Origin of the sequence: Levyella massiliensis, assembly GCF_000308275.2 — a bacterium.
Taxonomy (GTDB): Bacteria; Bacillota; Clostridia; order Tissierellales; family Peptoniphilaceae; genus Murdochiella; species Murdochiella massiliensis_A.
In genome coordinates this window covers 799065-856735 of the sequence record NZ_HG529490.1, presented here as the reverse complement: position 1 = coordinate 856735, position 57671 = coordinate 799065, and the positions used below count along the sequence as shown (strand labels likewise).

General features: G+C 40.7%; 53 protein-coding genes (2 of these 53 cut by a window edge). 45 read left to right on the top strand and 8 right to left on the bottom strand.

What is annotated here, in order from left to right:
- The 5 genes from BN98_RS03880 to BN98_RS03860 all read left to right on the top strand — a co-directional run.
- Position 1, top strand: partial view of an anaerobic ribonucleoside-triphosphate reductase activating protein gene (locus tag BN98_RS03880; protein WP_019189628.1) — a 1-nt sliver only. Its footprint begins 683 nt before the window's first position; a 1-nt sliver of its 684-nt coding sequence is all that appears in the window; its start codon lies beyond the left edge, outside the window; its stop codon straddles the left edge of the window (only 1 of its three bases is visible, at position 1).
- 143 nt (positions 2 to 144) lie between these two features.
- Positions 145 to 474, top strand: coding sequence for a PadR family transcriptional regulator (locus BN98_RS03875; protein WP_019189629.1), 330 nt, complete (start codon positions 145 to 147; stop codon positions 472 to 474).
- On the top strand, positions 467 to 1057 hold the full coding sequence (locus tag BN98_RS03870) for a DUF1700 domain-containing protein (protein WP_019189630.1): 591 nt from the start codon (positions 467 to 469) through the stop codon (positions 1055 to 1057). The genes BN98_RS03875 and BN98_RS03870 overlap by 8 nt, the downstream gene beginning before the upstream one ends.
- Entirely contained in the window at positions 1050 to 1961 is a 912-nt protein-coding gene (locus tag BN98_RS03865) for a DUF4097 family beta strand repeat-containing protein (protein ID WP_019189631.1), read from the top strand. The genes BN98_RS03870 and BN98_RS03865 overlap by 8 nt, the downstream gene beginning before the upstream one ends.
- Before the next feature lie 312 nt (positions 1962 to 2273).
- Positions 2274 to 4346, top strand: coding sequence for a ribonucleoside triphosphate reductase (locus BN98_RS03860; protein WP_019189632.1), 2073 nt, complete (start codon positions 2274 to 2276; stop codon positions 4344 to 4346).
- 122 nt (positions 4347 to 4468) lie between these two features.
- On the opposite strand, the gene BN98_RS03855 is transcribed toward BN98_RS03860, so the two are convergent.
- Positions 4469 to 5434 carry a DUF1002 domain-containing protein gene (locus tag BN98_RS03855; protein WP_019189633.1) on the bottom strand — a complete coding sequence of 322 codons (966 nt, stop codon included), beginning with the start codon at positions 5432 to 5434 and terminating at the stop codon, positions 4469 to 4471.
- A 219-nt stretch (positions 5435 to 5653) separates the two neighbouring features.
- Between BN98_RS03855 and BN98_RS03850 the strand changes: the two genes are divergently transcribed.
- From BN98_RS03850 to BN98_RS03840, 3 genes are all read left to right on the top strand, one after another.
- A complete protein-coding gene (locus BN98_RS03850) occupies positions 5654 to 7621 on the top strand; it encodes a 5'-nucleotidase C-terminal domain-containing protein (RefSeq protein WP_019189634.1) in 1968 nt (655 codons plus the stop codon).
- Between the two features lie 843 nt (positions 7622 to 8464).
- Positions 8465 to 9382, top strand: coding sequence for an Abi family protein (locus BN98_RS03845; protein ID WP_019189637.1), 918 nt, complete (start codon positions 8465 to 8467; stop codon positions 9380 to 9382).
- 78 nt (positions 9383 to 9460) lie between these two features.
- Positions 9461 to 10750 carry a bifunctional folylpolyglutamate synthase/dihydrofolate synthase gene (locus BN98_RS03840; RefSeq protein ID WP_019189638.1) on the top strand — a complete coding sequence of 430 codons (1290 nt, stop codon included), beginning with the start codon at positions 9461 to 9463 and terminating at the stop codon, positions 10748 to 10750.
- 77 nt (positions 10751 to 10827) lie between these two features.
- On the opposite strand, the gene lexA is transcribed toward BN98_RS03840, so the two are convergent.
- A complete protein-coding gene (gene lexA, locus BN98_RS03835; RefSeq protein WP_019189639.1) occupies positions 10828 to 11466 on the bottom strand; it encodes a transcriptional repressor LexA in 639 nt (212 codons plus the stop codon).
- Positions 11467 to 11694: 228 nt separating this feature from the next.
- On the opposite strand from lexA, the gene BN98_RS03830 reads away from it, so the two are divergent.
- Positions 11695 to 12066: a desulfoferrodoxin family protein gene (locus BN98_RS03830; protein ID WP_019189640.1), complete on the top strand. Its 372-nt coding sequence runs from the start codon at positions 11695 to 11697 to the stop codon at positions 12064 to 12066.
- A gap of 114 nt (positions 12067 to 12180) precedes the next feature.
- Here BN98_RS03830 and BN98_RS03825 read toward each other — a convergent pair whose 3' ends face one another.
- From BN98_RS03825 to BN98_RS03815, 3 genes are all read right to left on the bottom strand, one after another.
- Positions 12181 to 14043: a vWA domain-containing protein gene (locus tag BN98_RS03825; RefSeq protein WP_019189641.1), complete on the bottom strand. Its 1863-nt coding sequence runs from the start codon at positions 14041 to 14043 to the stop codon at positions 12181 to 12183.
- Positions 14040 to 14996: an AAA family ATPase gene (locus tag BN98_RS03820; RefSeq protein WP_019189642.1), complete on the bottom strand. Its 957-nt coding sequence runs from the start codon at positions 14994 to 14996 to the stop codon at positions 14040 to 14042. The genes BN98_RS03825 and BN98_RS03820 overlap by 4 nt, the downstream gene beginning before the upstream one ends.
- 187 nt (positions 14997 to 15183) lie before the next feature.
- A complete protein-coding gene (locus BN98_RS03815; RefSeq protein WP_019189643.1) occupies positions 15184 to 15387 on the bottom strand; it encodes a DUF6465 family protein in 204 nt (67 codons plus the stop codon).
- Between the two features lie 779 nt (positions 15388 to 16166).
- Here BN98_RS03815 and BN98_RS03810 point away from each other — a divergent pair.
- The 6 genes from BN98_RS03810 to BN98_RS03785 all read left to right on the top strand — a co-directional run bounded on the left by BN98_RS03810 (position 16167) and on the right by BN98_RS03785 (position 24428).
- Positions 16167 to 16727: a manganese efflux pump MntP gene (locus BN98_RS03810; protein ID WP_019189644.1), complete on the top strand. Its 561-nt coding sequence runs from the start codon at positions 16167 to 16169 to the stop codon at positions 16725 to 16727.
- A gap of 80 nt (positions 16728 to 16807) precedes the next feature.
- Positions 16808 to 18106 (top strand): M18 family aminopeptidase, encoded by a 1299-nt coding sequence (locus tag BN98_RS03805; protein WP_019189645.1) that lies wholly within the window; start codon positions 16808 to 16810, stop codon positions 18104 to 18106.
- Between the two features lie 37 nt (positions 18107 to 18143).
- Positions 18144 to 19571, top strand: a complete 1428-nt coding sequence (rlmD, locus tag BN98_RS03800) for a 23S rRNA (uracil(1939)-C(5))-methyltransferase RlmD (RefSeq protein WP_019189646.1) — start codon at positions 18144 to 18146, stop codon at positions 19569 to 19571.
- A 313-nt stretch (positions 19572 to 19884) separates the two neighbouring features.
- Positions 19885 to 20952 (top strand): ATP-binding protein, encoded by a 1068-nt coding sequence (locus tag BN98_RS03795; RefSeq protein WP_019189647.1) that lies wholly within the window; start codon positions 19885 to 19887, stop codon positions 20950 to 20952.
- The gene (locus BN98_RS03790; protein ID WP_019189648.1) at positions 20945 to 23179 is read left to right on the top strand and encodes a S8 family peptidase; all 2235 of its coding nucleotides are present in this window, start codon (positions 20945 to 20947) and stop codon (positions 23177 to 23179) included. The genes BN98_RS03795 and BN98_RS03790 overlap by 8 nt, the downstream gene beginning before the upstream one ends.
- Before the next feature lie 427 nt (positions 23180 to 23606).
- Entirely contained in the window at positions 23607 to 24428 is an 822-nt protein-coding gene (locus tag BN98_RS03785; protein WP_040942524.1) for a hypothetical protein, read from the top strand.
- A gap of 17 nt (positions 24429 to 24445) precedes the next feature.
- Here the strand turns inward: BN98_RS03785 and BN98_RS03780 are convergent, their stop codons facing one another.
- The 3 genes from BN98_RS03780 to BN98_RS03770 all read right to left on the bottom strand — a co-directional run bounded on the left by BN98_RS03780 (position 24446) and on the right by BN98_RS03770 (position 27303).
- Positions 24446 to 25777: a relaxase/mobilization nuclease domain-containing protein gene (locus tag BN98_RS03780; protein ID WP_019189650.1), complete on the bottom strand. Its 1332-nt coding sequence runs from the start codon at positions 25775 to 25777 to the stop codon at positions 24446 to 24448.
- Positions 25778 to 25779: 2 nt separating this feature from the next.
- Positions 25780 to 26136, bottom strand: coding sequence for a plasmid mobilization protein (locus BN98_RS03775; RefSeq protein WP_019189651.1), 357 nt, complete (start codon positions 26134 to 26136; stop codon positions 25780 to 25782).
- A 195-nt stretch (positions 26137 to 26331) separates the two neighbouring features.
- Complete coding sequence (locus tag BN98_RS03770) at positions 26332 to 27303, bottom strand: helix-turn-helix transcriptional regulator (RefSeq protein WP_019189652.1); 972 nt, start codon at positions 27301 to 27303, stop codon at positions 26332 to 26334.
- Positions 27304 to 27519: 216 nt separating this feature from the next.
- On the opposite strand from BN98_RS03770, the gene BN98_RS03765 reads away from it, so the two are divergent.
- The 30 genes from BN98_RS03765 to BN98_RS03615 form a co-directional block, all read left to right on the top strand.
- On the top strand, positions 27520 to 29286 hold the full coding sequence (locus BN98_RS03765) for an ABC transporter ATP-binding protein (RefSeq protein WP_000412303.1): 1767 nt from the start codon (positions 27520 to 27522) through the stop codon (positions 29284 to 29286).
- Entirely contained in the window at positions 29279 to 31027 is a 1749-nt protein-coding gene (locus BN98_RS03760) for an ABC transporter ATP-binding protein (RefSeq protein ID WP_002416392.1), read from the top strand. Before BN98_RS03765 ends, BN98_RS03760 begins: the two co-directional genes overlap by 8 nt.
- Entirely contained in the window at positions 31014 to 31238 is a 225-nt protein-coding gene (locus BN98_RS03755; protein ID WP_002416391.1) for a FeoA family protein, read from the top strand. The genes BN98_RS03760 and BN98_RS03755 overlap by 14 nt, the downstream gene beginning before the upstream one ends.
- 3 nt (positions 31239 to 31241) lie before the next feature.
- Positions 31242 to 33263, top strand: a complete 2022-nt coding sequence (feoB, locus tag BN98_RS03750) for a ferrous iron transport protein B (RefSeq protein ID WP_019189653.1) — start codon at positions 31242 to 31244, stop codon at positions 33261 to 33263.
- Positions 33264 to 33275: 12 nt separating this feature from the next.
- Positions 33276 to 33509: an HVO_A0114 family putative DNA-binding protein gene (locus BN98_RS03745; RefSeq protein WP_019189654.1), complete on the top strand. Its 234-nt coding sequence runs from the start codon at positions 33276 to 33278 to the stop codon at positions 33507 to 33509.
- 257 nt (positions 33510 to 33766) lie between these two features.
- Positions 33767 to 34183 (top strand): sigma factor-like helix-turn-helix DNA-binding protein, encoded by a 417-nt coding sequence (locus tag BN98_RS03740; protein ID WP_019189655.1) that lies wholly within the window; start codon positions 33767 to 33769, stop codon positions 34181 to 34183.
- Positions 34184 to 34600: 417 nt separating this feature from the next.
- Positions 34601 to 35572, top strand: a complete 972-nt coding sequence (locus tag BN98_RS03735; RefSeq protein ID WP_019189656.1) for a helix-turn-helix domain-containing protein — start codon at positions 34601 to 34603, stop codon at positions 35570 to 35572.
- Between the two features lie 162 nt (positions 35573 to 35734).
- Positions 35735 to 36337 carry an MptD family putative ECF transporter S component gene (locus BN98_RS03730; RefSeq protein ID WP_019189657.1) on the top strand — a complete coding sequence of 201 codons (603 nt, stop codon included), beginning with the start codon at positions 35735 to 35737 and terminating at the stop codon, positions 36335 to 36337.
- A gap of 3 nt (positions 36338 to 36340) precedes the next feature.
- Positions 36341 to 36832 carry a CbiQ family ECF transporter T component gene (locus tag BN98_RS03725; RefSeq protein ID WP_242826674.1) on the top strand — a complete coding sequence of 164 codons (492 nt, stop codon included), beginning with the start codon at positions 36341 to 36343 and terminating at the stop codon, positions 36830 to 36832.
- Between the two features lie 207 nt (positions 36833 to 37039).
- Positions 37040 to 38530: an ABC transporter ATP-binding protein gene (locus tag BN98_RS03720; protein WP_019189658.1), complete on the top strand. Its 1491-nt coding sequence runs from the start codon at positions 37040 to 37042 to the stop codon at positions 38528 to 38530.
- Entirely contained in the window at positions 38518 to 40233 is a 1716-nt protein-coding gene (locus tag BN98_RS03715) for an ABC transporter ATP-binding protein (protein WP_019189659.1), read from the top strand. The genes BN98_RS03720 and BN98_RS03715 overlap by 13 nt, the downstream gene beginning before the upstream one ends.
- Positions 40234 to 41979 carry an ABC transporter ATP-binding protein gene (locus tag BN98_RS03710; RefSeq protein ID WP_019189660.1) on the top strand — a complete coding sequence of 582 codons (1746 nt, stop codon included), beginning with the start codon at positions 40234 to 40236 and terminating at the stop codon, positions 41977 to 41979.
- Between the two features lie 27 nt (positions 41980 to 42006).
- Entirely contained in the window at positions 42007 to 43362 is a 1356-nt protein-coding gene (locus BN98_RS03705) for an MATE family efflux transporter (protein ID WP_019189661.1), read from the top strand.
- Positions 43363 to 43590: 228 nt separating this feature from the next.
- Positions 43591 to 43776, top strand: a complete 186-nt coding sequence (locus BN98_RS03700; RefSeq protein WP_019189662.1) for a helix-turn-helix domain-containing protein — start codon at positions 43591 to 43593, stop codon at positions 43774 to 43776.
- Entirely contained in the window at positions 43773 to 44471 is a 699-nt protein-coding gene (locus tag BN98_RS03695; RefSeq protein ID WP_019189663.1) for a response regulator transcription factor, read from the top strand. The genes BN98_RS03700 and BN98_RS03695 overlap by 4 nt, the downstream gene beginning before the upstream one ends.
- Position 44472: 1 nt before the next feature.
- The gene (locus BN98_RS03690) at positions 44473 to 45396 is read left to right on the top strand and encodes a sensor histidine kinase (RefSeq protein WP_019189664.1); all 924 of its coding nucleotides are present in this window, start codon (positions 44473 to 44475) and stop codon (positions 45394 to 45396) included.
- Between the two features lie 103 nt (positions 45397 to 45499).
- Positions 45500 to 46267, top strand: a complete 768-nt coding sequence (locus BN98_RS03685) for an ABC transporter permease (protein ID WP_019189665.1) — start codon at positions 45500 to 45502, stop codon at positions 46265 to 46267.
- 20 nt (positions 46268 to 46287) lie between these two features.
- The gene (locus BN98_RS03680; protein ID WP_019189666.1) at positions 46288 to 47211 is read left to right on the top strand and encodes an ABC transporter ATP-binding protein; all 924 of its coding nucleotides are present in this window, start codon (positions 46288 to 46290) and stop codon (positions 47209 to 47211) included.
- Entirely contained in the window at positions 47204 to 47935 is a 732-nt protein-coding gene (locus BN98_RS03675) for an ABC transporter permease (protein ID WP_019189667.1), read from the top strand. Before BN98_RS03680 ends, BN98_RS03675 begins: the two co-directional genes overlap by 8 nt.
- Before the next feature lie 7 nt (positions 47936 to 47942).
- Positions 47943 to 48677 (top strand): ABC transporter permease, encoded by a 735-nt coding sequence (locus tag BN98_RS03670; protein WP_019189668.1) that lies wholly within the window; start codon positions 47943 to 47945, stop codon positions 48675 to 48677.
- A complete protein-coding gene (locus tag BN98_RS03665) occupies positions 48664 to 49557 on the top strand; it encodes a metallophosphoesterase (protein ID WP_154654950.1) in 894 nt (297 codons plus the stop codon). The genes BN98_RS03670 and BN98_RS03665 overlap by 14 nt, the downstream gene beginning before the upstream one ends.
- Before the next feature lie 191 nt (positions 49558 to 49748).
- Positions 49749 to 50297: a GNAT family N-acetyltransferase gene (locus tag BN98_RS03660; RefSeq protein WP_019189670.1), complete on the top strand. Its 549-nt coding sequence runs from the start codon at positions 49749 to 49751 to the stop codon at positions 50295 to 50297.
- Between the two features lie 28 nt (positions 50298 to 50325).
- Positions 50326 to 50640, top strand: coding sequence for a TfoX/Sxy family protein (locus tag BN98_RS03655; RefSeq protein WP_019189671.1), 315 nt, complete (start codon positions 50326 to 50328; stop codon positions 50638 to 50640).
- 171 nt (positions 50641 to 50811) lie between these two features.
- Complete coding sequence (locus BN98_RS03650) at positions 50812 to 51231, top strand: nuclear transport factor 2 family protein (RefSeq protein ID WP_019189672.1); 420 nt, start codon at positions 50812 to 50814, stop codon at positions 51229 to 51231.
- Positions 51232 to 51725: 494 nt separating this feature from the next.
- Positions 51726 to 51941 carry a helix-turn-helix domain-containing protein gene (locus tag BN98_RS03645; RefSeq protein ID WP_019189673.1) on the top strand — a complete coding sequence of 72 codons (216 nt, stop codon included), beginning with the start codon at positions 51726 to 51728 and terminating at the stop codon, positions 51939 to 51941.
- A 266-nt stretch (positions 51942 to 52207) separates the two neighbouring features.
- Positions 52208 to 52435 (top strand): helix-turn-helix domain-containing protein, encoded by a 228-nt coding sequence (locus BN98_RS03640; RefSeq protein WP_019189674.1) that lies wholly within the window; start codon positions 52208 to 52210, stop codon positions 52433 to 52435.
- Positions 52436 to 52438: 3 nt separating this feature from the next.
- Positions 52439 to 53242: an LEM-3-like GIY-YIG domain-containing protein gene (locus tag BN98_RS08590; protein WP_195891102.1), complete on the top strand. Its 804-nt coding sequence runs from the start codon at positions 52439 to 52441 to the stop codon at positions 53240 to 53242.
- A gap of 113 nt (positions 53243 to 53355) precedes the next feature.
- Positions 53356 to 54390 (top strand): S66 family peptidase, encoded by a 1035-nt coding sequence (locus BN98_RS03625; protein WP_019189676.1) that lies wholly within the window; start codon positions 53356 to 53358, stop codon positions 54388 to 54390.
- Between the two features lie 372 nt (positions 54391 to 54762).
- The gene (locus BN98_RS03620) at positions 54763 to 55464 is read left to right on the top strand and encodes a hypothetical protein (protein ID WP_019189677.1); all 702 of its coding nucleotides are present in this window, start codon (positions 54763 to 54765) and stop codon (positions 55462 to 55464) included.
- An 884-nt stretch (positions 55465 to 56348) separates the two neighbouring features.
- Positions 56349 to 57671 carry the 5' portion of an oxidoreductase gene (locus tag BN98_RS03615; RefSeq protein WP_019189678.1) on the top strand. The gene runs 969 nt beyond the window's last position, so 1323 of the gene's 2292 nt are visible here — the first part of the coding sequence; the start codon lies at positions 56349 to 56351; the stop codon falls past the right edge of the window.

Genomic DNA, 57671 nt, shown 5'->3' with positions numbered 1-57671 from the left:
AAAAAGGGAGTTGGCCTTTCGGCCAACGGTTGATACATGAAAGAAGGCGGCCTTTTTGGCCGCCTTCTTTATATCCTATTGCATTTAATACTATAAAGAATATAATATAGGTGAGTAAACAATATAGAAGAGGAAGGAGGAGCGGTGGCGTTTTCATTGCAAACTTCAATTTTAGATCTTTGTGTGCTGAGCCTTCTGCGCAATAAAGATCGCTACGGGTACAGTTTTACGCAGAAGATGAAGCGTGTAATGCCAATTTCAGAGTCAACGATTTATCCGGTATTGCGTCGATTGCAGAAGGATGGGTTGTTGGACACCTATGATCGGCAGCATCAGGGGAGAAATCGAAAATATTACCGTATTACGGAAGCGGGAAGAGATCGCTTGACGATCTATCAGGAGGATTGGGAAGCCTTTAAAACAGCGTTGGAGGATCTGCTGGTAGAAGCGAGTGAGGAGGATGAAGATGACTAGAAAGGAATATTTGGACGCGCTCGAGAGTCGACTGGGACGGTTGACGCAGCAAGATCGCGATGACGCCTTGGCTTACTATCTGGAAATCTTTGAAGATCGCGGGGTGGAAGAGGAAGATAGCGTACCGGAGGATATGCCGGATCCGCGTCAGGCGAGTTTCGAGATTTTGCGCGATGATCAATTGCAGCGCATGGAAGAAAATGAAAAAGCGGAAACCAACCAGTCGCAGAAGAAAAAGGTATCGCTCTTGTTTACGGTCGTACTGGCGATCTTGGCATTGCCCATTGGTTTGCCGATAGCCATCGCTCTTTTACTCGTATTTTTAAGCGCTATCTTGGTCATCGGCTCACTTCTGATCGCAGGGGTGAGAGCCGGCGCAGGGCTTGCCCTGGGAGCGATAAAGGAATTGGCGACGGAAATGCCAAAGGCATTCAGCATGCCGCGTGCGCTGTATCTGTTGGGCATCGTATTGCTGGGCGTAGCTGTCGTGCTGATCATGATCCTTGTGCTGCGCAACATGATTCGCGGCATTCGAAAGCTTTTGTTACGGCAGAAGAATAAGAGAGGAGCACAACATGAGTAAACTGGGAAAATGGTGCTTGGGCATCTTATTATGTGGTGTAATCCTGGTTGGCGCCTCTTGGGCTTTGGGACTGCGCGACTTCAATATCGGTAACTCAGCATTTCGCGGAGAGAAAAAGACAAGACGCCTGGAAACCGTCACGGACGTGACCGTGAAACTGACGCTGCAAAATTTTGAAATTCGACAGGGCGGTACCTATGCCGCAATCGAATATCCGGCGTACAAGGATCCGTCGATGCGACTGGACATTCAACAGGAAAACGGCAAACTCAGTATCCATGCGCCGAAAGGCAAGGGCGGTGTGCAACTCAATTTGAGCAATATCCTTGATAACGAGTGGAAAAATCAAAAGATCATTCTCTTCTTGCCGAAAGACGCAAAGCTGAAACATATTGTGGTGCAGCAGGAGATAGGCAATACGCAGCTCAACAAGGTGCAAGCAGAACAGGTGAAGTTTACGTCGTCGGTAGGGGAATTAGACGCCGATGGTTGTACGATAGGTAACTTGAATGCCGAAAGCCAGACCGGCGGCCTCAGGGTTTCAGAAAGTAATCTCTCCTCCTCCTATTTACAATCCAATGTGGGCGCAATTCAGCTGCACATTAAGCCTTCCGGCACCATTGAGGCGCATACGAACACCGCTCCGATCGGGGTGACAACCTTCGGCGTCAAACGGGTACAGGCCATACTAAAAAGCGATACAGGCGAGGTTTCCTGGCAGGGAAAGAAGATGAAAAATTCTTATTACCGTGAGTGTGAAAAGCCGGAAGCCATTTTTTCACTGGAATCGGATACCGGGACGGTATGGATGATGGATCAGGATTTGGAAACGGAAGAGTTCAACGCGAGTATGCATGACCCTATGAGCATCGGTATTTCTTCGGAAGTAAAATCGCAAGAATAGCAAGGATCTGTCTTGGGAAAACGGCTGTTGCAAAGGGACAAGCGCTGAAATGACGGTAGCGCGGGAAGAAAGCAGAGTCTTTTAATCAGCAATATATGGGGGCGAAAAAATCTTTTCGCCCCCATATATTGTATAAAGAGAAAGATCGTGATAGCATATAAGTAACAATATAAACAGAGGCGAAGGAAAACGACGCCCTGCTTTTTTTCCGCTGAAACAAGGTCGGGTCCCCAGCGCAAAACGATATCAGAAGTGACCCGAAAGCCGCCGGAACGACGAGTACCGGAGCAATATGAGAAAAGGGAGAGGGACATGATTACGGTTAAGAAACGCGACGGGTCCTATGTGGACTATCGCATTCAAAAGATCCAAGACGCCATGCGCAAAGCCTTTGTTTCCACACAAACGCCCGTTTCGGACGATGTATTGGAGCTCTTAGCCCTGCGCGCCACCGCAGATGCCGGCAAGCACGCCAATGATGATGTTTTGGAAGTCGAAGCCATTCAGGATAGCGTAGAACGAGTCCTTTCCGACTGCGGCTACGCCGAAGTAGCTAAAGCCTACATACTCTATCGCAAGCAGCACGAAAAATTGCGTCGCGTAAACGATACTTTATTGGACTATAAAAAGCTGGTAGACGATTATCTGAAGATCAATGACTGGCGCGTGAAGGAAAACTCGACGGTGACCTATTCCGTCGGTGGACTGATTTTATCCAACTCCGGCGCGATCACTGCCAATTACTGGCTCTCGGAAGTCTACGATAAAGAGATCGCAGAAGCACATAAATCAGCGGCCATTCACATTCATGATCTGTCCATGTTGACCGGCTACTGCGCAGGTTGGAGCCTGAAACAGCTCATCGATGAAGGTCTTGGCGGCGTACCGGGAAAGATCACTTCTTCACCCGCCAAGCATTTATCCACGCTCTGCAACCAGATGGTCAATTTCCTGGGCATCATGCAGAACGAATGGGCGGGCGCACAAGCCTTCTCTTCCTTTGATACGTATCTGGCGCCCTTTGTAAAGGTCGATCATTTGGATCTCGAAGAAGTCAAGCAATGCGTGCAGTCCTTTGTGTACGGCGTGAATACGCCAAGTCGTTGGGGGACGCAGGCTCCGTTTTCCAACATTACCTTGGATTGGCGCATACCGGCCGATCTTAAGGACATGCCTGCCGTCGTCGGCGGTAAGATGATGGACTTCACCTATGGCGATTGCCAAGCTGAGGCAGATCTCGTGAACCGCGCGTTCTTGGAAGTGATGCTCGAGGGCGACGCCAATGGCCGCGGCTTCCAATATCCGATTCCGACCTATTCCATTACCCGCGACTTTGATTGGTCGGCCACGGAAAACAATAAGCTGCTGTTTGAAATGACCGCGAAATACGGCACACCGTATTTCTCTAATTATGTCAATTCGGATATGGATCCCTCCGATGTGCGCAGTATGTGTTGCCGTCTGCGCTTGGATCTGCGCGAATTGCGTAAGAAAGCCGGCGGTTTCTTCGGCTCCGGCGAATCCACGGGCTCCGTTGGTGTCGTGACTATTAATTTGCCGCGCATTGCTTATCTGGCCAAAGACGAAGCGGATTTCTACCATCGCTTGGATGCTCTGACGGACGTGGCAGCCCGCTCCCTGAAGCTGAAACGCAATGTCATCACGAAGCTGTTGGAGGCAGGCCTTTATCCTTATACGAAACGCTATCTGGGTACCTTTGAAAACCACTTCTCCACCATCGGCCTGATCGGCATGAATGAAGTGGGACTGAATGCAACCTGGTTGGGTGGCGATATGCGCGATCCCAAAACGATGCGCTTTGCGAAGGAGGTCCTCCTGCATATGCGCGAGCGTTTAAGTGATTATCAGGAACAATATGGCGATCTCTACAATTTGGAAGCAACGCCGGCGGAATCCACGACCTATCGTTTTGCCAAACACGATAAAGAAGATTTCCCGGACATCAAAACTGCGAACGATCACGGTGCGCCGTACTACACGAACTCATCGCACCTGCCCGTTGGCGCTACGGAAGATGTATTTGATGCCTTGAAGGCCCAGGATGAATTGCAAACCCTCTACACCTCGGGCACCGTCTTCCACACCTTCCTTGGTGAAAAATTGCCGGATTGGAAGAGTGCTATGGCTTTGGTTCGCGCCATCGCCCAGAATTTCCATCTGCCTTACTACACTATTTCACCGACCTATTCCGTCTGCCCGGATCACGGCTATCTGTCCGGTGAACAGTACGTCTGCCCGCATTGCGGCAAAGAAGCGGAAGTCTACAGCCGCATTACAGGCTATTATCGCCCCATTCGGAACTGGAACGATGGCAAACAACAGGAATTTAAGGATCGGACAGAGTACACATCTTTGAACAAATAAAAAGCGCTGTTTGCGCAGCGCAATAGATAGAAGAAGGCGGCCCAACGGACCGCCTTTCTTATTTGTCTTACTCGTTGCCGGTGCGCATGAGGTGGATATGCGTCGGCCGGCAGGAGAATACCTTATTTATTGTTGAATAATCCTTGGAAGAAATCAACAATGCCTTGGAAGAGATTCCCGAAGAAACCGCCCAATTCGGATTTGGTGCTGGGGGAGAGATTTGCCCAACCGTTTTGCACTTTTTTCATTAAGGTATCACCCTCTTTGAGCAATCTTTCGCCAAGCTTTTGTAAATTGGCCTTTTGCTCTTCAGACAGCTCGATCTTGGAAAATTTTTCCATCAAGCCTTGGAGGGATTGCAGATTGTCTTTGGTCAATACGCCGTCCAGATTGTAATTGTTCACAACGGAATTGACAATGGTCGTAATATCACCGACGGAAATGGAACCGCCGTTATCCTGTTTTGTTTTGGCAATTTGTGCTTTGATTTCGGCTAAGGCGGCGTTAAACAACTCGTCGGAAAAGCCGTCTTTGCCTTTGTTTTGTTCATTGATCTTGGACGTAATGACCAATTCTTCCTGCGCCACCTTGATGTTTTCTTCCGGTAAATTGCCGGTAGTGCCGCTAAAGGCCTTATAGACACCGGCCAGAGCGCCTGAGCCATCCACCGCTTTGACGGAAGCAACGCGAATATTCATATTCGTGGCACCGGCCGTAATAGCTGCATTCGCATATTCTGTCGGTGTGATGGCTGTAATGGTATCCGGGGTGACGATATCCACATTCACCCCGCTTTTATCCTTCGCAGGCTCCAGATATACCGATGAATACACCTGATAGTATTGATAATGGTCGTGCAGGAGGGCGTTCATTTCTTTAATATTCACCTGCATCTCCAACGCCTTGTCGGATACCTTCAGCAAATGTGCGGTTTCTTCTTTTTGCTCTTTTGTTAAACTTTGCCCATAGGAATAGACCGGCTGCTTCAGATTATCGGCAGAAACGGATCCCGATAAAGCGACAAATCCCACGCACAGTGCCAAAGCGCCCGCAAATACTTTTTGATAAAAAGACGATGTGTGTTTCATAGTAACTCCTTCTCCCTTGGCTTCAAAGGAAGCCATAGCACCTCGTTTGATGCTCCTTAATAGTACGCGAGCCATTTGTGCGCAATGTGAAGAGAAAATTTCCTATTTACTTGATCTTTATATCGAACAAACACAATTGGGCTACTCTAATCGTGTAAGTATTGTTGAGAGTCCGCCATGGACAGGTATTCCGAAAAGAATTTCACTAAAGGAGGGAGTATGCGAACCAAAAAATGGGGCATCGCTCTTGCATTGCTGTTATCCGCAGCCATGCTGATGCCGAACACTGCTTTCGCCCAATCCGGCGATGAAGGACAGTCGTTTGTGGAAGATTTGGTCGAACATCCGCAGACAGAAACGGAAGAAAAAGAAGTTGTAGCGGAAAAAAAGTCTGAAGCGGAGACAAAGGCAGAAAATACGGAAGAGACCGTACAGCCGAAGCAAGACAAGAAAGAAGCGGTCCTTTCTAAAGAGAGCGTGGCCGGAAAATCGTTGACAATCTTGCATACCAACGATGTACACGGTCATGTGGCGGCTTCCAGTAAAGACGGAAAAACCGGCAACATCGGTTACGCCAAATATGCCGGCATTATTGCTGCTAAAAAGGCCGAAGGCCCGGTATTGGTTGTGGACGCCGGCGACTTAACGCAGGGCACAAACTTTGTCACCCTGTCGAAGGGCGAAGCCATCATTAACCTGGCCAATAAAATCGGCGTGCAGGCGATGGTACCCGGCAACCATGAATTTGACTACAGCCTGGAACAGGCCAAGAAAAATTCAAAACTTGCCAAGTATCCCTGGTTCGCATCCAACATTTTTGATGAGAACGGCAATCTGTTATTCCGTGCCGGTGAAGTCATTGATGTGGACGGCATCAAGGTTGGCGTGTTCGGCTTAGCCACGCCGGAAACCAAGTATAAAGCTAATCCCTTGAATACGAAGGGACTTAAATTTACCGATACCGTTGAAGAAACCGTGAAAATTGCGCAGGCGGAGATCGATAAGCTGCTCAAGCGCGGCGCCGATTACACAATCCTGCTCAGCCATCTCGGCAGCGATGAGGAATCCAAGGTGAACACGCTGAAAGTGGTTCCGCAGCTGAAGAATCTGGACCTTCTCATTGACGGCCACAGCCATACGGAATGGGTGAGCGGTCATCCCTTTGAAAACGGAACCCTTGGCGCTTCCACCGGCGAACACTTGAAGAACGTCGGTATTGTACACGTCGTGTTCGGTAAGGATGGCACACCGCAATCTAAGGCAGAGCTCATGAATTACGCAGCGGCACAGTCTTATAAAGACGACACGAAGGTTGCGGAAATCATTGCTGCTTTTGATAAAGACAACGAAAAAGTACTGGGACAGGTTGTTGGTACCCTTGCCAAGACCTTGGATGGCGAACGCAATCACGTACGTGCCGGTGAAACGGGCATGGGCGATTTGATTACCGATGCGATGCTCAAGGCCTCCGGCGCCGATGCTGTCATCACCAATGGAGGCGGTATCCGCGCTTCCATCAATGCTGGCACGGTCAAAGTCGGCGATGTCTTTAACGTTCTGCCGTTTGGCAATGCCATGACCGTCATCGAAGTGACCGGTCAGGACATCATCGATGCCCTGAATTACGGCATTTCCGAATACCCGAATCCTGCCGGCAAATTCCCGCATGTCGCCGGCTTGACCTTCAAAATTGCCAAGAAGGACAACAAGAACGTTGCTACCAATATTCAGATCGGTAAAACAGCCATTGATCCCGCCAAGACCTACAAACTGGCCACAAATGACTTCATGGCAGTTGGTGGCGATGGTTATGAAATGTTCAAGGGCAAGAACTTGCTGGCCACCCACGGCTCTTTAGCACAGATCGTTCAGGACTACATGACGCAATTGACCAAAGACGGCAAAGGCACCTTCACCTATCTGACCGACGGTCGTGTGGCCGAAGCCAAGGCGAGTGAACCCACGCCGAGTAACAAACCGTCCACGGATAAGCCCGGCACGCAGCCGACGGACAAGCCGACGACCAAACCGGCAGACAAGCCGTCTACGAAACCAGCCAAAATTGCTGCCAAGAAAGCCGACAAAAAGGCACCGAAGACCGGCGATGTGATGTTCATGGCTCCGGTTGCTCTGCTGATTGCGGGTGCAGCCCTGACTATTGCTGCTAAGAAGAAGGCAGAATACTAAGCCCTTTCGAAAAACAGGAACAACGTCAGACGACGCCCGGATAGGAACCAAGTGGAGAGGCAACGCAGTACTGCGCGGCCTCTCCACTTTTTGTCATTCTTGGAGCAACAGCTTTGGCGCAGGCTCGGAAGGTGGCAAGAAGAGGGGCGAGAAGAAGATGCGCAAGAAGATGCGCGACCGTGCCTTTTGCGAAAAACGTGCAAAGGCACGGTCGAAAAGTGCGTGAAGCGGGGGTGAGCGACCGTGCCTTTTGCAAAAAAAGTGAAAAGGCACGGTCAAAATGTGCGTGAAGTGGAGGTGCGTGACCGTGCCTTTTGATAAAAAAGCGCAAAGGCACGGTCAAAATGTGCATGAAGTGGAGGTGCGCAACCGTGCTTTTTGCAGAAAACGTGCAAAGGCACGGTCGAAATGTGCGTGAAGTGGAGGTGCGTGACCGTGCCTTTTACAAAAAACGGGCAAAGGCACGGTCAAAATGTGCGTGAAGTGGAGGTATGTGACCGTGCCTTTTGCAAAAAACGTGCAAAGGCACGGTCGAAATGTGCGTGAAGCGGAGGTGTGCGACCGTGCCTTTTGCAAAAAACGTGCAAAGGCACGGTCGAATGCCCTTTTCTCAATTTCGCTGCAGAATTCCGGAAAATGTGCTATACTATAAGCATCAGATCCCGCCACACCTCTCACTGAAGTGCAAAACGGCGGGCCTTTTTCATTCACTACGACGGCCGACGACGCGCCTCGCTACGGCAGTTTACGCATCGCCTCAGCGGCGCCTCGCCACGGCGGCGCCATTGCCATGGCAGCACGTGCATCGCCAAAACGTCGTAGAGCACCGGCAAAGGTGGGATTATGGCTACGCAGAAACAAGGTTTTCGTTTTGAAGCAAAAATCTATAAGATGGTAACAAAGGACAAGCTGGTGATTGGGGATCTGGATTATGCCAATGCAGTTTTTCAGCACATCAGTCCTTTTCATCTGGAGAATTTCGGGTTGCCCTGGCGTAAGTTGGATGGTACGTACCGAGAGGGAACCACATTTGAAATGCTGGTGGATGCGTATCTCGGGGATCGCATGATTAAAAATTTTTTATTTGATTATTTGGCAGATTATGAAGTACAGTTGCGACATGTGGTTGCAACGGTGCTCAATGAAGCATTTGGGGAATATGGCTATTTGGATCCGGGACGTTTCAAAAATGCGGAGTATCATAAAAATTTCATCAATGATTTGGAAAACGAGTTGACGCGTGCCAATGAACCGTTTGTGCGTCATTTTCAGTCGAAGGGGGATAAAATGCAGCATGTGCCGGTGTACGTGGCGGTAGAAGTGATCACGCTGGGTACGCTGACAAAAGTAGTGAACAATATGCGTCGCCCGGAGCAGAAAAAAGTGGCAGCGTTTTACGGGGTGCGTTCTGAGCTGGTGCTAAACTCGTATTTCAAATGCTTTACGACATTGCGCAACACTTGCGCTCATCACGGGCGACTGTCCAATCGTCGTTTTCGCGATGGCTGTGCGATTTTAAAAGAAGATCAACGCACACTGGAGCAGTTGGCACCGGCGTATCGCCCGGACCCATTTTGCTTTTTTGCGATGCTGTTGGGTCTGATGCATGTGATGGGAGAGAAAAGCAGCAACGAGATCATCGCTCTGTTTCAAAAGACTTTTGCGGAGCACCCGCATCTCGCGCCACGCATCCTAGACTTTCCACCGCATTGGGAAAGAGTATTGCGCATGGCGGCAGGGCTGGAGGCGCTAGAGAAATAGAAGGCCGTAATGGCCGAAGTGCGTGGCGACAGAGTTGAAATGGTTCGGGGAAACGAACAGTGAAGAAAGGGAACAGAAATGCGTCCGGAAAAGGACTGGAATACACTGCAAAAAGACGTGAATTGCTGGCTTGAGGCGTTTGATCATCCGGAAAAAGATCGCATCGTGCTGCATTTGGTAGGTACGAACGGCAAGGGATCGACAGGACGCACGATTGCGCTGGCGCTTGAAAAAATGGGTGTGGAAAAAGTGGGGCATTTTATATCGCCACATGTGCATCATTACGAGGAACGTATCATGGTGCAGTCGCAGCCGATTGCGCATGAAACATCGGTGAAGATACAAGAAGCCATGGAAAAGAAGGGGCGGGAATGCCATTTGCCGTATATTCCGTATTTTGCACGGAGCATGGTCGAAGCCATGCTGGCCTATCGTGAGGCTAATGTGCCAGTGATTGTGATGGAAGCGGGGATCGGTGGGCGTGATGATTGCACGAATATTGTGCCCACCGTGATGAATGTGTTCACCACGATTGACTTCGACCATCGCGACAGACTGGGCAATACCATTGCTGACATTGCTGAGGCCAAAGCCGGTGTTATTCAGGAAGGATCGCTGAGCGTCTCTGCCAATCAGCGGCCGGAGGCTGCTGTTGTACTGCGTGAAATCGCCGCTGCCAAAGGAGCATCGCTGGTATTCTATGATCCTAACGACGTGACGAATGCATCGCTAAAATGGGAAGCAGGCGATCGTCCCAAGCTGCACTTTCACTTCTCTCGCGGCCTACTCTCCGGCGATTACGAGGCACGCCTGATCGGTGAGCACCAGCTTCAGAATTTTGGTACCGCTTTAGTGGCGATGGAGGAGTTTCTGCAGCCGACTTTTTTGGAAAAAATCGGCTTTTCATTGCGCGAAGGAATGTCGCTGCAAGAGGGAAAGCAACAGGCGGTGCAGCAGGCCATGCGCGAGGCAGTGCAAGAGGCATACTTGCCGGGACGGATGGAGATGATTTCCGCGTATCCTATTGTGTTTATCGATGGCGCGCACAACCATCAGGCAGCGCAGGTTTTAATGAAGAACTTGAAGGACTTGTTGGAGCTTTCACCGGCGAAGGGAAAGGAACTCATCTTACTCTTTGGCATGCATGACGGCAAGCTTTCCGAGGCCGAGCAGCAGGAGTTCTTTGATGCCTTTGCAGCAGTCTATCGCGTGCACGTGCAGGATACCGATGACTGGGAAGTGGTGAAAGAGATGCACGATGCCATGGAGCGCGCATACCGCGAGCATCCGAATGGCCTTTTTGTAGCGGCGGGTTCGCTCTATCTGTTGGACGGCGCATCGGCTTGGGTGAAAAGTCGAGAACAATAAGAAAAAAAGAGCCTTTTTCGTAACGAAAAAGGCTCTTTTTATTGGTCTTAAAGGCGTTTCTTATCGCGTTGTTTCCCTTAATACAATCGATATAAACCACACACGATACCTAAAATGCGGCAATCTTTAACAATGATGGGATCCATCGCGGCGTTTTCTGGGCGCAATTCGATGTGATCGGGGCGCCGGAAGAAGGTCTTGACGGTGGCGGAATCGTCCAGCAATGCCACAACCTGTTGTCCGTTGCGGGCGGTATCCTGGCGACGCACGATGATGTGATCGCCATCGTAAATGCCGGCTTCAATCATGGATTCACCATGAATTTCCAGCACAAAATAGTCGGCACCGTCGTTGGGAAAAAAGGAAGATGGCAGCGGTATGGATTCCTCCGTCACATCTTCAGCGTAAATGGGGGAACCTGCCGCCACAGCACCGTAGAGAGGAATGTCAAAGACATCACTGCGATACGGAGAATCCGGGGTATCCTCTACTTCTTCAATGTCCGCTATGGGGCGGATAGAGCGATATGAGCCTTCGGTCATGATGATTTTTCCAGCATCCATCAGGGCATGCAGATCTGTGGAGACCGTTGAGGTGGAGCGAATGTCCAACGCACCTTGCAATTCACGAACGGTGGGGGCAATGTGGTTTTTCTCCCAATAGGCGGAAATATATTGCAGCATGGCCAGCCGTCTTTTTTTTACCGTCGGATTCATAGGATCTCCTTTGCTACCAGCATGGATAGCGCTTATCTGCGCAAAACGAAGAAAGTCGAACAAACTTTCGCCTTTATTATATCGATTTCATCAGCGTGTGACAAGGCTGATTTTGGGTACTAATGCAAACGAAGGATGATTATCACTTGTCAGCGATAGTATCGCTCAACAAGAGGGAGTGAAGGACGGTCTCATGCGAGTTCGTCTGAGAACAAACTAGGAGGAACTATGAAATTCTTTTTTTGTAAACATTGTGGTACATTGCTCGTAAAAGCCAACCAAGTTGGCGGCTGCACCCCGGTATGCTGCGGTGAACAAACCACCGAGCTCAAGGCCAACACAACGGATGCGGCCAAAGAAAAACACGTACCCGTTGCTACACGCGAAGGCAATACGCTTAAAGTAGTTGTCGGCTCCACCATCCATCCGATGGAAGAAGACCACTACATTGATATGATCGCCGTTGAGCAAGGCAATAAACTCCAGAGCGTAGCTCTTAAGCCGGGTCAGGAACCGAAGGCTGAATTCCTGGTCGAAGACGGCCCGGTAACCGTTTATGAACATTGCAACAAACACGGACTCTGGAAGACGGAGGCCTAAGTAATAGTGGGCATCGGCAAAGGCCGGTGCATGAAATAATAATGAAAACTCTCTGTGTCGTGCGACACAGAGAGTTTTTGTATGAAAGGGAGAGGCAGGTGTTTTATGCCGTTCTTAGCCTCGTTCCAATTCTTCTTCCAACACCTGCGCCACAATGGCGGCAAAGCGCTCGGGTGTGCGGATGTAGGCAAAGCCGGTGCCGTAGATGCGCTGCGCAGCGCGGAGATCTTTTTCTTCGCCGGTGAAAAGGCCGAAGACAGCAATGCCTTGGCGACGGAGTCGCTCGACTTCGCGGGCGGTATCCAGGATCGCAAAATCTTCTTCGTATTGCTGAAACTGTTGAAAGGATTCATTGTTTAAAGCAATGCGCTGGTCATAGGGTTTGCCGTCGGAGAGGACAATCAGAACATTGCGGCAGCCCGGCTTCTTTTGTAGGGTTTCACCAATGAGACGAAGGGCATAGCCGTCGCGATTGGCGCCGTCGGGGAAATAGCGCAGAAGGGCATCGGCTCGGTTATGATCCGTGTAGTCATGCAGGCGCGTGAGAATGGTGAAGCCTTGCTGGCTTTGGAACGTGGTAGCGCGGAACGGAATACCGACGGATTCAAGCGTTTCCGCCAGAAGAAAGCCCTGCGTAGCAACGGAAGCATGACGTGGTTCCTGGGAAGCGGAGGCATCCAGAAGCACATCCACAATGAGGCGACGTGGGGCGTCGTGGGCATCGTGGAGAAACACGCGATTGTCCCGGAGTGCAAACACGCGCCAAACCCGTCCGCCAACAAGCTTTCCATGTTCTTGAAAGGCCGGGCTATCCTCTTCTTCAGCATGCAGCACCTGTTCCAACCGGCGACGCAGAACGCGTTCGGCACGACGGACGGTGTGGCGATGCGCTTCAAGATAGGCGCGGTTCTGCTCGGCAACCTTCTCGCGTTGCTCCTTTCGAAATGAGGACATTTGCGCAAACGACAGACCGCTCGTGAGATAGGGAATGCTGTTTTGATGCACTCCCGTTGCTGTTTTCATGCGTAATTGCCATGCCTCCTCTGGCGTGAGTAGGGGACGGCCGAAATGGCGTTCAATAAAAGCGCGGCGTGCCTGTTCTGACTTAGCAATGCGTTTGGGAAACAGTGGCTTCTTGGCGCGTTGTTTTCCCTTGTGCTCCTCCAATTGTGCCAGCGATGTGAATTCCGCAGCGCCGACGAGCATTTCCTCGAGAACCGCTTCTTCCGAGAGGAGGGAAGGCTCCTTTTGCGATTTCTCGGGAGAAACAGTCCGAGGTGCGTTTGTTGCTTCCGTTTTTTGCGCATCGCGAAAGACAGCCAGATGAAAATAATCGCCAAGAATCGCGTTCATGCCGTCCAATAGAGCGTTAGTATCCGCATTTTCCAATGCTTCCAACGCATCGAGTAGCGAAAGAATCGCCGGAGAGGCTTTGGGGAAATCGCCGAGTGCGCGCTCGAAATGGGCTTTTTGCAATTGCTCGACAAGCGTGCGTGGAGCGGAAAAGTTCCATTGGGCAAGCTGCCTTAGCAGATAGCGATGATTTTGCATGGCCATGGCCGGGCGACCTTCGGCCAAAACACGTCGGGCGTGCGCCTGCATGGGCAGAGCTAAGAGCGCCTCCAACAGAGCCTTTGGCAACTGTTGCGCATGAGCGGCCATAAATTGGGCGATGCGTTCGTCATCGTAGAGCATATGCATGATGCCGCTAAGAGCGTTCGCATAGCGAAATATCGCTAGGTGCGTTTTGGCAGGCACTGCCATTTTTGAGGCAGACTCTGCAAGCGTCCTTGACGTCGCGGCAGACCTTTCCTCATGCGGCAAAATAGGGGCAGGCAGCCAACGGTAATCCGCTGACGTGGTCCATTGCACGTTCTTTCCACGATCCTCCCATACCCGCCTGCGCACGTCCTTTTCGACGGCGTCGGATTCTTGCTGTAAAGCTCGCTCGGCGCGCAGCGTCGCGGGATTTTTCATGACGGCATCACTCCATCGCTATTCGGAGTAAAAAGGTCCGCTGCGTCAAGCGATTCTGCTATGCGCAAACGCAGTACATCGCGGACAAGTTCCTGTTCGTAGGGATCCGCGGTTTTATTCGTGAGCCCCATATCGAGAGCCAAAGCTGGCGCAAGTCCCCGTTGCATCAGACGCAGCGCCGCAAATAAGCCTCGTAAATCCACGGCTTTAGTTGAAATTTCGGCATTGATACTCTTGCGATGCAAATCGCCGAAAAGGCCGGCAAAGGCCTTCACATACGCTTCTTTCAAAAGCGGAAAATGCTTGTGCAGTAGCCATTCCAACGCTTCTGTCGATAACACCGGCATCTGAATCACCATAAAGCGCGACATGAGCGCTTCATTCAGCTCGCGGGTCCCCAGATATCCTTCGTTCATCGTTGCAATGAACCGCGTTTCCGGTTGTAAACGAATGGGGCGAATGCCCGGCAAATCGATCAAGCGACGAAAATCCAGCGTCGCATGCAAGACAGCGACAGCATCGTTACGCGCCATATTGATTTCATCCAGAATACCAAAGCCACCTTGCGTTGCCACATCATAGACCGGGCCTGGTCGAAACTGGACCGAGCCGTCACGAAATGTGTCCGTTCCTAATAAGGTTGATGCATCCGAATTGATATGGAAGCTGATATTGCGCCGCGGCCGTTCAAAAAGATCCGCCAAATTCTCCGCCAACACATTCTTTCCCGTGGACTTCGCCCCGACGAGTAGCAGATTTTCTCCCGCCAACAGCGCCGAAATCGCCTCCTCCCACACTTCCTTTCCATAATAGAAAAAGGGCGATGGCGTATCCACTCCGATTTCCTTCATGGGATGCGCCTTCACCCACGACGCTACTTGTTCCAACAATGTTTCATTCACACCTTGTTGGCGTAAATTTTCTACACCATTCCGGCGATTCGTTACCGACATAGTACTTCCTTCTTTAATAGTTTTCCGCCAACTCCTTTAGCGATGGACGAGTTCCTGTTAACGCCGTGAGGCTCTCAGCCTGTCGCGCAGCGTTCACACTTCATTGTGCGGATCCCGCAGTTTGCCGTACGACCGACGGTCGTCAGACATAAAAAAATTGATCCGGCATGCCGGATCAATTTAGGACCTAAAAATCGATGCGTCCTTTTTGTTCATCTTTATTAATGCTGTAATAGGCAGCATTTTCTTCCGGCTTTACATAAATGTCCAGGGTTTCCATTTCCTGTAGCTTGTGACCAGCTTGTTTCCAATAGACCTTTGCTTGTTTCACCAACGCTTCCGTGTCCACTTCCTGACCTTGATACTGTACGATATATTTTGTTTTAAGCATGTGGTACCTCCTTGTCACTTCATTGATAAAATCGTAAGAATTTTACCAATTCACAGACAGTTTATCAAAAATTTCTTAAAAATGAGCAAGAAATCTAGGAAATTTTAAGTTAAATGATGAAATTTTAGAAAAATTTATAAAAATTGATAAAAAAAAGTAACGCAAAGGAGGGGGAGGCATGAACCGATGTATTCGAAGAGGCGAGGCGCAGTAGTCTTGGCTAGGTTTTTTACGCATTTTGACTTTTACCTAGTCGCGAAAAGCAGTAGGGGGTACTGTCTTGACTAGGGTTTTTGCAATATACGAGTTTTACCTAGCTGAGAAAACGAGTGCGCCGCCGCGTTTTGACTAGGTATATTTCGATATACGGTTTATACCTAGTCGAGAAAAGCAAAGACAGACAGTTTGGCGACTAGGTATTTTTCGATATACGAGTTTTACCTAGCTTGAAAACGCAAAATGGGGTCATTTGGCGACTAGGTATTTTTTGATATACGAGTTTTACCTAGTCAGAAAGAAATGAAAGGTCGAAAGGCACGACTAGGGTTTTTGCGTATATAGAATTTTACCTAGTCGGAAGGAATGCCGCATACAACCGCACACCACCGCTCCATCGACGCTGCCGCCGTACCGCCGCTCCGCTGCCGCCCCCTCACCACCGCCCGACAACAAAAGCATCGCCATTAACCATCGCCATATTTTACATTGCTGCAAGGTACATCACGGGAGCTTGGGGTACAATAGTTAATTGCATACGAACGAGAAGTGAAGGGGAAGTTATGTCTATTTTGGAGTTATTGTTGTTGGCGGTCGGGGTATCACTGGACGCCTTCTCCGTGGCAATTTGTAAAGGATTGGCGGTGCAGGAGTTGAAGGTGCGTCACGGGGTGATTGTGGGGGCGTATTTCGGCGGATTTCAGGGATTGATGCCATTGCTGGGATTTTTATTGGGCTCCCTGATTGCACAATCCATGCAGGCGTTGGATCATTGGGTTATTCTTCTTATTTTGGGATTTCTGGGGATTCAGATGATTCGGGAGGCGTTAAATCCGGAATCGTGTCCAACAGGGGATTTTTCTGTGTCAGCAATGCTGCCCTTAGCGATTGCAACAAGTATCGATGCCTTTGCGGTCGGTGTCACCTTTGCTATGATAAAGGTGAATCTATGGATTGCATTGCCGCTCATTGCGATGTGCACCGGTATATTTTCATTTGCGGGCGTATATATCGGGCATTATTTCGGACAACGGTATCAAAAACCGTCAGGCATTGTGGGCGGTCTCATATTGCTGTTTATCGGTGTGCGTGTGTTCATCACACACATGATGCAAGGCATTTAGCGACGTAGCAGGCCAGCGGGCGCAACGCGTCAGACAGGCGCAAAGAAAAGGACGGAGAAACCGTCCCAAAGGAGGAAAGCGTGGAAATCACACAAAAAGCACGGGAGAGAGCCAAAGCGTTAATTCGCTTCATTGATCAAGCACCGACGGCGTATCAGGCGACGGAGCAGGAGAAAGCCATTCTCGAAAAGGCGGGATTTACCGCCTTAGATCCGGCAATGCGCTGGGAACTGAAACCGCATACGGGCTACTATGTCGAAATTTCCGATGCTACGATTCTGGCATTTCGCACGGCGGATAAAGCAGATGCCGGTTTTCATATTATCGGCGCACACAATGATTCGCCGGGCTTTCAGCTCAAACAAAACGTGAATCGCCATCGCGCAGGCTATGGCGTGCTCAATGTGGAGCCGTATGGCGGTCTCATTATGCGCTCATGGCTGGATCGACCGCTTTCCATCGCCGGACGTTTGCTGGTGAAGGATGGCAATGACGGCTTTACCGTTAGGAAAATTCGTATCGAACGGCCGCTTTTGATTCTGCCGAGTCTGGCTATTCACATGGATCGCGAAGTGAATGCGAAGGGAGAAATCAAGCCACAGAGTATGATGGAACCGCTATGGTGCACGGAGGAAGAGGGCGAACATGGCGATTTTCTGGAAGTGGTAGCTAAGGAAGTCGGTGTAGCACGCGAGGAGATCTTAGATTACGATCTTTTCCTCTACGATATTCAAAAAGGCGTGTTGCTGGGCGAACAGGAAGAATTCATTTCCATCGGTCGCTTGGACAACTTGGCCATGTGTCATGCCGCAGTGACGGCTCTTTCAGAAGCCGAAACCGGCGCTTATCATCAGGTGATTGCGCTGCATGACCATGAAGAAATCGGCTCCATGACCCGCAAAGGCGCGGATTCGGCAACGCTTAGAAATGTATTGGCACGCCTCGTGCGCGGCCTAGGCGGCGATGCCGAAGACTTTGACATTGCTACAGCAAAGAGCTTCACCATTTCCTGCGATATGGCCCATGCGGTGCATCCGAATTTCTCGGATGTTGCGGATCCGACCAACCAGCCGCGCATCAATCACGGCCCGGTCTTAAAATATGCCGCATCCAAGAGTTATATTACCGATGGCGAAGGCGGAGCGCGCGTGCGTCTCTATGCAGAGAAGGCGGGTGTCACTTTCCAAACGTTCCACAACCATTCCGATAAGCGCGGCGGCGCGACCATCGGTTCCATGGACGAGCAATGGACGACCATTCTCAATGCCGATGTGGGTAACCCCGTACTCGGTATGCACTCTGTGCGCGAATTAACGGGCGTGGCGGATCACGATGCGATGATTCGTACTTTGACCGCGTTTTTAAGCGATGCGCAGTAAGCAGGGGGCCACAAAGAGACCGCTGCGTCGGGCGGATATGGAAAACGGAGGGGCGGCATCGCCGGCTGCGGTGCCTCCTCTGGAGTTTTCTCTCACCATCGATGATTTTACCGGGCAGGGCAGTGGCGTCGGGCATCTGACCGCCACCGATGTCTTTTTTGAACGCGACGGTTCCACCATTCCCCTTGGGGAGCATGCCTTGGTAGGTATGACCGTGTTTGTCCCGGACGTGCTTCCCGGCGATGTCGTGCATTGTCGCCTTGTCAAGCGAAAAAAATCCGTACTGGAAGCGCAGGCCGTGAAGCTTCTGTCATCATCACCAGAGCGCAGAGGCGCTTCCGAATCCTCCTTCGACACCATCGAAGCCAATGGCTTTCCTTTACTTCATTGGCAGCCGGAATGTCAGGCCCGTTGGAAGCAGCAATTGGTGCGCAATGCCTTGATCCGTTTGGGTGGTTTTTCAGAAACGGAGCTGCCCTGCTTATCATGGATCGCCGATGAGGAATTTCATTATCGCAATAAAGTCAATCTCCGCCTAACGTCCCGCGGTCTTCTTGGCGATACCATGCGCGGCACTCATGACGTTGCACCCCTTTCTTCCTATATTTTTGCAGTGCCTGCCATTGAAGAGACCATCCGGCGATGGAATCGCTTGGCGCTTTCCTCAACGGCGTGGGCATCATTGTTTTCACCCGTGCGCATGGTCATTTTGCGCGCCAATGAAAAAGAGGAAATTTTGGCTGCCCTGGTGACTGACCCAATCACGGCACACCAACGCACCGCTATGTTTGACGCCCTTCATCCCTTGGCTTTTACGGTACTTTGTCAATCGGAGAATCGCCGTCCCGGCGATGTTCGCCTGCGCGAGCCGATTCATTACGCCACAGAACAGACCACCCTTGACACGCATCTGCATGGCCTCTCTTTTTCTGTCTCGCCGGCGTCCTTCTTTCAAGTGAATCGCTATCTGACGCAAGTCCTCTATGATACGGCGCTTTCCTGCTTTACCGACTTGGCGAAACGCACCGTCTTGGACCTTTACTGCGGCACCGGAACCACATCGCTTCTAATGGCCCGTCAAGCCAAACACGTTGTCGGTGTTGAGGTGGTAGAAGCCGCCGTTGCCAATGCCCAACAAAACGCCAGCATCAACGGCATCAGCAACGCCACGTTCTTTGCGGCCAAAGCTGAAGATGTCATCGAGGAATTGACGCATCGCTATCGCGGCAGCGGCGTGTCCGTCCTGGTCGACCCGCCACGCAAAGGTTTAGATCCTCTTGTCTGCCAATCCATTTTGGCCGCAGCTCCCGACGAATTTGTCTACGTTTCCTGCAACCCCGCCACCTTGGCACGCGATCTCGGCATTTTCCGTGAATGCGGCTGGGTGCTGCAAAAGGGAAGCATTGTCGATATGTTCCCGAATACGACGGAAGTGGAAGCTATAGCGTTGATACAAAAGATGTAAATTTAGAAATCCTGCATTTCAAGCAGTTTTATAAGCATTTTGTCTTTGAAAAAGATGAAGAAGGATATGTCAAAAAGACTCAAAAAAAAACTACATGGACGTAAGAGTAGTTTTGCAACTGGTATGAGGAAACACAAAAAATATAATTAACTCATTTTGTACTTTCTACAAGAGTAGCTTAAAAGGCTGCTCTTTTTTTATGAAGAAAGGATAATATAACTTTAGGCATATAAATCTAAATATTTGTCCCATAAACGTAGAAATACGTCCCGATTTGCGATATAATGATAAAGAAATTAGGAGGTATGGCAATATGAAAAAACAAAATGTTTTGAATTTAATAAAATACCATGTGGAAAGGAATGAAAATTCCTTTAGAAATGAGGCTATAGCAATAGCAAGATATTTTGATAGCATAGGAGATTATCAGTTATCTGAATATATTATGGGGTTAATATCTGAATCAAATTTATATTCACCACAAAGTAGTGATTTTGAAAGTGAGTTTTTAAAGCAAGTTGAAATAAGAAATTTAGAGGCTTTAAATTTACCACTTGAAATAACAGAGGATATAAAAGGTATTATTAATGCTGTAAATCATAATGTTGGTATTAATAAATTTTTATTTGAAGGATTACCGGGAAGTGGAAAAACAGAGGCAGCAAAAAATGTTGCAAGATTGTTGGATCGCTCTCTTTTTAGAGTGGATTTTGAAAATTTGATAGATAGTAAGTTGGGGCAGACCAATAAAAATATTATAAAAGTCTTTAAAGAAATAAATATGCTTCCAAATGCGAATAAAATAGTAGTTTTATTTGATGAGATTGACGTTATCGCTCTGGATAGAATTAATTCTAATGATATTAGAGAGATGGGAAGAGTAACATCTACAATTTTAAGAGAATTAGATAGATTAACAGATCTTAATAAAGAGATAGTGCTTATTGCAACAACTAATCTATATTCAAATTTTGATAAAGCATTAATTAGGAGATTTGATGCTGTTATTAATTTCAATAGGTATAGCGATGAGGATTTAATAGAAGTTGCTGAATATTATTTTTCTTCATTTATCAAGAATTTTAAAGGAATATCCAAGGATGCAAGATTATTTAAAAAAATATTGAGAATATCAAAGAAAATACCTTATCCCGGAGAATTAAAAAACATTATAAAAACATCACTTGCATTTAGTGATGTTGGTTCTGAGTATGATTATTTGAAAAGATTGTACAATAGTTTGATAGGAAACCTGGATCAAAAGGACATAAGCCAACTTCATGAAGAAGGATTTACTGTAAGAGAAATAGAAAAGTTAAAAGGGGAGTCTAAAAGTGCTGTATCAAGAAAACTGAAAAAGGAGGAAGTAGATAGTGAATAATGTTTTGGAATTAAAAGGGAAACGCTTTGTACAAGCACGTAGAAATGTTAATGGCGGTGGTGTAGCCATGAATGGGAGAGTGGAAGTCAGTACAGAGCATTTATTAAGGTTAAAATCTCAGTTAAGCCAAATTAAAGAATTTTGGGATAAAGAAACAAAGCCATTTGAAGGAGTTTTAATTAGTGTTTATTATAATAAAATTGTTGCGAAAAGTAATCGAATTGCAGGACTTTTTAAAGGGACGACTTCTAATGATGCAATTGTTGGTGCAAAATTTAATAGAGATAAGAGCAAACATATCATCACATATTTTCTTGATGAGTATGATTTGACTAAAAGTATAGAGTTGATTACAGATACTTCAAATATATTGTCTAAAAAATTTGCAGGAAAGATTAATAAGAGCATATTTGAAGATAAAAATATTGTCAATCCAAGAGTTTTTAAAGACTTTTCTGTGAGTATGTCAATATTTAAACAGGTGATTGCAGATGTATCATATATTGATTCTTTTGAGGTAGAGTTACCTACGATAGATGTAAAGCAGAGCATTATAACTTTGTATGATGTAAGAAAAGATACAAAATTATTATTTGAAAGATTAGGGATAGATATTTTAAGTAGCAGAATTTTAGATAATCAAACTGTTTACTTAGACGAAAAGCAGGTAGAACTACTTTTTGAAAAAGTACCTTATCTTGTTTCAATGGCAACCGTTGATTTGTCAAGTTTATCACCTGATGATTTTATAAATGAGTATCAAACAAAAATGGTAACTATATCATCCCCAACTATTGAACCAACAATTGGTGTGATAGATACCTTATTTGATGAAAGTGTTTATTTTAGTGATTGGGTTGAATATCATGACATGGTCTCAGAAGATATACCAAAAAAACCAAAAGATTATAATCATGGGACAGCAGTATCTTCCATTATTGTTGATGGAGCAAGATTAAATCCTTGGCTAGACGATGGCTGTGGAAGATTTAAGGTTAGGCATTTTGGAGTAGCGGTAGGTGCTGAATTTTCTTCCTTTTCAATAATAAAGAAAATAAAGAGTATTGTAATAAATAATTCAGATATAAAAGTCTGGAATATTTCACTTGGTAGTAATCAGGAAATTAATGATAATTTTATTTCTGCTGAAGCTGCAATATTAGATAAAATTCAGTTTGAAAACAATGTAATATTTGTTATTGCAGGAACAAATAAACCAAGTGAAGATATAGTAAAAATAGGCTCTCCGGCAGATTCTGTTAATAGCATAGTTGTAAATTCAGTTAGTAAGAATGGTCTGTCTACTAAATATGCTCGTAAAGGATTAGTATTATCTTTCTTTGCAAAGCCTGATGTGAGCTATTATGGTGGCAGTGAAGAAGAGTACATTAGGGTTTGTGAACCTTTAGGTGCTGTGAATGTTGCTGGTACTTCTTATGCTGCACCTTGGATTGCGAGGAAATTATCTTATTTAATTGATGTGTTGGGACTTAATAGAGAAGTTGCAAAAGCCATGATTATTGATGCTGCAAGAGGTTGGGATGAAAAACCGACGCCTGAGGAAGTTGCTTTATATGGGCATGGAGTTGTACCAATTCATATAAACGATATTATTCAAACAAAAGATGATGAAATAAAATTTGTGGTATCAGATATTAGTGAAAAATGGAATACTTATAACTATGATTTTCCAGTTCCTCTAAAGGATAATAAGTATCCATATATTGCGAAGGCTACGATGTGTTATTTTCCATTGTGCGATAGATTGCAAGGCGTTGATTATACAAATACGGAATTAAATTTACATTTTGGACGAATAGGGGATGATAAAAAAATCAAGGATATTAAAGGGGATAAACAGAATACAGAAGACACCTTAGATGGAGAAAGAAATTATCTTTTGGAAGGTGAAGCCAGAAAGCATTTTAGAAAATGGGATAATGTAAAGTATATTGCAGAGAGTGCTACAAAAAGAATGATACCAAAAGACTCTTATAGAAATAAAAACTGGGGTATGGAAGTAAAGACAAATAACCGATTAGCTCCTCAAGATGGTATAGGAGTTAGGTTTGGTGTTGTTGTAACACTCAAAGAAATGAATGGAGTTAATAGAATTGATGAATTTATCAGAAGTTGTACATTAAATGGTTGGTTAGTAAATGAAATCGATGTTGTTAATAGAGTAGATATTCATCAAAAAGTTAATGAAGAAATTAAGTGGGAATAGTATATGTTTTTTTGCACTATCGACAGTAAATGGAATGGTATGGAATATTTATAAAAATTATAGCAAGTATAAGAGGTGAAGAGATATGGAGAATCAAGATAAGATATATGAAATAGAAATTAACAGTTGTGGTATAGGAGGGAAGCTTAGGATACAGAATAGAAATAATCTTAGGTATAAAAAAATTCGTACGTAGATGGCAATGTTGTACGAGAACATCTTTGTTTGTCTAAAGAAGAATATGAGTTGGCAATGCTTAATTTATTTAGATTATATTGTTGTGAGGGATTTTATAAAGAAACATCAGCAATGTATTTTGGCGACATACCGATTCAAGCTAATGGAGGCATTGAAAAATTTAGGATTACTGCATTAGTATATAATTATTAGATATGATATTAGAAAAGGATTAGAGGGAGTGATGACTATGCCTGATACAATTATATATTGGTTATGGGGATTGGTAAAAGCAATACCTGAAGATATTATTAAAACGCTGATATTAGGTTTTTTAATTTTAGTTCTAAGAATACTTGTTGAGAAAATTAAATTTTTAAATTCCAAATTTAAAAATTTAATGGTAATGATATTTAGTACAAATATAGAAATATCTACAAAAACTTCTTTTATCGATTCTCCAGAATATAATTATGTTTCAAAAAGAAAAAAGGAATATGTATACAGTCAAAATTCGAGTGATAATGATGTATGGGGAATTATTATTGTAGGAGCATTGATTGCTTCTATAATTGTTAATTTTTTTAAAGAATATGTAGAGTATATATCTTTGTTCTTAAAGTGGTTTGGGCTTATACCTTTAATATTATCTATTATATTTTTATTTATTATATCTTTTAGAAAGGAAGTTCAAAAAGTTACCGTTAAATTTATTATTGTTTCAATAGTTGTTTCCACATTAACATTGTATTATGGATTTAACATTAAGGAAATGGTGGTAACAATGAGTCCTTCAATAGTTGATACAAGAAAATTTTTTATATCAGTATATAAAATTTTAGGTGTATCTATAGGAGTAATTCAACAAATGATATCTTATACCTTATTGTTGCGTGTATTCAGTGTCTATATTGATAGAAAAAAGAAAAATCCGATACAAGTAATTCGCAAATTTATTTCTAAAACAAAACGATTTGAATCGGTTTCTTTTCTCAGTTTTTTGGTAATATTGTTTTCAGTTTTATCATATTTACTGACTTTAAACGCTGTTCATAATTTTTTGTTGAGATAATAGAAAAACTCAAAAGATTATCTCTCCATCTCCTTACCTATGTAAATTCCATAGTTTTTTCGTATTTGATAAAGTTCGTCCATAGTCGATTTTGAGGAAGAATACTCTTGCATAAGGGTGTTCTTTTTTTCTTGTAATTTATCAAGCTCAGCTAAAATATCCTTTGAATTTGGGAGCTTGGAATAGGATTTTTTAAGCTCTGAGAGAGCATTTTCATATAGGGTAATCTGAGCTTTGTACTCTTCAAAAAATGCATTGTCAGACGGATTAGCCTTATATTCCTTGTAGCACGCTCTGTATTTTTTAACGGTATGAACTTGCTCCATAGTGGTGGAAAGATTCTGCATTTCCTTATCGATAGCCTTGATTTTCTCTTGTATATTTTGCCTTTCATCGGCTGCTTTTTGAATATACTCGTCAAGCTGTTTAACGGATTTAATGCCATGTTCTCTGATATAAATAACAGAGTCAGCCATTGTATGAAGGTTATGTTTGGTTGCCCAATATTCGTAGCCTTTGCTTTCCTTTACCTTTGCATTGGTGTTCATGTCAATAACATTGCCGATGCGTTTTTTGACGGCAGGAGTCTTGATAAACTCTCTTTCTGCAATTCGTTCTTTTAATCTTTCTTCGGTATAATCTTCTCCGATTGTTTTAGCCCTTGTAAATCTCGCCTTATCTTTTGGCTTAAAAGCAATGTGCTTACCGTATTTGATTTCATAGCCAAGATCCGCCATCTTCTTTAAAAATTCGTCCCAATCCTTTGACTGTTTTATTATTCTATCAATGTCAAATTGAAGTTTACTTTTCCAAGAAGTTCCATGATTTGCCTGTTCATTTTCATACCAAGATTTACCGTTAATCTTATATTTTTTCTTATAGCTTTCGTAAAACTCGTCAATGACAGATAGGCTATTTTCTTTGCAGAGTTTATCACTCTGATAACGGATTTGGTGGTAGCTTTTCTTGTTAGACTGGTAGCACCTACCTATTACCATATTTACATTATTGAAGATGATGTGATTGTGGATATGCCCCTTATCTACGTGAGTAGATAAGACAAATTCATACTCATCTTTGAGTATCTTTTTACACAGCTCCATACCTATTTGGTGTGCAATTTCAGGCGTAGTTTCTCCCGGTAAAAATGATTGAATGAGATGTCTTGCAAGAACGGTTCCTTTTGTTCCTGCGTCATTTCGTGTCCTTAAAAACTGAGTGTGAGCAGTTGATTCGTGGCATTTATGAGTGCTGACTAAAAGCTGTTCATCTGTTTTATCTCCATTTACAATGTAGTCGATAGCAAGATTAAGAGTCGATTTTATTGGGTGTATTTTTGTAATTGCCATTATTATTCACCTTCCGTTTCAGATGTTCTTTTCAGAAGTAGTGAATGAATTTGCCACAGCTCTTTTGAGAAATGTTCAATCTCTTTTTTTATATCACCGATGTCCTCTTTGTAGATTACACCTGTCGAATTTACTCGCTTTGCAATCTGATTGATGTTGTTTGTTGCATTAGAAAGTAAGCCTTGTAAATCTCTGAAAGGCTCTAAATCCACTTGATAAATTTCCTTTTCCAAAACGCATTTGCGGATGAAATGGCTCATGTTTCTACACTTCGCAAGTCTTTTTTTCTCTTCAAAAAGAGCCTTTTCTTCTTCAGTTAGTTTAATTTCAAGTCTTTCGTTTCTTATTCTATTTTCCATAGTTAGTTCCTCCTTTGAATGTATTTCGGGGTCTTAGGGTTCTCCCTAACAAGCTAAAAATTGATAAAAAAAGAAGCAGATCCCAAAGGGCTGCTTCATCAATTTTTCCGTAAGTGTCCGTACACTTACTGTGCTTGCTACAAAAGACTGATTATGGTAGCAAGCGTTAAGCACATATTGAATTCTAATATTAGTTTAAGTAATTGTACTTCTATATTTACTTGGTGTGATACCATAAGTTGATTTGAATATTTTAGCAAAATGTCCTGTGTGTGTATAGCCAACTTTTTCTGCTATCGTAGATATTTTATACTCAGGATTTTTCAGCAATAATAATGCCTTATTAAGCCTTAATTCTTTTAAGTACTCGTAGGGAGGAACACCGTAGTATTTGCGAAAAGCTAATTGAAATCGTGCAGGACTCATTAAAGCAATTTTAGAGAGTTCAAGTCCGTCAATATGAACCGATAAATCTTTTTTCATAGCCGATACAGCCCTTTTCAGATTTTGCTTATCTTTTTTAGTTAAGACAACAGATATATTTTTTTCCTTTTCTTCTAACTCTGTAATTATGATAGATAATAGTTCCATAACTTTGCTTTCCAAATATAAAGGCAAAATCTTTCCTTCAGCTTGGGATTCTCTTATCTGTTGAAATATAAAATTCAACTGCGGAGAATTTTGAGTTTTTAACAAATAAGAATTAAGAATCTTTGCTTTTTCATATTCAAAATCATCATATTTTAATTTTAAGAAAGTATCAAAGTATTCTTTGGTTAGGATTATTTTCGTAAACTTTACAGGCTTATTTGCCTCACAATAGGTATAAGTTTTCTTTTCTGTATTTAAGTAACAATATATACCTTTTTCTACATTATTTAACTTTCTGCCACCGACTTTAAATGAACTGCTTTCTGTTTCAAATTGGCTAATCTCTAAATACTTTTCAGATACTTCGGTTATTTTCTCCATTGTTTCATTTGGAGTAAAGTTAGCAATTAAAATTAGAATTAAACGGCTGTCAAATTTTAGTATGCGAAAAGTACCTTTGCCAAAATGGGGATCTATTTGAAAGATTTGTTTGTTTTCAGTTGATAAAGTTGGAACAGGAATAAAAGGAGCGTCATGTACTAAGTTTGTTAAATAATCAATAACTGTTCTATCCATCAATTCTGCTCACCTCTTTTAATATCACAAATTTATTTAATTATATCACAAATTTATAAAATTGTAAATAGAAATACTGATGAAAAGCTTACAAATAAAGGGATTACAAGGAATATCAAAATTCATAGTTAGATTTTGAGTTATAAAAAATTAGCTTTATAATAAATGTAGTTAGTTAGATATAGCTAACGGTCAGGAAAGGAGATGGAATAACTAATGGAAAAAAAGAAGACAGGGATATCTTATGTATTCCAATTAGCAAAAAATGAGAGAAAAAAGCTACATTTAGGAATGTTTTTATCTGTCATTTCTGCGGCTTTATCATTAGTTCCTTATTTTGTAGTTTATAAGATATTACTAATGATATTCCAGAAAAACATTTCGTATACAGAAATTTTAATGTGGGCAGGTATAGGAATTATAAGTGCTGTTTTGCAAGCAATACTAATGTCCTTTGCGGGCATTTTATCTCATACAGCAGCTTTTAACACAATACACAGAATTAAGCTGAAAGTTGTAAATCATATTTCAAAATTTAATTTGGGATTCTTTCAAGAGCATGCCCCCGGAGAAATTAAAACATTGTTGTTTGATGATGTAGATAGAGTTGAAAATTTTTTGGCTCATAGCACTTTGGAATTAGCTCAGGCAGCAGTTGTTCCGGTTATTATGTTCATTTTCATGTTGAAATTAAATTGGATGATGGCACTTGTTATGCTTATTCCTATGATTTTGGGATTAGGAATTCCTATGATGCTAATGAAAAATTATCCGGATATGTCAACGGAGCTATCCGAAGATATTGCTGATTTAAATGCTTCGGCAAACGAATTTATAAAGGCTATGCCTGTAATAAAAATGTATCATTTAACAGCAGAAAAATTTGAACAATATAGAAGCTCATTGAATGCGTATATTACTTGTTGGAAAAAGATGTGTATGAGCTCTTGCTATCCTTTATCAATAACCTTAGTGGTTTTGGATTCAGCAATCTTATTTACATTGCCGTTCGGAGGATATTTCTTTTTGAGAAATTCTTTATCAGCAACATCCTATTTGCTATTTATTATGCTTACAATGTGCTTTTTTGTTTCGTTCTTAAATATGGTAACAATCTTTATGCAATCTATGGAGCTTGGAAGCGGATTGGATAACATAAAAAAAATAATGGATATGGATGAATTGAAAGACGGAACAAAAATCATAAACAAGAATGAGTGTATGAAAATAGATTTTAAAGACGTTACTTTCAGCTATGACGATGAAGAAACAAAAAATAAAGCATTACAACATATAAATTTATCCTTAAAACCGAATACAATAAATGCTTTTGTGGGACCTTCCGGTGCAGGCAAGACAACTGCTGCACAATTGATTGGGAGGTACTGGGATGTAACAAGTGGAGCAATTAAAATTAACGACATACCGATCAATGAATTAAAAATAGATAATTTGATGGACATTACATCATTTGTTTTTCAAGATGTATTTCTTTTGGAGGACACTCTCTATGAGAATATTCGTATGGGAACAGATACAGATGAAAATAAGATTATTGAGGCTGCAAAAGCAGCACAAATTCATGACTTTATTATGAGTTTACCGAATGGATATCAGACAAGAATCGGGGATCAAGGGGTGAAATTGTCAGGTGGACAGCAACAAAGAATCTCAATCGCTAGGGCAATACTCAAAGATTCTCCAATTATTATTTTTGATGAAGCAACTTCCTATTCAGATATAGAAAATGAGTACCAGATACAGTTAGCACTTCAAAACTTGTTGAAAAATAAAACAATCATTATGATTGCTCATCGTTTGCATACTATTAAGAATGCAGATCAAATTGTTGTATTTGATGAAGGGGAAGTCGTAGAGGTTGGAACACATAAAACTCTTTTAGAAAGAAAAGGGGTCTATGAAAGTATGTGGAACACATACACAAAAGATTACTTTGGAGAGGGGGTAAGTGCAAATGCTTAAGATTATTAGAACACTTCTGAAAGATAAAAAAGAAAAATTGTATTTACCGATTTTTCTAATGGTTATTGATTCGATAGGAAGCATTGTTTTGTATTTAATGCTCTATTTTACCGTTGTTAATATATTGCAAAATACATTAACTAAAACCTTAATCATAGAATATACGGTAATATGTTTCATTAGTATGATTGCAAGGATACTGATTTATAGGCATGCATACTATTTGAGCTTTTCAAGAGGAGCTGAAATGTGTGGAGATATGCGTTTGGATTTAGCAAATCATTATAGGAGTTTGAGCCTTGGTCATTTCCAAAAAAATAGTAGTGGTTATCTATTATCAACTCTTACAAAGGATTTGAGTAGTTTTGAACTGATCATAACGCACACTTTACCATCGGTTATTAAAACGGCAGTTACAGCAATATTGATTTTATTAGGCACATTTTTTATCGATTGGAAGCTCGCATTATTAGAGTGTTTAGTATTGCTTATCGCATATCCTATGTTGATATGGGGCAACAAATTGATAGAAAAATACGGGGCAAGAAAAAGAAATTTAAATTCTAAGATGATTTCTATTATTTTAGAGTACATTCAAGGTATGAAAGCGTTTAAGTCAGCTAATATGACAAGTGAACATTTTGAAAGAATGATAAATACACTTGAAAATGTTAGAAAGACAAGCGTAAACGCAGAAAAGAAAATGGCGTTACCTACAAGTATGTACTTTATCACAGTTAACTTTTTGCTTCCGATAGTTCTTCTTATAGGAGGATATTTGCTTATAAATGGTAGTGTTAGAACTGAACAGTTTGTGGCTTTTATGCTTATGAGTTTAGCATTATCTGCACTTCTTATTGCCTTTCAACATTCCTATGGACTATTGAAAGATTTGAAATTAGCTGCAAGTAATCTTGAGAAAGCTTATGAAACGAAGCCATTGCCTTATTCTGAAAATGAAGTTGAATTAGAAAATTTTGATATTCAATTTAAGAATGTAAATTTTTCTTATGATAGAAATAAAACGATTCTGAACAATATTTCTTTTGAAGCAAAAGAAGGAACTTCTACAGCTTTAATTGGTCCTTCCGGTGGAGGAAAAACTACAATCGCTAATTTGATTGCAAGATTTTGGGATGTAAATAGTGGAGAAATTATAATTGGTGGAAAAAATATAAAATCCATAAAACCTGATGTGTTGCTTAAATATGTTAGTCAGGTTTTTCAAGATAATGTACTGTTAACCGATACTGTTTATAACAATATCAGGGTTGGAAAACCTAATGCAACAAAGGAAGAGGTTTATCAAGCTGCAAAATTAGCTTGTTGCCATGAATTTATTTTGAAAATGAAGGATGGATATGAAACGGAAATAAAAGATGGAGGAAGTACATTATCCGGCGGTGAACGACAAAGGATTGCTATTGCAAGAGCGATTCTGAAGGATGCACCAATTCTTTTGTTGGATGAATCTACAGCTTCTCTTGATCCTGATAATGAAGCTAAAATCAATAATGCTTTGGAGCATTTAATGCAAGGAAAGACAGTCTTTGTTATTGCTCACAGATTGAATACCATTAAAAACGCTAATCAAATTATTTTGATAAATAACGGAAGAATTGAAGAACAAGGAAATCATAATGAACTTTATGGAAAAAAAGGACATTACTATGAAATGGTAAATACACAGGAAAGAGCGAAAAAGTGGATGATAAAGGAGAATAGTTATGGAGAGGCTTAGTACTTTGAAAGAAAAGACAAAAGGTAAAGTTGTTGAAATTATTGGTGATACACATTTTCAAAGCAGAATAATATCTATCGGAATAACTGTCGGAAGCGATGTTGAAGTTATCCAGAATTATAAAAAGCAACCTATTCTCATTTATTGTAGAGATACGATGATAGCTGTCAATAAGATAGAGGCAGAGAAAATAATGATGGAGGTGCTTTGAGATATGAAGAAAATAACGATTGCTTTGCTGGGGCAGCCTAATTCTGGAAAATCGACTTTGTTTAATGGGTTGACAGGCTCAAATCAACATGTTGGAAATTGGCCGGGTAAAACCGTTGAGAAAAAAGAAGGCGAATTTTCGTATAAAGATACCAATTATACGATTGTGGATTTACCAGGAACTTACGGATTATCAGCAAATTCAGAGGAAGAAGTTATAACAAGAGAATATATAGAAACCGGGAACGCAGACTTAATTGCTATTATGGCAGATGCTTCACAATTAAATCGAAGTCTATTTATGCTCTCTGACTACATTGGAATAAATATTCCGGTTGTCTTAATCATGAACATGATGGATGTTGCTACAAGTCAAGGGAAAAATATAAATATAAAGGGGTTACAAAAATCCTTGAATATACCTGTCATTCCTATCGTTGCGGCAGATAAAAAGGAATACAAAGAGTTTTATGCTTTTCTGGAGCGTTCAGACACTGGAAGGATTTTAGCAGACAATAATTTTGAAAGAGCATATGAAAGTGTCGCCGGAGATAAATATAAATTGCTGAAAAATTACATTCCTGATGAAGGGATAGGCGTATTTTCAAAATCATGGATTGTCGGGAAATTATTCGATCAAGATGTGAAAGTAATCGAATTGGTAAAAGATAATGTTGATGAATACAAATTTAAAGAAATAGAGGATATATTAAGAGGCATCAAAAATGGGAATCTGATAACCGGTAATTGCAAATTCGATTGGATAGATAAACTTATCAATGCAAATGTTATTCAGAAAAAGAGAGTATTTAAGAGAAGCAAATTTGATCGTATAGCCACAAGTAAAGCTTTCGGAAAACCTATGGCTATCGGAGTTATCATTTTAGGATTAGTTGCTTCTATGCTCATCGGATTTCCGCTAATGGGGTTATTTGGGTTTGTTATACCTAAAATATCAACATTGTTGGCAAAGGGGCTTGTCGCCATTGGAGTATCAAATTGGCTGATTTCACTTTTGTGTGGAGCCGTAATGACTGCAATTACTTTTGCATTGCAAATGGCAAGTTATGTATTGGGAATTAGCTTAGTATTTGGATTCTTGGAAGATGTAGGATATATGGCAAGAGTTTCCTATGTCTTTGACAACACTATGTCGAAATTAGGATTGCAAGGAAAAGCAATTATGCCGTTCTTGTTAAGTTTCGGCTGTAATATAGGTGGAATCACAGGAACGAGAGTAATTGATTCATGGGGACAGAGGGTTATGACGATTGCATTATCTTGGGTAGTCCCTTGCGGGTCAACATGGGGAGTAGTCGGGCTTGTTACAGGAACATTCTTCGGAAAACAGGCAGTATTTGTGATATTAAGCCTATTTGCAGTTGCTTTTCTACATTTGCTAATCACATATAGGATTTTTAGAAAATCGCTTTATGAGGGAAGTGAACATTTTGGAATGATTATGGAACTTCCACCATATCACAAGCCACATTGGAAAAATTTACTTTCTTCTGTAATGAATAGGATGGGAAATGTACTGAAAAGGGCATTGAGTCTCATTATCCTTATTTCTGTTATATTTTGGATTCTTTCCTATACGCCTGATGGAAATATAGCTAACAGCCTTATTTATAAAGTAGGAACATTTATAGAGCCTGTAACAAAATTGTTTGGGTTACCATGGCAATTATTTATGGCTTTTGTTGCTTCTGCAATGGGAAAAGAATCGGCATTAGGAGTAATGGCATCATTATTTACTTCTTCAGGAATATGGCATGCAGTTGAGGTTAAAGGGACAGTAGATACCGCTATTCTAAGCAATAATATGTTGACAATGATTTCAAAGCCGGAAGCCTTAGCATTTACTTTTGCCTTTTTCTTCAATATGCCTTGTTTGATGGCTCTTGCAGCTACCGCACAAGAAACACATTCAAAAAAATGGACGATAAAAATAGCACTGTATTATATATTATCGGCTCTAATTATATCTTGTGTTGCATATCATATTGGAATACTGATTTTTTAAGGGGTGATAAGTATGCTTATACAACTATTAGAAGTATTGAAAAAGAAAAAGACCTGCACTTTGCAAGAACTTGCTGAATTGACAGGTGAAGATTTAGACAGTGTAAAAATGAAAATTGAATATCTCGAAAATAATGGATATTTGGTAAAAACTAAAAAATCTGAAACAAATAAATGCCAAAGTCAGTGTTTTGGATGTTCGAATTGTGTTGTTAACCAAGAGGATATTTGGATTGTAAAAGAATGACATAAAGATAATAAATGGAGGGACAGGCTATGAAAAAGGCTATATATTTCTTTGAAGCTATAACTCAAAACAAAATCCTTCCTTTTTCTTATAAGATTTACAGTTGTCTGTCTTTCCATATTCTCGTCTAAACAATTAAATATAGTTAAGGAAAGAACGGGTTTCTTTCATTTCAGAGGACTTCTTATGCCAAGATGCAGGGGTCCTCCTTTTTTGTCTGAAAAACAAATAGACAAAAAAGAAATGGAGGAAACTTTATGGCAAAAGAGTATTACCTTTATGTCAGAGGGCAAAAGGTAAAAGTCAGTGAAGATATTTATAAAGTCTACTGGCGAGAAAAAGAACACGAGAAGTATTTAGAGCAGGTGGACAGAAAAAACCACCTGCTTTTCTTTTCCTCTTTGGATCATGATGGGAATTTTGTAAATAACATCGCTGATGAAAGCGTTGATGTAGCAAAGATTGTTGAAACACAGATGATGATTGAGGCAGTCAGAAATGCTATATCAAAACTAAACGATGAGGAAAGGGACATCATAGAGCGTTTGTATTTCAATGATGAAACGCTATCAAGCATAGCGAGAGGCAAGAAAGTGAGCTATCAAGCTATACAATGGCGAAAAAATAGCATTCTTAAAAAACTAAGGGTGCTATTGGAAGAATTTATGAAGTAATCGCCTTGTGCATGAGGGCAGATTTTCCTTTTATAAAGTGAAGGGAGATCTGTCCTCTTAATTTAATTGAAGAATTATTTTCAAGAATTACTTAAAAGAAAATCTCTCTGAAAGCCAATAGGCAATTGTTCCTTGACAACTGAATAGACCAAAGGTAGGACTTTATCTACTTGTGGAGGATTATGACTTACGCCATGACCTTTCTGCTGAAAGAAATTTTGGTTTTATGAATACTGAGAAATCAAGGAAACAAGAAAGCGAGCGATAAATAAGAATACATAAAAAGTCAAGCAAGCATTAAGCATATTTTCAAAACAGTATATCAAATTTAATAAGAGATGGGAAGAGGGAGGCTCATATTTATGGTATAATAGTAAAATAAATAGCAAAAAATTATCAAGAAGCGAGACAAAAGGTATGGAGTTAAATAGAAAGAGTATTATCGAAAACGCCTACAATGGGTATATTTTTTCGGAGAAGAAAAATGTTGATAATGCGAAAGTTTATCGTTTTAGAAACGAAACGGGTACAGGAGAAATGCGTTGTTATGATTTGCTTGAAGGAATTCAATTATCTTATAACAACTTAAATATGAAAACAACACATCAAAAAATAACACCTAAAGAAGGAATCTTACAAATTGATCATTGCCTTGAAGGGTGCTATGAATTTAAGCTGGAAAATAATGAACGCGCATTTATTGGAAAAGGAGATTTAAGTGTTTTAGAACTTGGGAAAGTACCGTTTGAAAACTCTTGTATTCCCATGAAAAAATATGTAGGGCTTTCTCTTTTTATTGATATGAGTATAGCACAAAAGTCCATTTCAAAATATTTTCCATATGGAAATATAGATTTGTTTGAAATGCGGGATAAGGTGTGCAAAAATGGGGCGGCGTTAATTATCCGCTCTCGTCATGAAATCAATCATATTATTGGTGAATTATATAGGGTTGATGAGAGGATACAGCTTCCATATTCAATAATTAAAACAATAGAACTATTACTATTTCTGAGTTTAGTTGAAAGTAAAGACACACATAAACTTCCATCCTTTTCTGAGCCTGTGTACGAAGCAACTCAAGAATGCTACAAAGCTCTTATGGAAAATCCTTTTGATAGATATTCTATTTCTGAACTGGCAAAAAAATATGCAATTTCTGAATCAAGTCTTAAAAGATGTTTTGCTTATATAACCGGAAATTCAATAGGCAGTTTCATTAAAAAAACTTGTCTTGAAGCGGCAGCAGAGTTACTAATTCATAAGTCAAGTATGTCTATCGGAGAAATAGCGGATTTAGCAGGATACTTAAATCAAGGCAAGTTTTCTTCAGCTTTTAAAAAACATTTTGGAGAGACACCACAACAATATAGGAGTAAATCTGTTTGACCTGTTTGGAGCAAATAAAGGTCTAATAGGTTATAAGAGAAATATCCATTTTGATGTAACATAGTTGCTGAAGATGGACATTTGTTGCAGGAAGACCATCCGGTCTTCCTATTTTTTTCGAACAGATGTTAGCTTTATCTAACTAAAAAGGAGGCGTTTAATATGACGAAAGAAAAAATGACGGTAAAGGATATTGTAACGGTTGCCGTTATGATGGCTCTGTTCTATGCAATAGCATTTTTAGTTGGAATGGGTACGGTAGCTATCCCTATTCTTTACCTTTATGGAACAGCAGGCATTGAAATGTTTTTGGGTTCAATTTTTTACTTGGTAGCAGCCAACAGAGTAAATAAGCATGGCCTTTTATTTGTTTGGGTAATGATATATGCACTTATTACCGCAGCGATGGGTTATATGTTTATGGTTCCTTATTTTATAGCTGTTGCAGTTATTTCTGAAATTGTGATGATTGGTAAAAACACATATAGAAATCCTGTTAGAAACATGATTGGCTGGAGTATCTATGGAATCGGCATGGTATTGGGAATTGGCGTACCTTGCTGGGTTGCATGGGAAAGCTATCAAAAACAGGCACTCGCAAGTGGTTTTGCAGATGCTACGATGAAGCTTCAGTATAATATGGTTTCTTCTCCGAAATTGATGCTCATTGGTGTAATTATAACAGTAATATTATCTGCATTAGGTGTGCTTATATCACAAAAAATTCTCAAAAAACACTTTGAAAAAGCCGGAATTTTGAGTTAAACAATGAGCTGCGAGAAAAGACTAAGAGAATTAAGTGGTATAGGTACGCTATTATTAACATTTCTCGCCTGTATGGTATCTATTTTTACTGAAAGCTATTATATGCACGCTTTGTTTGTGATATGGCTCGCTATGCTACTTGCATATTTCGGTTTTATCAAACAAAGCGTGCAATATGTGCTGCTTTATTCATTTACAACATTTTGGTTGATAATGATGGTTCCAAAAGGAGTGATGATAATATCGCCGATGTTATTAGGAATGATATATAAATTTATTGTTCCTATTATGGCAGCCTATTTAACTTTCAAAATACCATCAGGAAAATTGATTGCTGTATTTCAGAAAAGCTCAGTGCCACAAAATATACTTCTGATTTTGGTTATTATGATCAGATTTATTCCAACCATATCAGGGGAAATAAAAACGATAAAAGAAGCAATGATGGTGCGTGGATTAACCGGAAGTAAAAAAAGGTGTTTTTTCATCCATTAAGAACTGTTGAGTATGTAGTAGTCCCTTTAATTTTTCGTTCAATTAAAGTTGGAGATGAACTTGCTGCAGCGGCTATTGTAAGAGGTGTTGAAAACACCGGTAAAAAGCAAAGCTATTATGAAACGAAAATGAGCAAGACGGATATTGCGATTTTAACGATCAGTCTTTTATTGCTAATCGTTTGCATTATTTGAGGAGGGGAAATTGATGAAAAGTGAAGTAAAGATTCATCATGTAAGCTATTCATACAATAAAAATGAAATGCAGCTTAATGACATCAATTTGAACATCTTACAAGGGGAATGTATTGCAATCATTGGAGCTTCAGGTTGCGGAAAATCCACATTAACAAGAGTGATCAACGGGCTTATACCGTCGTTCTTTCAAGGAGAGTTAAGCGGAAAAACTTTTATTAAAGAGAAGGACATACACCAATTACCATCTTGGGAAATAGGGAAAATGATTGGTAATGTTTTTCAGGATCCAAGAAGTCAGTTTTTTTCCAATGAAGTTGCCGGAGAAATTGCTTTTGGATGCGAAAATATGGGACTTGCACATAGTGAAATAATAAAGCGAGTTAATCAAACTGTAAAAGAAATGGGAATTGAAGATTTACTCAATACAAGTATCTATTCCTTATCATATGGCATGAGACAAAAAGTAGCAATATGTTCGGCAAAAGCAATGGAGCCTGACGTATACGTATTTGATGAACCATCAGCAAATCTTGATTTAAGTGCAACATATCTTCTTGCAGACTTAATAAAAAGATTAAAAAACAGTGGGAAAACAAGTATTATCGCAGAACATCGACTTTTTTATTTAAGAGGTATTGCTGACCGATATATTTTTATGGAAAACGGAAAAATAATTAAAGAATATTCATCAAATGAAATACAGGAACAAAAGTCTGAGGCGCTTAATAAAAAAGGGCTTCGTTCTTTGCGTTTTGAGGATATTTCTATTCCAAATACCGATTTGAGCGGAATCACATCGCCACATCCAATATCGGTAACGGGCTTAAGTAAAGATTTTAAGAACCACCAGCTGCTTAAAAATATAACTTTTCAATACGATAACAATGAAATTATTGCTTTGGTTGGTGCAAATGGTGTGGGAAAAAGCACATTAGGAAAGGTTTTTGCAGGCTTAATGAAAGAAAGTTCCGGTGAAATCTTAGTGGATGGAAACTCAAAAAAATACAAGCAACGCATTGGGAAAATTTGGTATATACCTCAAGATTTAGATTCTCAACTTTTTGGAGAAGATTTAATAGACGAATTAACAACAGGATTAGACAATCCTGATAAAAACATAGATAAAGCCGAAGATATATTAAGAAAATTAGGCTTGATTGAGTTAAAAAATAAACATCCTGCAACTTTGTCTGGTGGACAAAAGCAAAGGCTTGTTTTAGGTGTTGCTATGATGAGAAATGCTCCGATGATTATATTGGATGAGCCAACATCCGGTTTAGATTTTAACAGTATGGAAAAAGTTAGGGTTTTAATTAAGGAACAACAAAAGAATGGAACCAAATTTCTGATTATCTCTCATGACATTGAATTTATTGCAAGAACTTGCAATAGAATATTAAAACTTGATGATGGGGAAATTACAGAAGATTATTATTTAGAAAATATACAAGACTTATTAAAGTCAATGAATGCGAAAGAGGTGGAAAAATGGATGTGTTAAAGAAGCATTTAGGACAAATTATTTTTGCAGTTTTTGTCGCAGTCCTTGGGGTGCTTTGTGGAGTTTTGCCATATTTTGCAATGGCGAAAATCGTTGAACATATAGCTGCTGGAAAAATAAATTTTATGATTTATAAAGAGCCTATTTTAATAATTTTATGCGGACTTTTAGGAAGTGTTATTTTTCATGAAATATCAACATTAACTTCTCATAATCTTGCTTTTCGTATTATTGAAGATGAGAGAAAAAAACTTGCAAGAAAAATAAGCAGATTATCTATGGGGGAAGTTGAGAAAAGGAGCAGTGGTGAATGGACACAGTTTATGGTTGAAACTTTGGATAAAATGGAACAGCCAATCGCACATGTAATCCCAGAAGTAATCGCAAATGTTATTATTCCCATCGTGTTAGTTATTATTATTTTTGTGCTTGATTGGAGAATAGGTCTTGCCAATCTTGTAACTCTTCCAATCGGTGTATTGTTCTCGTTTTTAATGATGGGAGGATACGAGGAAAAATCTCGTAACTACCAACAAGCTGCAAAAAACATGAATACTACTGCGGTTGAATATATTAGAGGTATTCAGGTTATCAAAGCTTTCAATAAATCAGCGTCATCCTATGGAAAATTTGTAGATGCCGTTAATAAGAACAGGGACAGTATGCTTAGTTGGTATTTAAGTGTTTGTTTTTATATGACTGCTGCAATGGAAATTCTGCCTTCAACTATGTTGTTTGTCTTGCCTATTTCTTTGTTTCTATACATGAAAGGGAGCATTTCTGTTGGCATTCTCATTATGTGTGTGCTGTTATCTTATGCATCTTATAAGCCTTTGATTAAAGCAATGAGCCATATGGATACAATGGCAAACGTAAGAGTAGTGATTGATGAAATCAAGACAGTAATGAATTTGCCGGAGCTTGAAAGAGGAGATAATTGTAATACGATAAGCTCTTACGGCATAACCTTTGAAAATGTAAGTTTTGGTTATAACGACGAAAAGAAAGTATTTGAAAATTTGTCTTTTCATGCAGAAGAAAAACAACTTACAGCTATTGTAGGATATTCAGGCAGCGGAAAATCTACCATTGCAAAATTAATTGCCGGATATTGGAATGCTGACAATGGAAAAATTTGCATAGGCAATGTAAATGTAAAAGATATTTCTCTTGAAAAAAATATGGAACTTGTAACCTATGTTTCGCAAGAGAATTATCTTTTCAAAAAAACCATTTTAGAAAATATGAAATTGGCTAAGCCTGATGCGAGTATTGAAGAAATTGAACAAGCGTGCAAGAAAGCCAGTTGTCATGACTTTATTATGAGCTTGCCTGACGGATATAACACGATTGTTGGTGAAGCGGGCAATAATCTTTCGGGTGGTGAACGTCAAAGAATTACCATTGCAAGAGCGTTGCTAAAAGATAGTCCTATCGTTCTTTTGGATGAAGCTACTGCTTACTCTGATCCAGACAATGAGGCAGAAATTCAGAAATCTATAGATGCATTGGTTAAAAATAAAACCGTTATTATGATAGCTCATAGACTTTCGACTATAATTCGTGCGAACAAGATTATTGTAGTAACCAATGGAGAAATAGAAGCTGAAGGAACACATTCCGAGCTTCTTGGTAAAAGCGAAACCTACGCAAAAATGTGGAAATCGCACATTAGTGTATATCAACAGGCGGAGGTAAAGTAAATGAGAGATTTAATTAAAAAATTATATGCTATTGCAGGCAAAGAATCGTCAAAACTCAGTAGAATGCTTCTATTTGAGGTACTTAAAAGTATTTTTGAGGGCGTTGCGCTGGGAGCTATCATGCTTTTTTTACTCAAAGTATTTCAGAATATTTTTGAGCATAGAGAAGTACTTATACAGGATGTATATATTGTATTTGGCGTGGCAATGTTAAGTGTTGTAGGAAAAATACTATGTAGTTATATGGCAGATCGCAATAAGTATATTGCTACTTATAACATGGGAGCAGAGAACAGATTATATATCGGCGATCAATTAAAACGAGTAAACATGGGATATTTCAGCAACAATCGACTTGGAAATATATCCGGAGGATTAACGACAGTAATCGGGGAGCTTGAAACCGTAGGTGTAAATATTATTGAAACACTTTTTGTAGGAGTGATTCAAACAGCAATCATGGCACTTTTTATGCTTCCGTTTGATATGGTTACAGGGATTATCATATTAGCGACCTTATTTGTGGGGATGTTAAGTAATGCCCTCTTTCAGAAAAAAGCAGATGAGTTGACGAAGAAACTACAATCATTAAAAATCAACTTGAATGCAACCACTTTAGAATATGTAAAAGGAATTAGCGTTATCAAGTCTTTTGGAAAAGGGAAAGAAATGATAACAGAATTAGATAGGAATATCTCTGAAAGCCGCAAAGGATTTATCAATGTTGAAAAAACAGTTGCTCCTGCCGCTCTTATTTTCCTTTTTATTTTCAAACTGGGTATTTGCGCAATTATACTTTCTTCAGTTTTGCGCTTTTGTTCTGCTTCGATTCCACCATATAAAGCGGTAATGCTTATAGTATCAAGCTTTATTGTATTTGCAGGATTTGAGATGGCTGGAAGTATGCAAAATATAAGGGGGGTTGCAGTACAAAATTTAGATGCCATATCCAAACTTCGAGAGCTACCAACAATTTCAGAAGGCAATGTAACGGAATTGAATGTTGCCAAAGTTGAGGTTAATAACGTGAAATTTTCTTATGAAAAACAATCATTGTTTGATGGAATAACTCTTTCTATATCGGAAGGAGAGACAACAGCTATTGTAGGCGGTTCAGGAAGTGGAAAAACAACACTCTGTAACTTAATATCACGATTTTGGGATGTTGATGGCGGCGAAATCTTGATTGATGGGAAAAATATAAAAGATTTTAAATATGACAACCTGTTGTCTAATTTTACTTTTGTTTTTCAAGATGTGTACCTGTTTGATGACACAGTAAAGAATAATATTAAGTTTGGTAATCCTGATGCAAGTGATGAAGAAGTTATGGAAGTTGCTAAACAGGCACAGTGCCATGATTTTATTATGGCACTACCTCAAGGATATGATACGGTTTTGCAGGAAGGAGGCTCTAACTTATCAGGAGGCGAGCGTCAAAGAATTTCCATTGCCAGAGCAATGCTTAAACCAAGTAAGATTGTGATTTTGGATGAGGCAACATCAAGCGTAGATCCTGAGAATGAAGAACAACTTATGGTTGCTTTACACAATTTACTAAAAGGTAAAACTGTACTTGTCATTGCACATAAATTGGAAACCATTCAAGGTGCAGATCAGATTGTTGTAATGGATAAAGGTAAGGTAGAAAGTGTTGGAACACATGGGGAGCTACTTGAGAAATCACAAATTTATCAGCGATTTATTTATCAAAGGGAAAGAGCAATCGGATGGAAAATCAAATAGCAACATTTTTAGAAGGGGGACTTTAGAATGAAGCAAGATATGAAAGAACAACTGTTAACAAAAAGACCGATAGATTTACTTTTTCAGCTATCTATTCCGGCGGTTATCGGAATGATAGTAATCGGTTTGTATCCGTTAATGGACGGGATATTTGCCGGGAAAATCATAGGGCAAACTGCAATGACTGCCTGCGGCGTTGCGATGCCACTTACTTTTTTTAACAGCGGGGTGTCTACACTTCTTGGCGTAGGTTCTGCATCTGTTTTATCACGAGCGATTGGTAAAGGAGATCAGAAAACCGTAGATAAAATCATGGGCAACCTGATTTTCTGGGTGATTTTGTTTTCGGCAATCATAACAGTTGGCGGAATACTACTTGCACCACATTTTTTAGATATGGTCGGAGCAACGGGTGAGATCAAAGCTTATGGTATCAGATACCTAAGAGTAATCTTTATCGGTTCCCTCTTTGTAAATTTTACACAGTCCGCAAACATGGTTATGCGTGGCGAAGGTCTAATGAAAAAAGCCATGATGATAATGGGACTTGGAGCTTTACTGAATATCATTCTTGATCCGATTTTAATGACAGTTATGGGTGAATACGCCATTGAGGGTGCCGCACTTGCTACTATTACAGCCCAATTTGTTCAAGCAGTTGTAACGCTGCACTACTTCCTGAAAAAGAGCAAGGTTGTAAAAATTCATAAGATTAAGTCTGATGCGGAAATAAAAAAAGAAATGTTTGGAGTAGGCTCATCAGCTATGATGATGCAGCTTCTGTTCATGATTCAACAGACTATGCTTTATAAAATGGCATTTAAGTATGGCGGAGATCCAAACGGAATTTTGATGGCAGCATCGCTTCGTGTATATGCCTTTTCGTTCATTCCTCTTTGGGGAATGAGTCAAGGATTGCAGCCTGTTGTCGGAACAAACTTCGGAGCAAAGCAATATGACAGAGTAAGGCAAGCAATGAAGGTATTTTCTATCGGAGGACTTGTTCTTGCAGCAGTCTTTTGGATTCCATCATTGCTGTTATCAAGTCAGATACTTTCCTTATTTGGAGTAGAAGCAAGTATCATAACACAGGGAGTTGGGAATTTCAGACTGTTCTATTCCGTATTTATTCTGTATGGAGTAATGGTAATGACAATTACATTCTTCCAATCAATCGGGAACGGAAAGAAAGCAGGAATTATTGTCATGCTTAGACAGCTCTTCCTATTTGTTCCTGCAATGATTCTTCTGCCAATGGTATTTGGAGTAAAAGCTGTTTGGTTCACTCAGCCTCTTGTAGATTTCATCATGATTGTTGTAGGTATCTTCATGATGCTTGGAGAACTTAATAAGATGGGTAAAAACCAAACCACTAATCAATGAATATTTAATCATCACTATAGTAAATAGGTAAAATTAGATTCAAAAACACGGTGGAATCAAATGCGGTATCACCGTGTTTTTTATATTAATACATCAATAAAAGTGATAAATTACATTTCTTAATATTTGCAAAATCAAAGAAATAATCTTTCAAGGAGTTATAATAACTTACTTATATTGTATATTTCGAGAGGACGAAGTATAATACACTCTATTGGAGGAATTACGATGAATTATATGACATTGAAAGAAGCAAGTGAAAAATTGGGGATTTCCGCCCGTATGATAAATTATTACTGTACTGCAAAGCGCATTAGTGGAGCTGTAAAAATGGGGACGGTTTGGCTTATCCCCAAAAATGCAGTAAAACCGATTGATAACAGAACAAAGGAAGGAAGGAAACAAAAACCATGAGAACTGTATTGGTTATTGATGATGATAAAACATTGTGCGTACTTATAAAAAAATGTCTTGAAAAAGAAAATTTTATTGCAAAAGTATCCCATACTGGACTGGAGGGACTACGACTCTTAAGAGAAATGAACGATTGCACATTAGTCATACTTGATGTGATGATGCCGGAATTAGATGGATTTCAAGTGTTGAAAAAAATCAGAGAGAAGAGCAATGTGCCTGTATTGATGCTGACAGCGAAAAGTGATGAGACCGATAAAGTTTCCGGGCTGAGACTTGGTGCGGATGATTATTTAACAAAGCCTTTTGGCATAAAAGAGTTAATGGCTCGGGTCAATTCTCTCATTCGTCGTTATACCGCCTTAAATCCAGAAATTGGAAAAGAAATTGATAAAATTGTCCTAAATGATATGCGGATTGATAAAAACAATCGGACTGTTATGATCTCAAATACACCTATTGAACTAACGGGAAAAGAGTTTGATTTACTCGTATTCTTTGCAGAAAACAGGGGGTGTGTTTTTACAAAAAAGCAAATTTATACACAGGTTTGGGAAAATGAGTATGCGTTTGACGACAGCAATATCATGTCTTTTATAAGCAAGTTAAGAAAAAAGATTGAATTAGATCCTGAACATCCATACTATATTCAAACGGTTAGAGGTGTAGGTTATCGCTTTAACGCGGAGGCATGACATGACTTTATACTATTTGCTGACATTTATTATAATTCTTGCTTTGCTGATAATTATTTTTCTTATAAGTAAGTTGTTTCGGATTCGAAATCAGATTGATGTTATCATAGTTGCTCTAAATGATATAAAGGCAGGAAATATGAACCGCCGTATTCTGAGCCGTGATAACGATATAACCAGAAAAATTTGTTATGGTATCAATGAAATTGCAATCAATAATCAAACTCGCCTGATTCAGCAAAAACAATCTGAACAAGCATATAAACGTTTAATGACCAGTCTTTCACATGACGTGAAAACACCTCTGGCGTCATTGGTTGGCTATTTAGATGCTGTCGAAAGCGGACTGGTCGAAAACGATGAAAAAGAAGAATACATTCATATTGCCTCGGGGAAAGCACAGCATTTACGACAATTCGTGGAATCTTTATTTGAATGGGTAAAACTGGATGCGGGTGAACAAATTTTTCACTTTGAAGAGATAGACTTAAATGAAATATCTCGTGAAATTGTCGCAGACTGGATTCCTACGCTTGAAGCTCACAGATTTCAATATGAGATCGCCATTCCTGAAGAGGAATATATAATACATATAGATTCAAACGCATATACACGAATATTAAATAACCTTTTTCAAAACGCCATTGCTCATAGCGCTGGGAACCATGTTATTTTTACAATTATAGAAGATTCAAATGAAGTAGTAATAATGATAAGAGATAACGGAAAAGGAATTTCACCGGAGCATATTTCTCATATTTTCGAGCGAATGTACCAAGTGGATTCTTCTCGGACTGGAACGGGAAATGGTCTTGGGCTTGCAATTACAAAAGAATTAATTCGAATACACAACGGAACTATCAGAGCTTCCAGCAAATCAGGAAATGGGACAACTTTTACTATTACATTGCCAAGAACCCTGTGAGTTTTCACAGGGTTCTTCTTTTAAAGCAAGGAAAAAGCAAGACTGCGGCAAGGTTACGACAAGGTTCTGTTGATATACTTGAAACAGAAAGGAGTTGCATGATATGACGTTAATAATAGCAGAATTTAAAAAATGGAAAAGAAACAAGATGCTCTGGGGCTTATTTACTTTGGCATTTTTGATGGGGCTATATGCTATCGAGCGGGCTTATAGTATATCAAGGAGTAGTTCTATTATGGATAGCTTTGGAGATCTTTATACGCTTGCTTTTAAAAATTTGACTGGACTTTTTTTGCCTATTTCGCTTGGATTGATTGCAACAACATTGTTTTTTGAAGAGCATAAAAACAACACATGGAAAGAGATTCTTACTATCCCTCTTTCAAAAACGCAAATATATATATCAAAAGTGATTGTAATCATCATTTTATCGGTAAGTCTATGTCTTTTTACCTTCGTATTTTGTGTAATTGGCGGAGCAATTACTGGTAATTTTCCGGATTTCAATTCACATACTATTTTGCAAGCTGTTACGTTGTTTCTGACTGGTGGAATCTTGATTCCTGTAGCCATGCTTCCAATCGTTTTTCTTTCGATTGTATCTAAAAGCTATGTTCTTCCGATTGGAGCTACGCTGCTTTATCTTTTTCCAGCTGTGCTTGCTCCGAATTATCTTATGGGAGTGCATCCACTAATCAGTGCCATGGGCATATATGCAAAGACTTCTGCTGCTGCAACTGAAATGGTTGAGTTTTGGGGTCAGGGAATTACATTGACTATTACGCCTCTTGTTTGTGCGTGCTCTTTACTGCTGATTGGCGTAGTTTCAATGATGGCTTCTATTGCAGTTTTAAAGAAAAGAACTTATTAAAAAGAAAGTGAGATTTGAAAATGACAGATTTAGTAATCGAAACAAAAGGACTTACAAAAGTTTATGGCGATCAAACGGTACTTAATGCGGTTAATCTTCATGTAAAGCGTGGTCGTATTTATGGTTTACTTGGACGTAATGGGGCGGGAAAAACAACTATAATGAAAACCGTTCTTGGATTGACATCTATTACATCCGGAGAGATAGAAGTTTTTGGACAAAATATAATGAAACATGAAAAAGAACTTTATCCTCGAATTGGAGCAATTATTGAAACGCCGGGATTTTATCCTAATCTAACAGGAACTGAAAATCTGGAAATATTTGCAAAGCTCAGAGGGACAGCGTCCTCTAATGCAGTTGAGCATGCGATGAATGTTGTTGGGCTTCCATTCAAGGATAAAAAGCTATTTAGCAAATATTCTCTTGGCATGAAGCAAAGACTCGGAATTGCAAATGCAATTCTTCACGATCCTGAACTTTTGATTTTGGATGAACCAACAAATGGTCTTGATCCTATTGGTATTGCGGAAGTTCGTAAGTTTATTAAAACTATGAGTATGGAGCAAGGAAAAACAATTTTGATCTCAAGTCATATTCTTTCAGAAATTGCACTTTTGGCAGATGATGTAGGCACCATAGATCACGGGGTTTTACTGGAAGAAAGCTCGATGCGTGAGCTTGAGGAAAAGAATAGGAAGTGTATTCTTATTCTTGTTTCAGATGTTTCTAAAGCGGCGTTGATTTTAGAACAAGAGTTTCATTTGACTGATTATTCCATTCAAGACCAACAAACAATACGAATTTATGATACGTCTTTAGATGTGGCCGCAATAAATAAAGCATTTATGCTAAAGGATATTGCAGTTATGGGTTCACAAGTTTGCAATGACACATTGGAAGACTATTTTAAAAGAATTACAGGAGGAGAAGGAATTGCTTAATTTACTCCAACTGGAATTTCATAAATTGAAACGCAGAAAAACAGTCTGGCTGTTGATGCTTTCGTCAATAGTTATGCCGTTTGTTGCACTAATTTATTTCAGTAGAGAAGTAGCGTCTGGAATTTCTGCGATTCAATTCTATAAATGGGCGGTGTTTAGTTACACTCCATGGATCATACTACCGGTTATTTTAGGAATGCTTTCTACTTTGATTATTTATACGGAGAATCAAAATGATGTGTTAAAACAGCTTTGGATTATACCAATCAGTAAGATAAAATTCTTTTTCAGTAAATTTATCGTTCTATTTTTATTCTCTATGAGTTTTATGTTGATTTCCGCTATTCTGTCCGGATTGTTAGGAACAGCTTTCGGATACTTTGATTTTGACTGGGAAAGCAGTAACTTTTTGCTTTCAAAAAGTTTGGAAATAGGCTCTGTAATTTCGCTGGCAATGATGCCGGTACTTGCAGTAGCTTTAATACAAAAAGGATATATTCTGCCAGTATGTGTCACATTGCTTTATACATTTTCCGGATTTCTTTTGCTAATGGTTAATCCATATCTGCATCCACTATCAAGTGCCGCAGCTTTAATAGTACAAAATATTCCGGGTGTAACATTAGGGCAATCGTTAAATATATCAATGGCGATTTCTTGTATAGGATTATGGGACATAATCTCTGTCTTTCTTGCCTATAAAATATTAAAATTAGGAAAGTGAGAAGAAAATGAAAAACTTATTATTAACAGAAGTATGGAAACTGCGAAGGTCAAAGGTTCTTTGGCTTGCAATCTTTTCAACTCTTATGGTAGCCGCAGTTGTATATGCACAAGGGTTATCTGTACATTATGGAAAGTGTTACATTGATAATGTGGGGTGGTACATGGAGTCTGTCCTTTCTCTGGCGACTTTTTTCGTTCTTCCCGGTATCATTGCTCTTTTAGGCAGTTACACGATATGTCGAGAAGAACAGGAGGACACGCTTAAATCTCTTCGGATGATTCCTGTTGATGAATCAAAACTTACAGAAGCCAAACTAACGCTTACATTACTTCTGAGTTTATTTATCTATTTGCTCCTTTTTGCAATAACATTTTTTGTGGAGGCGATGCTTCATTTCAACGATTTACAGTTGAATAGTGTACTAATAATGATGAAGGTGTATCTGCTAAATGGATTTGGTATTTTTATAGTAATATCACCGATTATTGCATTTGTGTCTATAATAAAAAAGGGATATTGGCTTGCTCTTGTTTTCGCAGAAGTATATTCTTTCGCAGGTTTGTTTGCGAACCTCTTGCCTTTGGGAACAACCTTTTATCCAATCACGGCAGCCCTGCAACTTGCAGGGTATTATGAGGCATCAATCAGTGGAAGACTGTATAGTCTTGCAGTAATTATTGGATGTGGAATTTTGTCTCTAACCCTTCTTAAAAGGATTAATTTTCATGTGTATGATTAGATTTAGAAAGAATAGCAATGAATATCGTTTTTATAATAGAAAAAAGAAGCGCTTGATGGTTATAGCATTGACGCTTTTGTTAGCCCTTGTGCTGTGGACTATATGGGGGAATGTAACTGTTGGTGTTACTCGTTATTGTATAACCAGTGATCGGCTGCCTGATACGTTTGATGGTTATAAGATTGCCGTAGTATCAGATCTCCACAATGCACAGTTTGGTAGAGACAACAGTCAGATAACAAAAATAATAAAGAAAGAACATCCGGATATGATAGCGATAACCGGAGACTTGGTTGACTCAAACAAGACAAACATTGATACAGCCACAGCCTTGGTAAGCAAGCTGATGAAGATTGCGCCATGCTATTATGTAACCGGCAATCACGAAGCATGGATCGGTAGTAAGTTTTCTGAACTGGAAGAAAAGCTTCTTGATGAAAATGTTCATATTCTCCATGATCAGGTGATAAAATTAGAAAAAGGCGGTCAGACGGTACAAATTGCCGGATTAGATGATCCTGATTTTACAGACAGAGACTCTGCGCTTCAACAAAGTATGCTTCAAACAAAGCTAAATCAGATGAACTTATCAGGGGAATATTGCATATTGTTGTCTCATCGTCCGGAGACTTTTGAGGCTTATGTTATGGAACATATTGATTTGGTTTTGAGTGGACATGCTCACGGCGGGCAATTCAGGTTGCCGTTTATAGGCGGTGTAGTTGCGCCAAATCAGGGATTATTTCCCAAATATGATGCCGGGATATATACCAAAAATAATACAACGATGATCGTCAGCCGTGGAGTAGGTAACAGTATCATTCCTGTTCGCTTCAATAACAGACCTGAAATAGTTGTTGTTACAATGAAAAGCGAATAAATTATATCAGTTTGCAGTGGACTTAGGCACCCATCCTCATACATACTTTCAGTTTTATTAAAAAAAAGATGATCTGATCTTCGAGATGGATGAATATTGGGCGGATGATGGTGAAGTGCCTGAGTGGAGATTGAACTTGAGGATTGGAACATACATTCAATAATTTGGGTTTGAATAATAGGTGAGAAATAATGAAATACGAAAAAACAATCAAACTTAAAGACGGAAGACGATGTCTTATACGAAATGCAACCGCACAAGATGCAAAGGACGTTCTTTCGGCCTTTAAAAAAGTTCGTGAAGAAACGAATTTTCTTCTCACCTATCCGGATGAAAAGGGGTTTAGTATAGAAGAAGAAAAGAGCTTTCTAAACCAGAAAGAGGAAAGTGCTGCCGAGGTACAACTTTGTGCTCTGGTTGGTGATGTAATTGTAGGCCTTGCAGGTGTCAGCGCAATTGGAGCAATGGAAAAAATAAGCCACCGGGCAGAATTAGGGGTTAGCATCGAGAAAGACTTTTGGCATCTTGGTATCGGTAGTGCGCTTACGACAGCGAGCATAGAATGTGCAACAAAAGCGGGGTATCGGCAGCTGGAGTTGGAAGTCGTCGCAGATAATATAAATGCGATCGCCTTATACCGAAAAATGGGTTTTATTAAGTACGGAAGAAACCCGAGAGGCTTTGTTTTGCGAAGCTCGGGTTACCAAGAATTGATTTTGATGAGATTGGAACTTCGTTAACAAATTGTAAGTTGTGGGGGGGATCATAGTGAATACATTTAACGAATATGTTCGTGATTGTTTTTCCGTAGCTGGCGATATTACCCTAAAATCCATGATGGGCGGATACCTTGTATACCTTAACGGTAAACTGATAGGTGATATTGGCGATAATGAACTGTTTCTGAAGAAAACGCCTACATCGGATAGACTTCTTGCAGGCACAGAATTGCGTTATCCCTATGAAGGTTCAAAGACGTTGATGCACGTATTCGACAGATTTGAGGATACGGATTTAATTAAAGAACTACTGGAAGGTATGTATACGGAACTGCCCGAAAAGAAACCCAAGAAAGCTAAATGAGACAAACAATCTTCTTTACAGATTACACATGGAATGAAATGATTGTCGATTCGTAGCATTGATATTGTATTCACTATGGGCGCATATAGACGGTTGCTGGAAGAATCCATGAAGCACGAGTTTGAGATTCATGTATTTTAATGAAACGAACATTTAACTTATGAGGTTTTTATGAAAGAAAAAGAAGAAATAATACGTTTGTGGTTTGAGATGTGGATAATTCAACGAGATTTAGGTATGGATCATATTTTTTCAGAAAATGTGGTTTACACGGAAAGCTGGGGACCACAATATTATGATCTGCAAACAGTAAAACACTGGTTTAAAGAGTGGAATACGAGAGGGAAAGTTTTGGTATGGGAAATTAAGCAATTTTTTCATAAAGAAAATCAGACTATCGTTGAATGGTATTTCAAAAATGAAATGCATACAGGAAAAACAGAAGAATTTGACGGAGTTTCTTTGATTGAATGGACGGCTGATAATAAGATAAAATTTTTAAAGGAATATGGATGCAATCGAAGTAACTACAACCCTTATCAGCAAAGCAGCGATCCTGAATTTAGAGATGAAAGAGTAAATTGGTTTTGATGTCGTCAACGAACAAATCCTAAGTTATATGAATAATTATGCTAATTAATCAGCCTTTGATTCGCGCCCTCCAACAAGATTACCTTTGCCATCTTCCATCGTGCAACGAGCGTTAAGACTCTTTTCTTGATGCATGGTTATCATCAGGGTAGTCATGACACATGCGGAGAGCGTGGTTCTGTTGACTAAAGTACATAATTGATAGTGTAAAAATGCTTGAAATATAAGGATTTTCCGAGGATTTGGAAGTTAATCCAGATCCTCGGATTTTCTACGTTTTGGGAGTTGCAGAGAGGCGGATTTTTATAGTTGGATAGACAGAAGTATTGATTTGGGGTTGTTAAGACAAAAATATTGATTTTAGCTGTCCGTATTTTGGCACACGTCTTATGATATTTATTTAATTGGTAGTGCGGAATTTACGCTAAAATCAATTTACTTTTCGAGTTAAATATGCTATAATAACGATATATAAATGGATAAGGAGGTCACTCATGAGTATAAGCAGTGAGATTAAAGATATTAGAAGAAAATGTCTGTTGAATCAAACGGAGTTCGCTGATGCGATTGGTGTCTCTTTTTCAACAGTAAATCGTTGGGAAAATGAAAAGGCAATTCCAAATTATCAGGCATTAAAGAAAATCAAAGATTTTTGTGAAAAGAACGATATTTCCTTTGAAGTAGATTCAAAGGTATGGGAGGAAAAATAATGAACGTAATTAGTTTGTTTAGTGGTTGCGGTGGTCTTGATCTTGGCTATCTTTGATGACAAGCTTATCTTTGAATTCAAATCCGGCATGACACTTGAACTTAAGAGATAATTGAATATGGAATATGATACGGACACCTTGCAGTGATGCAGGGTGTTTTTGTCATTCATAAATAATTTACAGAGCAAAACTGTGCCAGGATTGAAAATATCAATCAAATGGTTTATAATAAAATGAGTTGAGGTGCGTTTTAGACATGGAGGATTATGATGAAGACATCCGATATGATTAAAGAATTATGTAATAAAAAGAATATAAGTCTTTCAGAACTTGCCAGACGGATAGGTCAGACTCCACAGAACTTTGGCAAGAAACTGAAACGAGATACTGTGACTTTGGAAGAATTAAAGCTGATAGCTGATGTCATGGGTGTAACCTTTGAGCAGTCATTTATCTTCCCGGATGGAGAGCAGATAAAAACAAGCAACGAATAGGTGGTGAGTTCTACGGATAGATTTTCAGAGAAGAGCCTCCTTTCACTTGGAGATTATTATGTGTACGGACTCATAGATCCATGCACAAAGCAAATCTTCTATATTGGAAAAGGCACGAAAAACAGAGTGTTTGAGCATGAAAAAGAAAGCCTGGGTAGTCCAGATAGTGAGAAGTTGAAACTGAAGACTATCACAGATATCAAGGATGCCGGACTTGAAGTAGAAAAGATAATTATAAATTCAAACTTAACTGAAGAAGAGGCATTTGCTGCAGAGGCATCACTGATCAATGCATTCAACTATGTTAGTGATGCGGGACTTACAAACATTGTTGCCGGACATCATTCGGCAGAGGCTTTATCAGTTGATGAGTATGAAAGAATAAACGGTGCCGCCCCGCTTGAAGAAAAAGACATCAGGCACAAAATCCTTGTCATCAAAATAAACAGACTCTATCAGAGAGGTATGGATGAGAAGGTATTATATGATGCTGTTCGTGGTGTTTGGAGAGCATCAAAGGTAAAGGTTAAAACAGTTGAGTATGTTTTCGGTGTTTACAATTCTTTGATTGTGGCCGTATATAAGCCATCAGAGTGGTTTGTATGTAAAGAGGCAAAGGACAGACTTCCAAGACAGGATATCGTTCTGACACCGAAAACTGAAAATAGATTATTCTTCGTGGATGAAGGATATGAACAGGGACTTCCGCTTGATGAGAATGAATCATTCTACATTGGAAAGTCGATAGCCGGACTGAAGTTAAACCAGTCGGCACAGAATCCGATTACATATCTGAATCCACGGTAGAGAGATAAAATTCTGTTTAGTGAACAATAACAAATCATAATTTAATGGAATAGACAAATTTGAATTTGTAGGGATGAAAATTTGATTTTCATGACAATGGAGGAGGAGATAGCATGATAAAAAATGTGGCGCTTGTTAGCCTATCGGCAGGAACGATAGGTGAAGACTATGTAAAGCATGAAGTAAATATAGGACTTAAAAGGCTAGAAGAATTTGGCCTAAATGTAAAAGTTATGCCACATGCAATGAAAGGAATTGAGTATATAAAAAATCATCCAAAAGAGAGAGCTGATGATTTGCTCTTGGCAATGAGGGATAAGGATGTCGACATGATTCTCTGTGCAATCGGTGGAGATGATACATATCGATTACTTCCATATTTGTTTGATAATAGTGAGCTAAAAGAGGCTATTGATGCAGCGGGAAAGGGAAAAATATTTCTTGGATTTTCAGACACTACAATGAATCATCTAATGCTACACAAGCTCGGATTTAATACATTTTATGGACAGTCATTCCTGGCAGATATATGCGAAATGGAAGATGATATGTTGTCATATACAAAAAAGTATTTTGAAGAGTTGATTAGTACGGAGCACATTAATGAAATTGTGCCAAGTGATATTTGGTGTGAAGAGCGAACAGACTGGTCTGTAAGAGCAGTGGGTACTGAAAGAGTTAAGCATAAAAATGAAGGCTTTCAGCTTCTTCAAGGGAAGACAGTGTTCTCAGGGAAGATTTTAGGCGGTTGTCTTGAAAGTATGTACGATGTTTTTGATGACAGCAGATATTCTGATACTGTTTTGTTATGTGAGAAATATGGTCTATTCCCAGCTTTGGAGGATTGGAAAGGAAAAATACTTCTACTTGAAACAAGTGAAGAGCAACCAAATCCTGAACACTATAGAAAGATGGTGGAGGCCATAAAAAAGGCAGGAGTCTTTGATGTGGTCTCAGGTGTGTTATGTGGCAAGCCAATGGATGAACTATATTTTGATGAATATAAAAAGATTATTGTAGAGGTTATAGACAATCCAGAACTTCCGATTGTTGCTAATATAAACATCGGTCATGCAACACCAAGATGCATCATTCCGTTTGGTGTAGAGGCTGTGGTGGATGCAGTAAATCAGAGCATAAAATTCTAATGATACTATTATAACTATAAAAGGTAAGTGACACACAAAATTGAAATATTTATCGTTCCAAGATGAGTAACAAATTTCAGTTTAATCCGTCAGTTGGATTGCACCGAAAATTGAAATTTAGGTAATAGGCATTTACCCTATTTGCCTATACGAGCAATAGGGCAACTCAACACTCGTATCGGTTCGACATACCCATTTTAAGGCGAAAATTGGTGTTCCACCATTCCCTTGTACAGTAGGTGATGAATAGGTTGTTCATTGGAGAACCGAGCCATGTGGAATGCGTGATGAAGATGATCAAAGCCTGATTATGATTGGGTATATTTTGCTTCAAAACATCGGCGTTTCAGTATGAAAGATAGAGGGAGCCATATGAAAAAAATTTCCTTATGTATCGTAGCGATTGGTTTGAGCCTTATTTTGCAGGGTTGCGGTGGAACGCCCAAGACTTCCACAAAAAGCAGTGATGCGGTTTCTTCTTCAGAAACGGACAATGAATCCTCGGAAGCACTTGAATCCTCGTCTTCGAAATCGCCATCGAACAGCGATGCTGCCGCTTCGGAAATGGAAAATGAAGCCAGCGATATCAATGCTATTGGTAAAACGAAGGTGGAAAAAGGTTGGTTTGATGTAAAAATTACGATTCCCAAAGAATTGGTACAGAAAGACGCATCCCTGGATGCCGAACAAGAGGATGGCGTATTCAAAATCGAGCGAAATGCCGATGGCAGTGAAACCTTCTATATGTCCAAGCAAAAGCATCAGGCGATCCTCCAAAGTTTTCAAGAGCAATTTAAAGAAAATAGCAATAAAATCATCGCTAATTCTAAAGGGCATCGCATTGTAAAAATTGAATCCAATCCGACCTTTACGGACTACAAAGTCTATTTGAATGCAACGGAACTCAACCTCGAAGAATCCATGCTGACGATGCAATTTTCAATGCAAGGCGCTTTTTATGGCATCTTTTCCGGCGATAAAGTCACGCGCGTCCATGTGCAATATATTCATGCGAAAACCGGCGACATCATAGAAGATTGGGATACCGACAAATTAAAGAGTTCGCAGCAATAATCTTGTTTTCCTTGCGTTTTTAACGTAAGCGCGAAAGTCGTCCGAGTGACGCAGAAAGAGCCGCCTCCGGCGGCGATTAAAAATAAGGAGCGCCGCTCGCGCGGCGCGGTTTGATACAAGTGGAGGGCGGCCCAATGGGCCGCCTTCCTTAATTTCATTTACAAAGGCCCGGCGGAGCCGGGCTTCATTAATGGACTTGTGGCACCTGTGTGCGTTATTCGGCTAGGTAAAAACCGAATACGGGAAAATACCTAGCCACCGCATGGCACTGCAAGGCGTATTTCGGCTAGGTAAAAACTGTATATGGAAAAATACCTAGTCGCCGCACGGCGTTGCAAGGCGTGTTTCGGCTAGGTAAAAACCGTATATAGAAAAATACCTAGCCGTCGCATAGCACAGCAAGGCGATTTCCGACTAGGTAAAAACCGTATAAGGAAAAATACCTAGCCGCCGCACGGCGTTGCAAGGCGTATTTCGGCTAGGTAAAAACCGTATATGGGAAAATACCTAGCCGCCGCACGGCGATCGACTGCGATTGTCGGCTAGGTAAAAACCGTATATCAAAAAATACCTAGCCGCTACACGTCGTTGCGTCGCATTGTCCAGAAGCAGCGCCGCTCACGCGGCGCAGTTTGACACAAGTGAAGGCGGTTCGATGAGCCGCCTGCCGTATTAATCAGAAAGCTCGGCTAAAAAGAGAATTTTTGCCTTGCCACATCGCGAGATATTCCGTATTATCGCAAATTTTTTGCTCAACAGGGTAAATTAGGAGTGAAAAGCTTTCCTATTGATAAGCACATATTTTGGTTTTATCGATTGGAAGTAGTGAAGGAGGCCGCTTTGAAAACGTCGGGAGTCGTTTTCAAAGCGGCATAGGAGGCATTATGAAAACTGTATCGGAATTATTAAAAGAAGCTCGCGTAGCCGCGCCAGGAGCGCAAACTGCAGCAGCACCCACAACGGCAGCTCGCCTTGCCACGCAGAACCCCGCGTCGGAAGCCCAACCCGCAACACCAACGCCGGAAGTCCACTCCACGGCCAAACCAGCCCCTGAAATACCGCAAGATACGGAGCCTGATCCGAAAGCTCTCGCATCGCTGCAAAAAAATCCGGTCGAGGGAGAGGATTTGTCAGCGCTGTTTACACAGTGGCAGATTGGGAAGGTGACGATTAAGAACCGCATCGTGATGACATCGATGGGGGGAACGAATTTGCTGGGATGGATGGAGAAGAATCATTTTGATGAAATGGGGGCGCATTTTATTCAAACGGTGGCGGAGAATAATGTGGGATTGGTTCTGCCGGGATGCCAGCCGGTGCTGAATCCGATGTTTGGGCAGTGGCTGTATAAGAATAAAAAGATGTATCGAGATTTGGCTAAGTGGCTGGTGGATTTCCATAAGACGGGGGCCAAGTTGTTTGTACAGCTGACGGCGGGATTCGGGCGGTCGTTTACGATTTCGCCGATGATGGAGAAGCTGTATACGAATCCGATGTTGCGCTTTTTCGCAAAGCCGGTGCTGAATCTGGATCGAATTACGGCGTCAGCGTCGGAAGCGCCAAATCGCTGGTCGGACAAGGTGCCATCGCGAGCCATGCGTGAGGATGAGATTCATGAAATGGTGGAGGCGTTCGGAAAGTCGGCGAAATTGTTGCAGGAGGCCGGCGTGGATGGCGTGGAGGTACATGCCGTTCATGAAGGATATTTGCTGGATCAGTTTACGTTGAAGTATGTGAACAAGAGAAGCGATGCCTACGGAGGATGTGCGGAGAATCGCTATCGCTTTGCAGTGGAGATTGTCAAAGAAATTAAAAGAGTGTGCGGAGAAGATTTTCCGGTATCGCTGCGGTATTCGGTGGAATCGAAGACAAAAGGATTTCGACAGGGAGCATTGCCGGGAGAGGCATATACGGAAGTCGGACGGGATATGGAAGAGTCGCGATGGGCGGCACGCTATCTGCAGGAAGCGGGCTATGATATGCTTAACTGCGACAATGGGACCTATGATGCGTGGTATTGGTGCCATCCGCCGATTTACATGCCGGAGAATTGCAATTTGGCCGAAGTCAAGGAGATCAAAAAGGCGGTGGATATTCCTGTGGTGTGCGCAGGCCGCATGACGCCCGAGCAGGGGGCCAAGGAAGTGGCAGAGGGAACGCTGGATGGTGTGGGCTTTGCGCGTGCTTTTTTGGCGGATCAGGAATGG

Excerpts from the sequence above, each read along its gene's own strand:
- BN98_RS03670 (WP_019189668.1), top strand. The coding sequence starts at position 47,943 with ATGAAAAACTTATTATTAACAGAAGTATGGAAACTGCGAAGGTCAAAG.
- BN98_RS03850 (WP_019189634.1), top strand. The coding sequence starts at position 5,654 with ATGCGAACCAAAAAATGGGGCATCGCTCTTGCATTGCTGTTATCCGCA.
- BN98_RS03780 (WP_019189650.1), bottom strand. The coding sequence starts at position 25,777 with ATGGCAATTACAAAAATACACCCAATAAAATCGACTCTTAATCTTGCT.
- feoB (WP_019189653.1), top strand. The coding sequence starts at position 31,242 with ATGAAGAAAATAACGATTGCTTTGCTGGGGCAGCCTAATTCTGGAAAA.
- rlmD (WP_019189646.1), top strand. The coding sequence starts at position 18,144 with ATGGAAAACGGAGGGGCGGCATCGCCGGCTGCGGTGCCTCCTCTGGAG.
- BN98_RS03845 (WP_019189637.1), top strand. The coding sequence starts at position 8,465 with ATGGCTACGCAGAAACAAGGTTTTCGTTTTGAAGCAAAAATCTATAAG.
- BN98_RS03855 (WP_019189633.1), bottom strand. The coding sequence starts at position 5,434 with ATGAAACACACATCGTCTTTTTATCAAAAAGTATTTGCGGGCGCTTTG.
- BN98_RS03665 (WP_154654950.1), top strand. The coding sequence starts at position 48,664 with ATGTGTATGATTAGATTTAGAAAGAATAGCAATGAATATCGTTTTTAT.
- BN98_RS03730 (WP_019189657.1), top strand. The coding sequence starts at position 35,735 with ATGACGAAAGAAAAAATGACGGTAAAGGATATTGTAACGGTTGCCGTT.
- BN98_RS03695 (WP_019189663.1), top strand. The coding sequence starts at position 43,773 with ATGAGAACTGTATTGGTTATTGATGATGATAAAACATTGTGCGTACTT.
- BN98_RS03840 (WP_019189638.1), top strand. The coding sequence starts at position 9,461 with ATGCGTCCGGAAAAGGACTGGAATACACTGCAAAAAGACGTGAATTGC.
- BN98_RS03680 (WP_019189666.1), top strand. The coding sequence starts at position 46,288 with ATGACAGATTTAGTAATCGAAACAAAAGGACTTACAAAAGTTTATGGC.
- BN98_RS03785 (WP_040942524.1), top strand. The coding sequence starts at position 23,607 with ATGCCTGATACAATTATATATTGGTTATGGGGATTGGTAAAAGCAATA.
- BN98_RS03725 (WP_242826674.1), top strand. The coding sequence starts at position 36,341 with ATGAGCTGCGAGAAAAGACTAAGAGAATTAAGTGGTATAGGTACGCTA.
- BN98_RS03810 (WP_019189644.1), top strand. The coding sequence starts at position 16,167 with ATGTCTATTTTGGAGTTATTGTTGTTGGCGGTCGGGGTATCACTGGAC.
- BN98_RS03865 (WP_019189631.1), top strand. The coding sequence starts at position 1,050 with ATGAGTAAACTGGGAAAATGGTGCTTGGGCATCTTATTATGTGGTGTA.
- BN98_RS03755 (WP_002416391.1), top strand. The coding sequence starts at position 31,014 with ATGGAGAGGCTTAGTACTTTGAAAGAAAAGACAAAAGGTAAAGTTGTT.
- BN98_RS03760 (WP_002416392.1), top strand. The coding sequence starts at position 29,279 with ATGCTTAAGATTATTAGAACACTTCTGAAAGATAAAAAAGAAAAATTG.
- BN98_RS03775 (WP_019189651.1), bottom strand. The coding sequence starts at position 26,136 with ATGGAAAATAGAATAAGAAACGAAAGACTTGAAATTAAACTAACTGAA.
- BN98_RS03685 (WP_019189665.1), top strand. The coding sequence starts at position 45,500 with ATGACGTTAATAATAGCAGAATTTAAAAAATGGAAAAGAAACAAGATG.
- BN98_RS03860 (WP_019189632.1), top strand. The coding sequence starts at position 2,274 with ATGATTACGGTTAAGAAACGCGACGGGTCCTATGTGGACTATCGCATT.
- BN98_RS03645 (WP_019189673.1), top strand. The coding sequence starts at position 51,726 with ATGAGTATAAGCAGTGAGATTAAAGATATTAGAAGAAAATGTCTGTTG.
- BN98_RS03720 (WP_019189658.1), top strand. The coding sequence starts at position 37,040 with ATGAAAAGTGAAGTAAAGATTCATCATGTAAGCTATTCATACAATAAA.
- BN98_RS03765 (WP_000412303.1), top strand. The coding sequence starts at position 27,520 with ATGGAAAAAAAGAAGACAGGGATATCTTATGTATTCCAATTAGCAAAA.
- BN98_RS03740 (WP_019189655.1), top strand. The coding sequence starts at position 33,767 with ATGGCAAAAGAGTATTACCTTTATGTCAGAGGGCAAAAGGTAAAAGTC.
- BN98_RS03625 (WP_019189676.1), top strand. The coding sequence starts at position 53,356 with ATGATAAAAAATGTGGCGCTTGTTAGCCTATCGGCAGGAACGATAGGT.
- BN98_RS03770 (WP_019189652.1), bottom strand. The coding sequence starts at position 27,303 with ATGGATAGAACAGTTATTGATTATTTAACAAACTTAGTACATGACGCT.
- BN98_RS03700 (WP_019189662.1), top strand. The coding sequence starts at position 43,591 with ATGAATTATATGACATTGAAAGAAGCAAGTGAAAAATTGGGGATTTCC.
- BN98_RS03640 (WP_019189674.1), top strand. The coding sequence starts at position 52,208 with ATGATGAAGACATCCGATATGATTAAAGAATTATGTAATAAAAAGAAT.
- BN98_RS03690 (WP_019189664.1), top strand. The coding sequence starts at position 44,473 with ATGACTTTATACTATTTGCTGACATTTATTATAATTCTTGCTTTGCTG.
- BN98_RS03710 (WP_019189660.1), top strand. The coding sequence starts at position 40,234 with ATGAGAGATTTAATTAAAAAATTATATGCTATTGCAGGCAAAGAATCG.
- BN98_RS03830 (WP_019189640.1), top strand. The coding sequence starts at position 11,695 with ATGAAATTCTTTTTTTGTAAACATTGTGGTACATTGCTCGTAAAAGCC.
- BN98_RS03705 (WP_019189661.1), top strand. The coding sequence starts at position 42,007 with ATGAAGCAAGATATGAAAGAACAACTGTTAACAAAAAGACCGATAGAT.
- BN98_RS03620 (WP_019189677.1), top strand. The coding sequence starts at position 54,763 with ATGAAAAAAATTTCCTTATGTATCGTAGCGATTGGTTTGAGCCTTATT.
- BN98_RS03660 (WP_019189670.1), top strand. The coding sequence starts at position 49,749 with ATGAAATACGAAAAAACAATCAAACTTAAAGACGGAAGACGATGTCTT.
- BN98_RS03820 (WP_019189642.1), bottom strand. The coding sequence starts at position 14,996 with ATGTCGGTAACGAATCGCCGGAATGGTGTAGAAAATTTACGCCAACAA.
- BN98_RS03795 (WP_019189647.1), top strand. The coding sequence starts at position 19,885 with ATGAAAAAACAAAATGTTTTGAATTTAATAAAATACCATGTGGAAAGG.
- BN98_RS03815 (WP_019189643.1), bottom strand. The coding sequence starts at position 15,387 with ATGCTTAAAACAAAATATATCGTACAGTATCAAGGTCAGGAAGTGGAC.
- BN98_RS03715 (WP_019189659.1), top strand. The coding sequence starts at position 38,518 with ATGGATGTGTTAAAGAAGCATTTAGGACAAATTATTTTTGCAGTTTTT.
- BN98_RS03735 (WP_019189656.1), top strand. The coding sequence starts at position 34,601 with ATGGAGTTAAATAGAAAGAGTATTATCGAAAACGCCTACAATGGGTAT.
- BN98_RS03745 (WP_019189654.1), top strand. The coding sequence starts at position 33,276 with ATGCTTATACAACTATTAGAAGTATTGAAAAAGAAAAAGACCTGCACT.
- BN98_RS03650 (WP_019189672.1), top strand. The coding sequence starts at position 50,812 with ATGAAAGAAAAAGAAGAAATAATACGTTTGTGGTTTGAGATGTGGATA.
- BN98_RS03870 (WP_019189630.1), top strand. The coding sequence starts at position 467 with ATGACTAGAAAGGAATATTTGGACGCGCTCGAGAGTCGACTGGGACGG.
- lexA (WP_019189639.1), bottom strand. The coding sequence starts at position 11,466 with ATGAATCCGACGGTAAAAAAAAGACGGCTGGCCATGCTGCAATATATT.
- BN98_RS03825 (WP_019189641.1), bottom strand. The coding sequence starts at position 14,043 with ATGAAAAATCCCGCGACGCTGCGCGCCGAGCGAGCTTTACAGCAAGAA.